Origin of the sequence: Intestinimonas sp. (genome assembly GCF_026169115.1) — a bacterium.
Lineage (GTDB): Bacteria > Bacillota > Clostridia > Oscillospirales > Oscillospiraceae > Intestinimonas.
Genome location: NZ_JAPFEA010000054.1, coordinates 1 through 55,706, shown reverse-complemented (window position 1 = coordinate 55,706; position 55,706 = coordinate 1). Strand labels below are relative to the sequence as shown.

67 protein-coding genes and 1 pseudogene (1 of these 68 running past the window's edge) are annotated in these 55,706 nt (G+C 54.0%); 62 read left to right on the top strand and 6 right to left on the bottom strand.

Annotated elements, in window-relative coordinates:
- The 4 genes from larE to Q0Y09_RS05385 all read right to left on the bottom strand — a co-directional run.
- Positions 1–648, bottom strand: partial view of an ATP-dependent sacrificial sulfur transferase LarE gene (gene larE, locus Q0Y09_RS05400; RefSeq protein WP_297718727.1) — the 5' portion only. 96 nt of this gene lie to the left of the window's left edge; the window shows 648 of its 744 coding nt (coding positions 1–648); it begins with the start codon at positions 646–648; the stop codon falls past the left edge of the window.
- Between the two features lie 204 nt (positions 649–852).
- Positions 853–1,389 carry a EutP/PduV family microcompartment system protein gene (locus Q0Y09_RS05395; RefSeq protein ID WP_297718724.1) on the bottom strand — a complete coding sequence of 179 codons (537 nt, stop codon included), beginning with the start codon at positions 1,387–1,389 and terminating at the stop codon, positions 853–855.
- Positions 1,390–1,400: 11 nt separating this feature from the next.
- Positions 1,401–1,829 carry a BMC domain-containing protein gene (locus tag Q0Y09_RS05390; protein WP_297718722.1) on the bottom strand — a complete coding sequence of 143 codons (429 nt, stop codon included), beginning with the start codon at positions 1,827–1,829 and terminating at the stop codon, positions 1,401–1,403.
- 9 nt (positions 1,830–1,838) lie between these two features.
- On the bottom strand, positions 1,839–2,201 hold the full coding sequence (locus Q0Y09_RS05385) for a BMC domain-containing protein (protein ID WP_297718719.1): 363 nt from the start codon (positions 2,199–2,201) through the stop codon (positions 1,839–1,841).
- A gap of 219 nt (positions 2,202–2,420) precedes the next feature.
- Here Q0Y09_RS05385 and Q0Y09_RS05380 point away from each other — a divergent pair, with 219 nt between their 5' ends.
- From Q0Y09_RS05380 to Q0Y09_RS05370, 3 genes are all read left to right on the top strand, one after another.
- Positions 2,421–2,600, top strand: a complete 180-nt coding sequence (locus Q0Y09_RS05380) for a recombinase family protein (RefSeq protein WP_297718716.1) — start codon at positions 2,421–2,423, stop codon at positions 2,598–2,600.
- Positions 2,601–2,676: 76 nt separating this feature from the next.
- Complete coding sequence (locus tag Q0Y09_RS05375; protein ID WP_297718713.1) at positions 2,677–3,450, top strand: ParA family protein; 774 nt, start codon at positions 2,677–2,679, stop codon at positions 3,448–3,450.
- Entirely contained in the window at positions 3,443–4,471 is a 1,029-nt protein-coding gene (locus Q0Y09_RS05370; RefSeq protein ID WP_297718710.1) for a ParB N-terminal domain-containing protein, read from the top strand. The genes Q0Y09_RS05375 and Q0Y09_RS05370 overlap by 8 nt, the downstream gene beginning before the upstream one ends.
- A gap of 29 nt (positions 4,472–4,500) precedes the next feature.
- On the opposite strand, the gene Q0Y09_RS05365 is transcribed toward Q0Y09_RS05370, so the two are convergent.
- The gene (locus Q0Y09_RS05365; RefSeq protein ID WP_297718707.1) at positions 4,501–4,791 is read right to left on the bottom strand and encodes a hypothetical protein; all 291 of its coding nucleotides are present in this window, start codon (positions 4,789–4,791) and stop codon (positions 4,501–4,503) included.
- 298 nt (positions 4,792–5,089) lie between these two features.
- Between Q0Y09_RS05365 and Q0Y09_RS13245 the strand changes: the two genes are divergently transcribed.
- From Q0Y09_RS13245 to Q0Y09_RS05120, 49 genes and pseudogenes are all read left to right on the top strand, one after another.
- Positions 5,090–5,620: a TnpV protein gene (locus tag Q0Y09_RS13245; protein WP_367184357.1), complete on the top strand. Its 531-nt coding sequence runs from the start codon at positions 5,090–5,092 to the stop codon at positions 5,618–5,620.
- On the top strand, positions 5,617–12,936 hold the full coding sequence (locus Q0Y09_RS05355) for a GNAT family N-acetyltransferase (RefSeq protein ID WP_297718745.1): 7,320 nt from the start codon (positions 5,617–5,619) through the stop codon (positions 12,934–12,936). The genes Q0Y09_RS13245 and Q0Y09_RS05355 overlap by 4 nt, the downstream gene beginning before the upstream one ends.
- A 20-nt stretch (positions 12,937–12,956) precedes the next feature.
- The gene (locus Q0Y09_RS05350) at positions 12,957–14,051 is read left to right on the top strand and encodes a hypothetical protein (RefSeq protein WP_297718704.1); all 1,095 of its coding nucleotides are present in this window, start codon (positions 12,957–12,959) and stop codon (positions 14,049–14,051) included.
- A gap of 155 nt (positions 14,052–14,206) precedes the next feature.
- Entirely contained in the window at positions 14,207–15,100 is an 894-nt protein-coding gene (locus Q0Y09_RS05345) for a hypothetical protein (protein WP_297718702.1), read from the top strand.
- On the top strand, positions 15,087–15,677 hold the full coding sequence (locus tag Q0Y09_RS05340) for a hypothetical protein (RefSeq protein WP_297718699.1): 591 nt from the start codon (positions 15,087–15,089) through the stop codon (positions 15,675–15,677). Before Q0Y09_RS05345 ends, Q0Y09_RS05340 begins: the two co-directional genes overlap by 14 nt.
- Positions 15,661–16,242, top strand: a complete 582-nt coding sequence (locus Q0Y09_RS05335) for a DUF4314 domain-containing protein (RefSeq protein WP_297718696.1) — start codon at positions 15,661–15,663, stop codon at positions 16,240–16,242. The genes Q0Y09_RS05340 and Q0Y09_RS05335 overlap by 17 nt, the downstream gene beginning before the upstream one ends.
- A gap of 11 nt (positions 16,243–16,253) precedes the next feature.
- Entirely contained in the window at positions 16,254–17,324 is a 1,071-nt protein-coding gene (locus Q0Y09_RS05330) for a DUF3991 domain-containing protein (protein WP_297718693.1), read from the top strand.
- Between the two features lie 2 nt (positions 17,325–17,326).
- Complete coding sequence (locus tag Q0Y09_RS05325) at positions 17,327–18,241, top strand: hypothetical protein (RefSeq protein ID WP_297718689.1); 915 nt, start codon at positions 17,327–17,329, stop codon at positions 18,239–18,241.
- A 233-nt stretch (positions 18,242–18,474) separates the two neighbouring features.
- On the top strand, positions 18,475–18,957 hold the full coding sequence (locus Q0Y09_RS05320; RefSeq protein WP_297718686.1) for a ribbon-helix-helix domain-containing protein: 483 nt from the start codon (positions 18,475–18,477) through the stop codon (positions 18,955–18,957).
- On the top strand, positions 18,938–20,173 hold the full coding sequence (gene mobP3, locus Q0Y09_RS05315) for a MobP3 family relaxase (protein WP_297718683.1): 1,236 nt from the start codon (positions 18,938–18,940) through the stop codon (positions 20,171–20,173). The genes Q0Y09_RS05320 and mobP3 overlap by 20 nt, the downstream gene beginning before the upstream one ends.
- 121 nt (positions 20,174–20,294) lie before the next feature.
- On the top strand, positions 20,295–21,506 hold the full coding sequence (locus Q0Y09_RS05310) for an ATP-binding protein (RefSeq protein WP_297718680.1): 1,212 nt from the start codon (positions 20,295–20,297) through the stop codon (positions 21,504–21,506).
- A gap of 353 nt (positions 21,507–21,859) precedes the next feature.
- On the top strand, positions 21,860–22,024 hold the full coding sequence (locus Q0Y09_RS05305; RefSeq protein WP_297718677.1) for a hypothetical protein: 165 nt from the start codon (positions 21,860–21,862) through the stop codon (positions 22,022–22,024).
- Between the two features lie 17 nt (positions 22,025–22,041).
- Positions 22,042–22,725, top strand: a complete 684-nt coding sequence (locus tag Q0Y09_RS05300) for a hypothetical protein (RefSeq protein WP_297718673.1) — start codon at positions 22,042–22,044, stop codon at positions 22,723–22,725.
- Between the two features lie 3 nt (positions 22,726–22,728).
- Positions 22,729–23,016 (top strand): hypothetical protein, encoded by a 288-nt coding sequence (locus tag Q0Y09_RS05295; protein ID WP_297718670.1) that lies wholly within the window; start codon positions 22,729–22,731, stop codon positions 23,014–23,016.
- A complete protein-coding gene (locus Q0Y09_RS05290; RefSeq protein ID WP_297718667.1) occupies positions 23,009–23,377 on the top strand; it encodes a hypothetical protein in 369 nt (122 codons plus the stop codon). Before Q0Y09_RS05295 ends, Q0Y09_RS05290 begins: the two co-directional genes overlap by 8 nt.
- 8 nt (positions 23,378–23,385) lie before the next feature.
- Positions 23,386–24,099, top strand: a complete 714-nt coding sequence (locus Q0Y09_RS05285) for a DUF4406 domain-containing protein (protein ID WP_367184356.1) — start codon at positions 23,386–23,388, stop codon at positions 24,097–24,099.
- Positions 24,096–24,542 (top strand): TRAG family protein, encoded by a 447-nt coding sequence (locus Q0Y09_RS05280; protein ID WP_297718664.1) that lies wholly within the window; start codon positions 24,096–24,098, stop codon positions 24,540–24,542. Before Q0Y09_RS05285 ends, Q0Y09_RS05280 begins: the two co-directional genes overlap by 4 nt.
- A 107-nt stretch (positions 24,543–24,649) precedes the next feature.
- Positions 24,650–25,099, top strand: coding sequence for a hypothetical protein (locus tag Q0Y09_RS05275; protein WP_297718661.1), 450 nt, complete (start codon positions 24,650–24,652; stop codon positions 25,097–25,099).
- 11 nt (positions 25,100–25,110) lie between these two features.
- The gene (locus tag Q0Y09_RS05270) at positions 25,111–26,667 is read left to right on the top strand and encodes a VirD4-like conjugal transfer protein, CD1115 family (protein ID WP_297718658.1); all 1,557 of its coding nucleotides are present in this window, start codon (positions 25,111–25,113) and stop codon (positions 26,665–26,667) included.
- A 16-nt stretch (positions 26,668–26,683) separates the two neighbouring features.
- On the top strand, positions 26,684–27,046 hold the full coding sequence (locus tag Q0Y09_RS05265) for an Mbov_0395 family pilin-like conjugal transfer protein (protein WP_297718655.1): 363 nt from the start codon (positions 26,684–26,686) through the stop codon (positions 27,044–27,046).
- Positions 27,047–27,122: 76 nt separating this feature from the next.
- Positions 27,123–27,386 carry a DUF6133 family protein gene (locus Q0Y09_RS05260; RefSeq protein WP_297718652.1) on the top strand — a complete coding sequence of 88 codons (264 nt, stop codon included), beginning with the start codon at positions 27,123–27,125 and terminating at the stop codon, positions 27,384–27,386.
- A gap of 61 nt (positions 27,387–27,447) precedes the next feature.
- Positions 27,448–27,732, top strand: coding sequence for a SpoVG family protein (locus tag Q0Y09_RS05255; protein ID WP_297718649.1), 285 nt, complete (start codon positions 27,448–27,450; stop codon positions 27,730–27,732).
- A gap of 70 nt (positions 27,733–27,802) precedes the next feature.
- Complete coding sequence (locus Q0Y09_RS05250) at positions 27,803–28,639, top strand: conjugal transfer protein TrbL family protein (protein WP_297718646.1); 837 nt, start codon at positions 27,803–27,805, stop codon at positions 28,637–28,639.
- Positions 28,640–28,650: 11 nt separating this feature from the next.
- Positions 28,651–28,860 (top strand): mercury transporter, encoded by a 210-nt coding sequence (locus Q0Y09_RS05245; RefSeq protein WP_087359735.1) that lies wholly within the window; start codon positions 28,651–28,653, stop codon positions 28,858–28,860.
- Positions 28,861–28,869: 9 nt separating this feature from the next.
- A complete protein-coding gene (locus Q0Y09_RS05240; protein WP_297718640.1) occupies positions 28,870–29,193 on the top strand; it encodes a hypothetical protein in 324 nt (107 codons plus the stop codon).
- Positions 29,193–29,675 carry a DUF3849 domain-containing protein gene (locus tag Q0Y09_RS05235; protein WP_297718637.1) on the top strand — a complete coding sequence of 161 codons (483 nt, stop codon included), beginning with the start codon at positions 29,193–29,195 and terminating at the stop codon, positions 29,673–29,675. The genes Q0Y09_RS05240 and Q0Y09_RS05235 overlap by 1 nt, the downstream gene beginning before the upstream one ends.
- Positions 29,676–29,683: 8 nt before the next feature.
- Complete coding sequence (locus Q0Y09_RS05230) at positions 29,684–30,994, top strand: DNA cytosine methyltransferase (RefSeq protein ID WP_297718634.1); 1,311 nt, start codon at positions 29,684–29,686, stop codon at positions 30,992–30,994.
- A 90-nt stretch (positions 30,995–31,084) separates the two neighbouring features.
- Positions 31,085–31,822, top strand: a complete 738-nt coding sequence (locus Q0Y09_RS05225; RefSeq protein WP_297718632.1) for a DUF3848 domain-containing protein — start codon at positions 31,085–31,087, stop codon at positions 31,820–31,822.
- The gene (locus Q0Y09_RS05220) at positions 31,819–32,265 is read left to right on the top strand and encodes an A24 family peptidase (RefSeq protein WP_297718629.1); all 447 of its coding nucleotides are present in this window, start codon (positions 31,819–31,821) and stop codon (positions 32,263–32,265) included. The genes Q0Y09_RS05225 and Q0Y09_RS05220 overlap by 4 nt, the downstream gene beginning before the upstream one ends.
- An 18-nt stretch (positions 32,266–32,283) precedes the next feature.
- Positions 32,284–33,123 (top strand): RcpC/CpaB family pilus assembly protein, encoded by an 840-nt coding sequence (locus Q0Y09_RS05215; RefSeq protein WP_297718626.1) that lies wholly within the window; start codon positions 32,284–32,286, stop codon positions 33,121–33,123.
- Positions 33,113–33,868 carry an AAA family ATPase gene (locus tag Q0Y09_RS05210; protein ID WP_297718623.1) on the top strand — a complete coding sequence of 252 codons (756 nt, stop codon included), beginning with the start codon at positions 33,113–33,115 and terminating at the stop codon, positions 33,866–33,868. Before Q0Y09_RS05215 ends, Q0Y09_RS05210 begins: the two co-directional genes overlap by 11 nt.
- Positions 33,858–35,234: an ATPase, T2SS/T4P/T4SS family gene (locus Q0Y09_RS05205; RefSeq protein WP_297718621.1), complete on the top strand. Its 1,377-nt coding sequence runs from the start codon at positions 33,858–33,860 to the stop codon at positions 35,232–35,234. The genes Q0Y09_RS05210 and Q0Y09_RS05205 overlap by 11 nt, the downstream gene beginning before the upstream one ends.
- A complete protein-coding gene (locus Q0Y09_RS05200; RefSeq protein ID WP_297718618.1) occupies positions 35,231–36,160 on the top strand; it encodes a hypothetical protein in 930 nt (309 codons plus the stop codon). Before Q0Y09_RS05205 ends, Q0Y09_RS05200 begins: the two co-directional genes overlap by 4 nt.
- A 137-nt stretch (positions 36,161–36,297) precedes the next feature.
- Entirely contained in the window at positions 36,298–36,753 is a 456-nt protein-coding gene (locus Q0Y09_RS05195; RefSeq protein ID WP_297718739.1) for an XF1762 family protein, read from the top strand.
- Between the two features lie 6 nt (positions 36,754–36,759).
- Entirely contained in the window at positions 36,760–37,632 is an 873-nt protein-coding gene (locus Q0Y09_RS05190; protein ID WP_297718615.1) for a secretion protein F, read from the top strand.
- Between the two features lie 17 nt (positions 37,633–37,649).
- Positions 37,650–38,045 carry a DUF4320 family protein gene (locus Q0Y09_RS05185; RefSeq protein WP_297718612.1) on the top strand — a complete coding sequence of 132 codons (396 nt, stop codon included), beginning with the start codon at positions 37,650–37,652 and terminating at the stop codon, positions 38,043–38,045.
- Positions 38,042–38,587, top strand: a complete 546-nt coding sequence (locus tag Q0Y09_RS05180; RefSeq protein ID WP_297718609.1) for a hypothetical protein — start codon at positions 38,042–38,044, stop codon at positions 38,585–38,587. Before Q0Y09_RS05185 ends, Q0Y09_RS05180 begins: the two co-directional genes overlap by 4 nt.
- Before the next feature lie 151 nt (positions 38,588–38,738).
- Complete coding sequence (locus Q0Y09_RS05175; protein ID WP_297718605.1) at positions 38,739–39,290, top strand: DUF6550 family protein; 552 nt, start codon at positions 38,739–38,741, stop codon at positions 39,288–39,290.
- A gap of 79 nt (positions 39,291–39,369) precedes the next feature.
- Positions 39,370–41,070: a hypothetical protein gene (locus Q0Y09_RS05170; protein WP_367184353.1), complete on the top strand. Its 1,701-nt coding sequence runs from the start codon at positions 39,370–39,372 to the stop codon at positions 41,068–41,070.
- A 17-nt stretch (positions 41,071–41,087) separates the two neighbouring features.
- The gene (locus tag Q0Y09_RS05165; RefSeq protein WP_297718602.1) at positions 41,088–41,498 is read left to right on the top strand and encodes a DUF3846 domain-containing protein; all 411 of its coding nucleotides are present in this window, start codon (positions 41,088–41,090) and stop codon (positions 41,496–41,498) included.
- Positions 41,495–41,872 (top strand): hypothetical protein, encoded by a 378-nt coding sequence (locus Q0Y09_RS05160; RefSeq protein ID WP_297718599.1) that lies wholly within the window; start codon positions 41,495–41,497, stop codon positions 41,870–41,872. Before Q0Y09_RS05165 ends, Q0Y09_RS05160 begins: the two co-directional genes overlap by 4 nt.
- Positions 41,873–41,901: 29 nt before the next feature.
- The gene (locus Q0Y09_RS05155; protein ID WP_297718596.1) at positions 41,902–42,600 is read left to right on the top strand and encodes a hypothetical protein; all 699 of its coding nucleotides are present in this window, start codon (positions 41,902–41,904) and stop codon (positions 42,598–42,600) included.
- A gap of 2 nt (positions 42,601–42,602) precedes the next feature.
- Positions 42,603–43,547: a phosphoadenosine phosphosulfate reductase family protein gene (locus Q0Y09_RS05150; RefSeq protein ID WP_297718593.1), complete on the top strand. Its 945-nt coding sequence runs from the start codon at positions 42,603–42,605 to the stop codon at positions 43,545–43,547.
- A 15-nt stretch (positions 43,548–43,562) separates the two neighbouring features.
- A pseudogene (locus tag Q0Y09_RS05145) lies at positions 43,563–45,389 on the top strand (VirB4 family type IV secretion system protein).
- Between the two features lie 66 nt (positions 45,390–45,455).
- Entirely contained in the window at positions 45,456–45,935 is a 480-nt protein-coding gene (locus tag Q0Y09_RS05140) for a hypothetical protein (protein WP_297718591.1), read from the top strand.
- Between the two features lie 14 nt (positions 45,936–45,949).
- Positions 45,950–46,777 carry a C39 family peptidase gene (locus Q0Y09_RS05135; RefSeq protein ID WP_297718588.1) on the top strand — a complete coding sequence of 276 codons (828 nt, stop codon included), beginning with the start codon at positions 45,950–45,952 and terminating at the stop codon, positions 46,775–46,777.
- Positions 46,778–46,788: 11 nt separating this feature from the next.
- Complete coding sequence (locus Q0Y09_RS05130; protein WP_297718585.1) at positions 46,789–46,938, top strand: hypothetical protein; 150 nt, start codon at positions 46,789–46,791, stop codon at positions 46,936–46,938.
- Positions 46,916–47,950: a hypothetical protein gene (locus Q0Y09_RS05125; protein WP_297718582.1), complete on the top strand. Its 1,035-nt coding sequence runs from the start codon at positions 46,916–46,918 to the stop codon at positions 47,948–47,950. Before Q0Y09_RS05130 ends, Q0Y09_RS05125 begins: the two co-directional genes overlap by 23 nt.
- A gap of 32 nt (positions 47,951–47,982) precedes the next feature.
- The gene (locus Q0Y09_RS05120; RefSeq protein WP_297718580.1) at positions 47,983–48,498 is read left to right on the top strand and encodes a helix-turn-helix domain-containing protein; all 516 of its coding nucleotides are present in this window, start codon (positions 47,983–47,985) and stop codon (positions 48,496–48,498) included.
- Between the two features lie 96 nt (positions 48,499–48,594).
- On the opposite strand, the gene Q0Y09_RS05115 is transcribed toward Q0Y09_RS05120, so the two are convergent.
- Positions 48,595–48,903 (bottom strand): helix-turn-helix transcriptional regulator, encoded by a 309-nt coding sequence (locus tag Q0Y09_RS05115; RefSeq protein ID WP_154250064.1) that lies wholly within the window; start codon positions 48,901–48,903, stop codon positions 48,595–48,597.
- A gap of 164 nt (positions 48,904–49,067) precedes the next feature.
- Here Q0Y09_RS05115 and Q0Y09_RS05110 point away from each other — a divergent pair, with 164 nt between their 5' ends.
- The 10 genes from Q0Y09_RS05110 (at position 49,068) to Q0Y09_RS05065 (ending at position 55,586) form a co-directional block, all read left to right on the top strand.
- Positions 49,068–49,616, top strand: coding sequence for an SLOG family protein (locus Q0Y09_RS05110; protein ID WP_297718572.1), 549 nt, complete (start codon positions 49,068–49,070; stop codon positions 49,614–49,616).
- Between the two features lie 114 nt (positions 49,617–49,730).
- Positions 49,731–50,444 carry a response regulator transcription factor gene (locus Q0Y09_RS05105; RefSeq protein ID WP_297718568.1) on the top strand — a complete coding sequence of 238 codons (714 nt, stop codon included), beginning with the start codon at positions 49,731–49,733 and terminating at the stop codon, positions 50,442–50,444.
- Positions 50,437–51,756, top strand: a complete 1,320-nt coding sequence (locus Q0Y09_RS05100; protein ID WP_297718567.1) for a HAMP domain-containing sensor histidine kinase — start codon at positions 50,437–50,439, stop codon at positions 51,754–51,756. The genes Q0Y09_RS05105 and Q0Y09_RS05100 overlap by 8 nt, the downstream gene beginning before the upstream one ends.
- A 291-nt stretch (positions 51,757–52,047) precedes the next feature.
- A complete protein-coding gene (locus tag Q0Y09_RS05095) occupies positions 52,048–52,365 on the top strand; it encodes a DUF6442 family protein (protein ID WP_297718564.1) in 318 nt (105 codons plus the stop codon).
- 66 nt (positions 52,366–52,431) lie between these two features.
- Positions 52,432–52,662, top strand: coding sequence for a PF20097 family protein (locus Q0Y09_RS05090; RefSeq protein WP_297718561.1), 231 nt, complete (start codon positions 52,432–52,434; stop codon positions 52,660–52,662).
- A gap of 79 nt (positions 52,663–52,741) precedes the next feature.
- Positions 52,742–53,125 carry a mannose-1-phosphate guanylyltransferase gene (locus tag Q0Y09_RS05085; RefSeq protein WP_297718559.1) on the top strand — a complete coding sequence of 128 codons (384 nt, stop codon included), beginning with the start codon at positions 52,742–52,744 and terminating at the stop codon, positions 53,123–53,125.
- Between the two features lie 52 nt (positions 53,126–53,177).
- Positions 53,178–53,756, top strand: coding sequence for a hypothetical protein (locus Q0Y09_RS05080; protein WP_297718556.1), 579 nt, complete (start codon positions 53,178–53,180; stop codon positions 53,754–53,756).
- Positions 53,734–54,264 (top strand): hypothetical protein, encoded by a 531-nt coding sequence (locus tag Q0Y09_RS05075; protein ID WP_297718553.1) that lies wholly within the window; start codon positions 53,734–53,736, stop codon positions 54,262–54,264. Before Q0Y09_RS05080 ends, Q0Y09_RS05075 begins: the two co-directional genes overlap by 23 nt.
- Positions 54,265–54,430: 166 nt before the next feature.
- Positions 54,431–54,610, top strand: coding sequence for a hypothetical protein (locus tag Q0Y09_RS05070; RefSeq protein WP_297718550.1), 180 nt, complete (start codon positions 54,431–54,433; stop codon positions 54,608–54,610).
- A gap of 166 nt (positions 54,611–54,776) precedes the next feature.
- Entirely contained in the window at positions 54,777–55,586 is an 810-nt protein-coding gene (locus Q0Y09_RS05065) for a hypothetical protein (RefSeq protein WP_297718547.1), read from the top strand.
- Positions 55,587–55,706: the final 120 nt, after the last annotated feature.

Here is a 55,706-nt window from a genome sequence, read left to right as displayed (position 1 = left end):
GCCTGGGAGCTGGATGCGGGCCCCGTCTCCCAGCAGCCGCACCCGAAAATCGGTGAAGCCCAGGGCAAAGAGGGCGTCCTCCGCCCCCTCCACCCGTGTCAGGTCCGCCCGGGTGATGGCCTGGCCGGTGGGGATCCGGGTGGCCAGACAGGCGTAGGCCGGCTTGTCCCAGGTAAAGAGCCCCGCCGCCTTGGAGGCAACCCGGATGTCAGACTTGGTGAGCCCGCACAGCCGCAGGGGGGACTCTACCGCCAGCTCCCGGAGGGCCCGCATGCCGGGGCGGTCACCGGCGTCGTCGGAGGCGTTGGTGCCGTCCAGCAGGAGGGTGTGGCCGTCAGAGCGGGCGGCCTTCCAGAGCTGGGTAAAGAGAGCCCTTTTGCAGTGGTAGCAGCGGTCAGGACCGTTGGCGGCGGCGCCGGGGACCGACAGCACGTCGGTCTCCACCACCACCATGGGGACGCCCACCTCTTCGGCGAGCCGCTGGGCGTCCCGGAATTCAAATTCCGGCTGGAAGGCGGTGCGGACATAGTAGGCGGTGAGGTCGCAGCCATAGTGCCGACCCGCCCACAGCAGGTAGGCGGAATCCACCCCGCCGGAGAAGGCCAGGGCGGCTTTTGGGTGGTCATGGAAGTATTCAGCCAGAGTCATAGGGGGATCCTCCTCGATCAAATACAAAAAAAGGGCACGCCAAAGCTGGCGTGCCTTCTGGCCGCAGCGCGGCGTTCTCGCCGCGCGGTGGGACATTCCGAACAAAAAGGAGAGCTGTGTGCAGGGGAAGGGGCCCTTCTGGGCCCTAAGACGGCCTTTTGGCCGACTGAATCTTGGCTATTTTACCAAAACGATGGGGGGCTGTCAAGCCCTGCGGAGGGCGTTCTTCTCCCGCTCCCACTCGGCGGGAGCGTGCCATTCGGGGATGCCCCGGCGCTGGCGCTCCTTGGCCTCCTCCATGGTCAGGGGGACGGGATCGTCCTTCAAATAGTCCAGCAGCTCGGCGATGCCGGCCCGGGTCAGGTTGCTCACCTCAAAGATCCGCTCGCAGCCGGAATTGACCATCCAGCTGCGCACCATGGGCACGTTGGCGAAGGGGGAGTCGATCTTGGTGATGATGCCGATGAGGGGACGGTTGGTGAAGCACTGGCAGTTGGCCTCGAAGACGCTGAAGGGCTCGTCGGCGGCGATGAGGAGGGCCAGCACATCGGCCTCGAAGGAGAAGCAGGCCAGCCCCAGGCCGCACCGCTTGGTCTCGGAGTACTCGCCGGGGGAGTCGATGATGTCGGCGCCGGTGTTGGTGTACTGCGTTTTATGGTAGTGGAGCTCCTCGCCGTTGAGGATCTGGGTGAGGGAGGTCTTTCCGGCCTCGCTGCGCCCCATGAGGAAGAGCTTTTTCATGGTGGGACCTCCTAACGCTCGGTGAGCTGGCACACGGAGAAGGGCAGGGTGCGGAAGAAGTCCAGCACCGCCTCCAGAGCGGTCTTGACCTCCTCCCGGTCACCCAGCAGGATGACCGCGCCGCTGAATCGGTCCAGAAAGCCCAGCTCCACATGGGCGCTTTTCATGGCGATGTCGGCGGCGGCTACCGTGGCCTCCCAGGGGGTGATGTGGAGTAGGCCGATGGACTCCCCGGTGTGGTCCTCCCCCAGGTGGGTGCCGATGTGGAGGCCCAGGTTTTCATAGATGCGCCGGTCAGAGACGCCGATGAGCTGGGCCAGGGAGACCTCCCGGCCCACCACCTTGACCCGCACCAGGCGCAGGTCGCTGCCCTTGAGCTCCTCGAAGCTGCGGGAGAAGACCTTTTCCAAGAACTCCTCCCTGGTCATACGGCTGCCCATGGCGCGGCCTCAGCGTTTGGTGATCTTGCAGACCACATAGCCCAGGGTGTCCCGGAAGTAGTCCACGATCTCGGTGAGGGCGGTGGTGACGTCGGCCAGCTCGCCGGTGATGATGACGGTGCCGGTGAAGCGGTCAGCAAAGCCCAGGTAGACGTCGCCGCTCTTGACGGCGATGTCGGCGGCGATGACGGCGGACTCCGGCGGGGTGAGGTTCATGATGCCAATGGCGGCGGAGCCATAGTCGATGGAGGGGTTGAGGCCCAGCTTCTGATAGATGATGGGGGCGGGACCGCCGATGACGTGCGCAAAGGTGATCTCCTTGCCGGCCACGGTCTCCTGTACGATGCGGATCTTGTCGTTTGTGTCGCTCATTGCTGTATGTCCCTCCAAGTCGTTGCTTTCCTTTATTATACTATCACCGGGAGGAAAAAGTCAATCGGCGGCGGGGGGAGACATAGAGTAGGGGAGGAGGTGACCGGAATTGGGAAGGCAGAAGACGGAGCGGTACCGGCTCACGGTACGGGGGCGCGGCCGGGAGAAGGCGCTGGAGGCGCTGGCGGAGGCGGTAGGGCGGCGGTACCGGGCGGGGCGGTGAGCCTCCGGGCGGCCCTCTACCTGCGGCTGTCCCGGGACGACGGGGCGGGGGAGAGCGTCAGCATCGGCGGCCAGCGGGCGCTGCTGCGGGCCTATGCCGCCGACCGGGGCTGGACGGTGGTAGGGGAGTATGTGGATGATACAGCTATACTTGGACTAAAGTCAGAACTCCAATAACGGAGTGCGAGTTTAGTCCAAGTTTTTTATGCGCTGAAACAGCGTAAATCCACTGAAAGCAGGAGGTTGAGAACCCGTGTGTAAGATTATCGTGATGGCAAACCAGAAAGGGGGCGTGGCAAAGACCAGCAGCACCCGGAATCTGGCCTACTCCCTGGCGGAGCTTGGTAAAAAGGTATTGGCGGTGGACTTCGACCCCCAAACCAATCTGACGATCAGTTTCGGCGTGGTGCCAGCCGCTTTGCAGGAAACGACGGCCAGCCTGATGATGAAATTAGTCATGGATGAAGCCCTGCCGGAAAAGGGCAGCTACATCCTGAACATAGGCAAGGTGGATCTGCTCCCATCCAAAAAGACGCTGACCGTGGCAGAAGTGAATCTACTGATTGAACGAAAGGACGAGTGCCTTGCCAAACTGCTGGCACCCCTCCGGGCGGATTATGACTACATTCTGGTGGACACTGGCCCGTCCCTCGGCTCTCTCACCATCAACGCCTTTACTGCGGCGGATGAGATCATCATCCCCATCGACCCGGAGCTGTTCGCTCTGGTGGGCTTGAAGGAACTGACGGAAACGATCTCCAAAATCAAGCAAAAACTGAACCCCAAGGTGGAGATCATTGGCATCCTGTTCACGAAATGCAGTAAGCGGACAACCCTGTACCGCCAGACCAGCGAACAGGTGCGTTCCGTGTTCAGCCATCTCCCCATTTTTGAAAGCCAGATTCCTGCTACTGTTCAGGTGGGAACCGCCAACAGCAAGGGCCTCAGCGTGATGGAACTGGACGCCAAAAGCCCCGCAGCCGCAGCTTATATGAATCTGGCGAAGGAGGTGCTTGCGTATGCCTAACATCAATCCCCGCATCCGTTCTCTGGATGACCTTCTGGGCGTTGCACGGGAGGTGGAGAACACGGCGGCAACGGAGGACAGGCCCGCCCAGACTGCGGATAATGGCATCCAGATGCTTTCTCCACAAATCATCCGGGGGTTTCGGGGGCATCCCTTTCGGCTGTATGAGGGCGACCGGCTCAATGACCTGGTGGAGAGCATTTCAGAGAATGGTGTTTTGGTTCCTGCCATTGTCCGAAAGATCGAACCGGACGAGAATGGGTTTGAATATGAAATGCTGGCCGGTCACAACCGGCAGAACGCCGCCTCTCTCGCACACCGGGAACTCCCCTGTATCGTCAAGGAGAACCTTTCCGATCACGACGCCTGGATCTATGTTATTGAAACCAATGTCCTGCAACGCTCCTTCTCCGAAATGCTGCCCTCTGAAAAGGCGGCGGTGCTGGCCCTGCGCTACTCCAAGATGATTTGTCAGGGGCGCAGGAACGATATTATCGAGGAACTGAAAAGGCTGGAAAACCCTGATGAAATCAGGAAAAACGGGACTGGTGGAAGTGACTTCCACAGGATAAAAAGCAGGGATGCTTTGGGCGCACAGTATAACCTTACGGGGCGTTCTGTTGCCACCTATCTCCGCATCAATGAATTGTCTGTTGCCTTGAAAATCAGGATCGACGATGGAGAATTTACGATTGCGGCGGCAGTTCAGCTCTCCTATCTGGAACAAGAGGAACAGCAGATGGTGGAGGCCGTTTTGTCGGAAAGCGAGTATAAGGTCAACGAGGGCAAAGCTGTCCTGCTGCGGGAATACACCGGCAAGCTGACCCCGGAACGGGCGGAACAAATCCTCTCCGGCGAGTTTAATCGGAAGCCCAAGAAATCTACGGCTGCGGCGTTCAAAGTCAAACCGGCGATTTACAAGAAATACTTTACTGCCAGCATCACCCAAAAGGAATTTGACAGCATCGTAGACGAGGCCCTTGCCCTCTACTTTGCCCAGAAAGAGGCCGCAGCCGTCTAAACTGAAAATCCATCACAGGAAGGAGGAGCCTATTGAGAAACGATGAACGCCTGCGGACGATCTATGAGGTCATGGCCCCCTATATCGTCCGCAGCGAACGGAACTGGCGGGATTACCTGGCCTTTGCGTCCCGGTTCCACAAGCAGAGCTTTGACAATATTCTGCTGGTCTACGCACAGGACGAGGATGTGACCATCCTTGCCACCAAAAAACAGTGGGCTGGCGTAGGCAGAAACCTGATCTCCCGTCCAAAAGGGATTGCCGTCTGCGTTTACAGCAACGCCCGCCTTACGCTTGACTATCTCTTTGATATAAGTCAAACTATGGGCAAGGAGATTCATCCCACCAACTGGCAGCTTTCCGATGAGATGCAAAAGGCTCTGGGGGAACGGCTTACTTTCTCACATGGGTTTCAGGCACAGCCGTTCCCAGACCTCTTGTACGCCCTGGCGCGTGAGGCCGTCAATGACAACTACGAGCATTATTTACAGGGGCTTCGGCAGGAAACAAAAAACCATCTGTTTGAGGAAATACCGGCTGGCGGCTTTGAAGCACAGTATATCCAGCTTTTGAGCGACAGCGTTTCCTATTTTATCGGCAAAAAGTGTCACTTGCCAGATGAGGCGATTCGCATGGGCGATGGGATGGCGACAGTCAGCCATTTTAATACGGTTCCACTGGTTGCCCATCTGGGTATGGCAGTCACATCCATTTCAAAAGCGGTGCTTTTGGAGATGGAGCGGAACATCAGGATCATCAATCGGGAAAGGAAGGTGCAGCATGAGCAAGCCGAACATCAATCTGAATTACAAAGAACAGGAGGGGATGCTTCTCCCCGACCTACAAATCTCCAACAGCAGCGAGGCAGACAGGCCCCTGGGCCGGTACGGGCGGATGGCGCTGGAATATCTCAAGGACAACCAGCCAGAGCGATATACGATTTTGAAAATGGATGGCAGTCTGATGGAGGTCATGCACCGGGTACAGGACGAGGCCACGGAGAAGATCGAGGCCCTGACCCAGCAGATGCTTCAGCAGGAGCCGATGCCGCAGACCGAGGACATTCTGGAGCGGACACGCCACCTGAACGACCTGAAGCTGATGGCGGAGGAAACGGTACTCCAGACCATCGTGCTGATCCCCCGCTGACCGAAGAACAACCGCATACCGAGGCTCCGCAAGGCGCGGAGCATGAAGGAGAGCCGCCCGCACAGGACGGCTCTTTTTCTGCGTCCGCAATGGCTGAACATCGCTTTTCCGATGAAGAAGTCCGCCGCCACTATGAGCATATCCTGACCAGCACCGACCTCTATCCCGCTGAACTCCATCAGGCGGTGCGGGCGGTGTTGGCAGACGGCGTGACAGACTACAACTGGACGGAAAAAGGCCGGGAGATCTGCGGTTTGTTCACCGCCTATGGCGACCGGGAGTTTCAGGGCGAGGTGCTGTACCGCACGAAGCTCCGTGGAGAGGACGGCATTTCCTTTTGTTTTGACGATGGCTACACCTACTTCCCCTGGCCCAGCCTTGCCAATCTGCTGGACGCCCTGATCGAAACGAGCGTTTACCCGGATATAACTGCGGAGGAAGAACCTGACCCCATTGGGGACTACAATATCCCGGCTGAAGTAGAAGAAATGGGCGGCGCCCCACAAAGGGAGATCGGGCAGGCCGACTATGACTATGTTCTGGGTGCTGTGGCTTATGAAGCAGGTGAAACGGCAGAAGAACCCGTTCGTCCGCAAGCGGTATTTACAGAAATCAAGGGAATCCCAAAGGCAGATGAAATAGACTCCTTTGTGCCAGAGCCGGTTGCTGGCGGGCAACAGGTCATCGTGGCGGGAGATCAAGTCAATCTGATTCCACCAGCGGAAGAATCTCCATCCCCGCATGAGTCCAGAGGGAATACCACCGCCCACAAGAACTTCCGGCGTTTTCAAAAGCTGTTCCCGGAAATCGTGTCCGGCCAGTATGAATCCCTGCATTTGGAGGCTGGGGACGCCTATGACCCCCTGGTGATTCACCACAAATACGGCGATCACTACTGCATGGAGCATTACTACACGCAGAATGGCGACCGGATGTATGATCCCTATATGGACTTCCAAATTGACACGGAGGCTGGAACCCTGCGGGCGTTCAGCTATGAAAACAGCGGCATCGGCGTATATCAAGAGGCTGATCCCACAGACCCGGCACAGGAAAAGAAGATTGCCGGGTTCGGTCAGTTCTTTGCCACCTGGCTGAACAACATCGCCAGTCAGGGCTATGAGCCGGTACGCGCCACCATGCTGGTCAATGATGAGGAAGTGGATGTGGAGCTGCGGCCAGCCTCCGAATCAGCCCAAGCCGCAGAAGCCGAAGAACCGGAGCAGCTTTCCCTGCTGGCCTCGCCGCCTGAAAGAAGCACGGAAGAGCTGCTGATTGAGCGCGTCTTGCAGAAAGGTCCGCTCACCGAAGGTAAAAAAGAGCAGATTTATCACTTTGCCCTGACTCACCCCACAGGTTCGGCCTTTGTTACTTTCCTAAAACAGTTATATGGATATGAGGGCTTTTCCAGTGAGGAACTGGGTGTGAAATACTCTCTATTCAATGGTGACGGTATCACAATCGAATGGGAAGATACACAAGGAGGACCACATGAAACCAAGCTGTCCTGGCCGCAGGCTGCCGGTATCATCCAACGCCTGGTGGATGAGGGGCGCTATCTGGATGCCTCTGCCGTCAGTGAGCCGGAACCGCAGGATGAGGCACAGCCTTTCAGCGGCCAATACCGCCTGTTAGACCGTCTGCGTACAGACTGCGAGTATTTTCTGGGGGTGGGACAGCGGGCGGAAAAGCATTTGTGGGCGGGCAGCGTGGAGGCACAGATCGCCAAAATGCGGGAATTGTACGATGAACTGCCGGAAAAACCCGAATGGCTTTCCACAGAAGAAATCGACGAATATGCCCGCCGTATGTCAGTCCCGGAGCCTGCGGCGGAATCCAGCGCAGAACCGCCGGAGGAAACCCGGATACTGGATGAGGCGCTGGGTGCCCACAGCGGTCAGATTGATATGCTCATGCAGGCCGTCCGTGGGGAACTGACAGTGGGCACCCTGCGGTACAGCATTTTCGAGGAACGGCCCTATATCAGCATGATCGAGGTGCTGGAGGATTACCGCCGTCAGGGGATCGCCGCTCAAATGCTCCGTTATCTGCAAGGACAGTATCCCGATGAAGAAATCGAGTGGGGCTATCTGACGGAGGACGGTTCCGCCCTCTACCGGGCGGTGGTGGACGAACAACCCAACCCGGAATATCAAAAGGCCAAGACTGATCTGGAGGACATTACTCGCCTGTACGACGGCTATGTGCAGCGGATGGAGGGCGGCGGCATCCTCTCCCCAGCAGAAGCCGCTGATATGGATGATTTGGAGGACATTCAATACCGGCTGGAAAAGGAACTGGACGAGCTTCGGCCTGTGCGGGCCTTTGTCCGCATGGAGGGTGTGCCGCCCACACAACCGGAGGAAAAGGCGGCCCCTGAACCGCCAGCCAATCCCCGGCCGGAACCGTTCATCCCCCGCAACTTCCGCTTTTCCACGGACTATGACCTCTATCCCGGAGGCGCCAAGACCAAATATAAAAACAACATCCTGGCGATCAAGACCTTGAAGCAGATCGAGGCGGAACAGCGGACAGCCACCCCGGAGGAACAGATCACCCTTGCCCGCTATGTGGGCTGGGGCGGCCTTGCCAACGCTTTTTCCGATAAAGCGGCCGGATGGGAAAGCGAATATCAGGAGCTAAAGGCCCTGTTGACCGATGAAGAATATAAGGCGGCCATGCGCTCCACCATTACCGCCTACTACACCGAGCCGGAACTGATCCGCTATATGTACCGCGCTTTGGAACGGTTCGGGTTTGAGGGCGGCTCCGATCGCAGGATTCTTGACCCTGGCATGGGAACCGGCAATTTCTATTCCGTGCTGCCGGAGCAGTATCAGGGAAGCAAGCTGTACGGTGTGGAGTTGGACTCTATCACCGGGCGTATCGCAAAGCAGCTTTACCCAGAAGCGGATATTTCCGTTATGGGCTATGAGGCTGTCAAGTTTGAGGATAACAGCTTTGATGTGATCCTGGGCAACATCCCCTTCAACAGCGTCAAAATCTATGACCGCCGCTACAATGAGCTGAACCCCTATATCCACGACTACTTTTTCATTAAGTCTCTGGACCTTGCCAAGCCGGGCGGCATCATCGCCTTTATCACCAGCAAGGGCATACTGGACCGGAAGGACGAGAGCCTGCGGGAATATATCGCACGGCGGGCAGAGTTCATTGGCGCCATCCGCCTGCCCAATACGGCGTTCAAAATGCTGGCGGGAACCGAAGTGACTGCGGATATTGTCTTTTTGAAAAAGCGGGCGGTCCCCATGCAGCTTGACCGGACAAACACCCCATCGTGGATACAGACAGACATGGAACGGGGAAAATGGATTTCCTACAACCGCTATTTCATGGATCACCCGGAAATGCTCATGGGCAAGATGGAGAGCAGCCGGAATATGTACGGCAGCGAGGATGGCACGGCCTGTATCGCGCCGGAGGGTTTCGACCTGTATGAACACCTCTCCGACGCGGTGGAAAGCCTGTACGCCCGTTTCAGTGCGGAGCCGGATGTGGAACCGATAGAAGAAGCGGAGGAGGAACAGCCGGTCGATTATGAGGACGCCCCCGAAGGGACCCGGAATTTCACCTTTGTGGTAAAGGACGGCGAAATCTACTACTGCGAGAAGAACAAGCTGATCCCACAGCCCTACACCGGCATGAAGGCAGCCCGCATCAAGGGCCTGTGTGAAATCCGTACCGCGCTGCTGGAGGTCATCAGCATCCAGTCCCATGAGTATGACCCCCTGGATCTCCGCAAAGCGCAGGATAAACTCAATCAGGTCTATGACCGCTTCACCGCCAAGTATGGAGCAATCAACAGCAAGGGTAATATCCTCGCCTTTTCCGATGACGATCAATTCCCCCTGCTGCGCTCCATTGAGGACGAACGGAAGGATAAGAGCGGATGGGACAAGTCGGCCATCTTCCATAAGGCGACCATCCGGCCATTCCGGGAGGTCAATCACGCTGACACCGCCAAGGACGCCCTGCATATCTGCCTGAACCGCAAGCTGCGGGTAGACCTCTCCTATATGTCATTCCTGACCGGGAAAGCCCCGTGCGAACTGGTGGCAGAGCTGGGCGACCGCATCTATCTCAATCCGCAGAAATACTATGGGAACCCGGATGAGGGCTGGGAGCTGGCGGAAGAATATCTGAGCGGCCATGTGAGGGACAAGCTGCTCTACGCAAGGCAGAAGGCGACGGAGGAACCGGAACTGTTTACCCGGAATGTGGAGGCGTTGGAGGCGGTTCAGCCGGAGCCTCTGACCCCTGCCGATATTGAGGTGAATCTGGGCGCCATCTGGGTGCCGGTTGAGTATTACCGCCAATTCATGTATGAAACCTTCCAGACCAGCGGCTATGCCAAGGTGATTGATGGAGGGGATAACCGGCACCGCATTGATATTGAGTATTTCCCCTATACCACCACCTGGCGGATCAGCAATAAAAACTCCGAATCCGATTCCGTGACGGTCAATCAGACGCTCGGCACAAGCCGCAAAAATGCCTATGAGATATTGGAGGACTGCCTGAATATGCAGTCCACGACCGTCCGTGACAGGCAGGAATATACCAATGACAGGGGCGATAAGGCAGTCCGTTATATCATCAATCCAAAGGAAACCATGATCGCCCGCGCCAAACAGCAGCAGATTCAGGAAGCATTTGCGTCCTGGATATGGAAAGACCCGGAGCGCCGGGACGCCCTGCTCAAGCTGTATAACGATACCTTCAACACCGTGCGGCCCCGTGAATACGATGGGAGCCATCTGGTGATCCCCGGCATGAACTCCGAGATGAAGCTGCGGAAGCACCAGCTTGACTTTGTTGCCCGTGTCATTTACACCGGCACAGGGCTTGCGGCCCATGAGGTGGGCGCTGGAAAAACCGCTGCCCTGATTGCGGCCGGGATGTACATGAAGAACCTGGGCGCGATCCACAAGGCGGTGTTTGTGGTTCCCAATCCCCTTGTGGGGCAGTGGGCAACCGAGTTTTACCGCTTTTTCCCCAACGCCAATCTGCTGGTGTCCACGGTGGATGACTTTACCCCCAAGAACCGGAACCGCTATGTTTCCAAAATCGCCACCGGAGAATATGACGCGGTGATCCTGGCGCACAGTCAGTTTGAAAAAATCCCAATCTCCAGAGAGCGGCAGATCATGCAGTTGGAACAGCAGATCAATGAGATTGAGGCCGCAATCAGCGAAATGAAATATGAAAAAGGTGAAAACTGGAGCATCAAGCAGATGGCGATTTTCCGTGAGAACCTGGAAACAAAATTGGAAAAGCTGTCCGCCGAGGAAAAGAAGGACGACCTTCTGACCTTTGAACAGCTCGGCGTGGATATGATGTTTGTGGACGAGGCGCATTTTTATAAAAACTGCTTTGTGTTCACAAAGCTGCGGAATGTGGCGGGCATCACCACCTCATCCAGCCAGCGGGCCTTTGATATGCTTCTGAAATGCCAGTATTTGCAGGAGGTCAACAACGGGCGCGGCGTGGTGTTTGCAACGGGGACGATGATAAGCAATTCCATCTCCGAGCTGTTTGTCATGCAGCGATATTTACAGCCGCAGGAGCTGGAACGGTTCGGCTGGTCCTACTTTGACACATGGATCGCCCACTTCGCCAAGCGGACTTCCGTACTTGAGCTGCGACCGGAGGGCGGCGGCTACCGGATGCGGGATCGCTTTGTGCGGTTCTACAATTTGCCGGAGCTGATGGCCGTTCTCAGAGAGGTTGCGGACATCAAAACGGCAGATATGCTTGACATTCCCGGCCTGCCAGCCATTCAGGGCGGAAAGGCGCAGATCATTCCCACAGAGGCTACCCCTGCACAAAAAGCGATCATGGCGGAGTTTATCCTGCGGGCGGACGCGATCCGCACTGGCCGCGTAAAGCCGGAAGAAGATAATATGCTGAAGCTGACCAGCGAGGCCCGCATGATGGCGATTGACCCCCGCATGATCGTTCCCACGGCGGACGGCACAGGAAGCAAGCTGAATATCTGCATTGACGAGGTGTATCAGGTTTGGGCGGATACCGCCGAGGCATCCTCCACCCAGCTCATTTTCTGTGATGTGGGCACCCCCAAGGCGGGACGCTTCAATGTGTACGATGAATTTAAGCGGGTGCTGATTGAAAAAGGTGTGCCGGAATCCCAGATCGCCTTTATCCACGACGCCGCGACAGAGGCTCAGCGGCAGGCGTTGTTTGAACGCACCTGTAAGGGTGAAGTCCGCATCCTGCTGGGCAGCACCAATAAGCTGGGAACCGGCGTGAATGTGCAGGACAAGGTAATTGCCATCAATCATCTGGATTGTCCCTGGCGGCCCTCCGATATTACCCAGCGGGATGGGCGCGGGGTCCGGCAGGGCAACGAGAACCCGGAGGTCATGATAAAGCAGTTTGTGACAAAGGGCACCTTTGATGCCTATCTCTGGCAGATTCAGGAACAAAAATTGCGGTATATCAAGCAGATTCTCACCGGCAGGAGCATCGCCCGATCCTGTGAAGATGTAGATGAAACGGTGCTTTCCGCCGCGCAGTTTAAGGCGGCTGCTACGGATAATCCTATGCTGGCTCAAAAGATGGAGCTGGAAAACCGGGTGACAGAGCTGAAAATCCTGCGGGGCGCGTGGAGCAACGAGCAGCTTTCTTTTGAACGGAAGGTGAACACGACCTATCCCAACCGCATCCAGCAGTACCAGCGCCAAATCGAGCAGATCAGTCAGGATATAGCTCTGCTGGAACAGTCCAAGGGCAAAGAGTTCTCTATCATGCTGGAAGGGAAGCAGTACACAGAACGCCCGGCGGCGGGCGATGCGTTTGCCCTGCTTTACAGCACGATCAGTGAAAACCAAGCAAAGGATGACTTTGAGTTTGAAATTGGCTCTTACCGTGGCTTCAGGCTCTGGCTTAACCTTCACCCACTTTCGCGGGGAATCATCCTGCGGGGAATCTCCCGGTACAGTACGGACATTGGTTCTTCTGGTCAGGGAACGATTACCCGCATTGAGAACCTTGCAGAGCGTATCCCGTCTTATCTGGTTGATACTCAGCGGGATTTGGAGGAAGTTCAAAAGCAGTTGGAGGCTGCCCGTCAGCAGATGGGCCAGCCCTTTATTTATGAAGAAGAACTGTCCGAAAAGGTTGCTGCCCTGACGGAGATCAACACAAAGCTGGAGTTTGAGTCCTTGCAGGGACAAGAAAGTGAGGTGGTTTTAGATGAGGACAATCCGCAGGCAGACGGCGGGAAAGCTGTGGCCGGTATCTCTGTTCATGCGGCTGCCGGCATCGAACAGTAAAATGGCGGGAGGGCGTTTGAATGAGTGAAAAGCATTCCGCTGTTTGCTATATCTTCCGGGAAGGCGCCTTCTCCCCTGTGCAGGAGGCCAAGCCGTTCCACAACGATTTCGGCCTGGACCTGTTTCAGTACAAGGGCGCTGTGTACGAGGGCAGGACGGGCCTGCAATTCTGCCCCTTGAAGCAGGCGGCGGATATAGCTTCTTTTATTGAAAAACATGGCGGGCTGGAAAAGGTGCAAAAGCTGATCGCGGACAGTTTAGAGCGCACCGGCCGCTCACCTCGCTACACCCGGCCGGATGAAAAGAAAAAGGACATCTTCCCGCCAAAGGAAAAGGACGAAAACCGGGTGTTTGCCAAAGACCTGATGGGCAACAAGCATTATTACTACCGCTTTTATAACGAGAACGGCATTGAACTTTATACGATGGAAAAGAAGCGGGAGTTTTTTCAGCCGGTCTTTATCCCCTGCGAGGGGTTCATGGTGGGCATCGACCAGCGGCACCGGCTGGAGGAAATCCTGAAATGGCTGCCCACACTGGAGCATGGCATCCGGGGTGAGATCGAACGGGTTTTCAATGCGAGTATGGGCGATCCGAAGCGGTGGGCAGACCTGGGCTTTGCCAATCTACTGGGGCGGTATGACGAGGCCAAGGCACACAACGCCCCTATTCTGGAGGAACGGCATCAGCGGGATGAACAGCGAAAAGCAGAGCGTGAAGCAGAAAGGTGTCAGCGTGAACAGGAACAGCAGGCCCGCTATGATGCCGCTATCCGGGAGGCGGAGGAGGATATTCTGGCGGGAAAGGAGGTGGTGAACCGGGAGGTCAACGGCAAGGCCCTGATTATGCAGCTTTTCCGGGAGCATGAGATTCCAGTCCCCCTGAAAACACAGGGATGGATCATCAATGCGCTGCACAGCATCCGCTATTCCCCGGAGAGCGGACAGTGGGACTACCGTTATTATAGAAAAAGCCGTGACAGTACGAAAATGTTTGAACTGCTCCCGAAGCTGTCAGCGGCAATTCAGACCAAGCAGCAGTTTACGGAACAGGGCGAGGTCAGCCCGGAGGCTCCTGCCGCTGTGGATGAGGACGAGCAGGACATGGAACTGTAAACCTGTTTTTGGAAAGGAGCGCGTATGAAAAAAATGATTGTGGGTATTTCCGCCGCTGCCGCCGTGATTGGCGGCTTTTTCTATTTTGCCTGGTATCGGCATTACCGTGACGCGATCCGGTGATGTGGTCGCAGCGGGCAAGGAGGTGAGGCATTATGCCGCTTGCGGCAACAAGGGCGCCCTACACTCTGTTTATCGTGGACGATGAGATGCCCCTGAACCCCCGTGAGGATTACGACTGCCTGGGGAAAATGGTCTGCTGGCATGGGCGCTACTCTCTGGGTGAAAAGCACGATTTTGAGGAACCCCGTGATTTCTTGAAGGATTTGCTGTTTTCTGAATATTCCAGCAGCCATGACCGGAGCAATCCAGTCTTTGCGTTTCTCAAATCCGGTAAGGCCAAGGACGCAAAGCTGGAGTATAACCGCTCCACAAGGGAGTGGGAGCTGCTGGAGAACCAACGCTGGACTTCCGAGAGTGACTGGTATGTATCGTCCAGCTATGCCGCCTCGCTGAGAGATGATGTGCCGGATTGGTTTCTGGAGGACTGCCTCTCCGCCCTCTCCACCAGCGAACTGTTTTCGCTGGTGGAGCAGATGGAGGGCATGGTGATCCTGCCCCTCTATCTCTACGACCATTCGGGCATCACCATGAACACCACCGGCTTTTCCTGCCCGTGGGATTCCGGTCAGGTAGGATGGATTTATGCAGATAAACGGAGGATTGAAGCGGAGTACGGCAAGGCAACGTCTGAAACTATGGAGAAGGCCCGCCAAGTGCTGGAGGGCGAGGTGAAGTCCTACGACTACTTCCTGACCGGCCAGTGCTACGGGTTCCAGCTATTCCGGGAAGATGTAGAGGTGGATAGCTGCTGGGGTTTCCTGGGGGAAATCAGGGATGTGCAGGATGATGTAAAAGACTATCTGCCGGAGGACTGCGATCCGGCTATCGTGGAACTGCTCCAGTTCCGCTATGGGGAGCTGGATATTGACGAGTATCTGGAAGAATTGAGAGACGAAACGAAGGGATTGGATCATGAAGCTGGATAAAACACAGCCGCTTTATATCCTTTATGGGTGCAACATCGTCAAGGAGCGAAGTACCATGCGGTTGGTTGCCGCCACTACGGATGAGGAAATGCTGAAGGCCATTATTGGCGCTCAGATTCTCCTTGGAGTCATGGACTACCGTGGTTTCAGCAACATGAAAGGCTTTCAGCAGTTCCGGGCCGCCTGCCGCAGCGGTGAGGTACGATATGAGGACCTGTCCTATGGGTTTGTAGCGCAAACGGAAAATCTTCTGCTGCCCGACTGCGCCAAAGAACCGCTGTACGCAAGAGCCTATAAGTACCTGAATATGCCAGACCAAGAGTTTGACGCGATGCGCAGCGGGACGCTGGAGGCCCTGCCGGAAGAACGCACACACCAGATTTTAGATAAGGCGCTGGAGTGGGCGGCCGCGCACTACGACGGCTGGGAGCTGTACCGCCACCTAAAAGATCATCTGGGCATGGAGGATCAGGAGATCTCCCGCGCCGGGTTTGAGCTGGATGAGTTCTACGAGAATGAGTTGCCGGAGGACGAGGCGAACTATGAGCCGGAGGATGACTATGAGGAAGAATTATGATGCTCCATCCCTGCCGGAACACTGTTACACGGTTCTCCCCAGTTCTGGTCAGCTCATAGAAGTCAGGCGCGGCGAAAAGGGCTACTATCCCTGTGCCTATTCCACCGGCGACCGTGCGTATAACAAAGTCTTGGCAGACTACTTCAATGCCCACGAGGGTATCACAAAGGCGCAGGCGGCGGCTATGCTCACTGGCTCCCTGTTCGGCTGGGACACCCCCGGCGCTGACCCGTCCCAGTACGACTTGGACGGAGAACCTGTCCGGCCGGGAGAACGGAAGCCCCTGCCCCGGTCCCCACAATACCTGTATGAGCAATCCAAGCTGCTGCGGGAGGAATATTCCCCTGGCACGAAAGTTATTCTGGACAAGGCGGTAAGCGATCCCTACTATGACGCGCCCGCAGGGTTGGCCGGTATCGTTCAGTCTGTGGATGATGCCGGTCAGCTCCTTTGTCAGTGGGAAAATGGGCTTTTGTTCCGCCTTGTGCCTGGAACAGATTATTTCCACAAGGAAGCAGTACAGGAATTGGAATTGCCTGATGAAGAAGAGGATTTGGAACTGTGAGGTGATGATTTATGCGAAGAAGCGCCGCTGCGTATCAGAAATTCACTGAGGATGAGATACGGCAGGCAAACAGTGTGGATATTCTCTCTCTTGCCCGTGGATATGGCTATGAGCCGGAAAAGGCAGGCCGCAAGGCCGTCCACATGAAGCACAGCGGCGGCCTGTATATCTTCCCGGAGAACAACCGCTTTTTCCAGTGGACGGGGCCGGATGACGGTATCAAGGGCGGAGCCATTGATTTTGTTATGCGGGAGGAAAACTTATCCTTTCCAGAGGCGGTGGGAAAGCTGATTGGCAAGGAATATGCGGCAGAAGCCCGACAGGTAACGCCCTATGAGAAGAAGGAGCGCGGGCCGCTGGAGCTGCCGGACAAGGCAGACAACATGAAGCGGGCCTATTGGTATCTGGTGTCCGTCCGAGGTATCAGCTCCCCAATCGTCAGCCATTTTATGAACCGGAAAATGATCTATCAGGAGAAAAAGCACGGAAACTGCGTGTTTGTGGGTTATGACACCGAGGGAGCGCCCCGGTACTGCTCCATGCGGGCGGCCAGAGAAAACAGCTCATTCAAGATGGACGCTACCGGCTCTGATAAAAGCTACCCCTTTTTCCATGAGGGAACAAGCGACCTGCTGATCGTCACCGAGGCTCCTATCGACCTGATGAGCCATGCGTCCATCACCGCTGACTTTTACGGGCGGGACTGGATGGAGGACCACCGCATCTCCACCGGCTGTCTGTGGAACGGAGCCATTAACCGCTATCTGGAAGGGCATCCGCAGATCAGGCGGCTGGTATTTGCGGTGGACAACGACTATCTGGCCCGTGACAAGGACGGGCAGTTTCGGAATTGGGGGCAGCTTACGGCGGCCAAGTGGGTACGGGAATATACTGGGCGGGGATTTCAGTGCGCCGTCCATGTTCCCCATCTGAATGATTTTAACACTGACCTGATGGAGCGGCGGAAAGGCCGCACCGTGGAGGATTTAGACCGCCTGCGTATGGCGGAGCTGGAGGCGGAGTTTAACAGGGACGCTGCTGAAGAACCTGAAAACGAAGATGAACAGGAAATGGAGGCTTGATTGTGGCAAAAATACAGACCTTTGAGCTGGACCGATGGAGTGAACCGGATGAGAACCACCGTGTCAAACACATCGGTATGGCTGACGCCAAGGAAACCTTTGATAAGCTGAAAACGCATTTGGAAATGAAAGGGCTTCTCCCGGATGAATACTTTTCGTTCTCCGGCAAGTATGAGGGATTGACCGGCGAACTTCCTGAATTTGAAGAAGCCCTTTGTATCCCGAATTTCGGCTCCAGCGAGGGAATCTATCTGGATATTTCCCTGGCCTGCCGGGACAGCGATGGCAAACGATATTTCCAATCGTTTGCCACTGGCAAGACGCTGGGCGAAACGGCAGACGATTATTTCCGAATGTTCCGCATCGCCGCCGAGTGTTCCCTGATGCTGAATGGGCGAGGCTTTTCTTATGAGAGGAACAGTATGGACATCGTGCTGACTGAGAAAGAGGCTACAGCCGTCACAAATTCGGTGGAACTGGATCTGTGCGGCTATCTGGAACCGGAAACCGAGGTACTGTTGTCCTCAGCTCTGGAGAGGTTCGCTGGTGCCCCCTGCACAGCCATCCAGACCATCACCTGCCACGGACGCGATGATTACGCTGTCTGGAATGCGGAGATTCCGTCCGATATGTTCCGCTCCATTGTCCGAGAAGCGGCGGAAAAGGTGGGGACGCTGGAAGAACTGATGGACAGTATGGACCCCACATCCGGCTATGAAATGCGGCTTTTGACGCAGATGAAGGACGGGCGCTTTGCGTTCTTCACCATCCCGGAGCGGATGAACGCTCTGCGGGATTATGAGACGCAGGGCAGCTCCACCCGTGGGGACAAGGAGCAGATCATGGCGGAGATCATGGCGGAGATCTTCACGGATTGGGAACCCGCCGAGGAACCAGAGGACGAACTGGACCGCTGACTCTCTCACTTCTCTTTTCATCCGTACTGATCGCCCCGCCGGGGCGCCCCGCAGCCGGGAAACCGCAGACCCCGCCTGCGATTTCCTGGTTAAGGCAGGAATAGCCGTCATACCTGACGGCGGGCCGACTGCTTGAAAGCCGTGCTTTCAACGGTTTTTTTGAGAATTTTACAAGGTATGATTTTTTGATTTTGGTGTGATTTTTGTCACACCTTATGGAAGGGAGGCTTGACTTGAAAGAATCCCCGATCCGAACCGAGCGCAAAACCATTCATCTGCCCCCGGATACCATTCAGGCGCTCAATAAGCTGGCGGCCAGAAATGGGACGGACTTCTCTAAAGAGGTGCGGCGGGCGATTGATGAATACCTGGATTTGGAAAGTACCGCTGAGAACATCGACATGATAAGCGGCGTGATCCGGCAGGAACTCAGCGGCCAGATCAAGGGGCTGGGAAACCGGCTGGCCGGACTTATCAACCGCCTGACAATCATATCCGCCGCAGGCTACTATGCCAATATCGCCATTATTGCAGACCTGATCGACCGGGACCGCTATTCCTCTTTTGAGAAGATCGAGGCGGCGGCCAGAAAAGAGGCGTTGGCGTTTGCAAACCAAAAGAACGCCGACGCTCTGCGTATTTTTCTGGATGACGAGGAAATGAAAAAGGCGATTCAGGCTGTTCAAGGGGGCCGCCGTGTCAATCCTAATCTATAAGCAGCGCCACCGGCACCCCAATCAGAAAAAGACGCCCAAGTGCAACTATGCCCACATCGGCTATATTGCCACACGTCCCGGCGCGGTAAAGAATGAGGGGATGCGCCACGGCCTGTTCGGGAAACTGGAACCTGGCGAGGTGCGGGAGTTCTCCACCTGGCAGGAGGCGGCCCGTCTGGTGCGGGAGCTGTCTTACCGCCGTGTGAATATGTATCGGGGAATTATCTCCTTTTCCCCGGAAACAGCGGCCGAGCTGGGGCTGACCGATCATGAAGCCTGGGAGGACTACATGGAGCGTCATATTTTAACGCTGGCAAAGTATAATGGAATCCGGGTTCAGAACCTACAATGGGTGGCCGCCCACCACAATGAGCGGGGTCATCCGCACATCCATGTGGTGTTCTGGGATAAGAACCAGCGCACAATGGTTCCGTTTGTGCATCCCAGCATCCCGGATAAAATACGCAGGCAGTTGATCCGGGACACCTTCGCGGAGAAAATACAGGCGTATTGTGAAGCGAAGCAGCGGGCCAGAGAGCAGCTTACCGCAGCCGCCATTGATCTGGTTGATGAGTTTGAGCAATATATGGAGCAGCTTCATCCCAGCGAGTACAAGCGCCTGCGGGAAACCTTCGGCCATATCACGGATGATGAGCTGGGAGCCGCCTCACTGGACGGTGTTTTGAGTGCGGATGGGCTGGCCCGATTTATCCCCGGTCTGTTTGCCCTGAAAGAAAAGATGCCGAAAAAAGGCCGTCTGGCCTACAAGCTGCTGCCGGAGGAAGTAAAGGCCGAACTGGACGCTTTTATCAGCAGCTTGAAAACAGACTGTAAATACATTGGTGATCTGGTAAACGAGTATGCGGACGCCAAGTGCCAGCTTGCCATGCTCTATGATACCGACCCTGCCCATGTGGAGGAACAGCGGCGGAAAGGAATCGCGGAGGCGGACAAGCTGATTGCCAACAAGGTATTAGAGGCCATACGCGCCATGCTCCGCAAAGATCGGGAAACCGGCTCTTTTGAGTATGCGGAGGCCCGAAAAGCCTACTATACAGAGCGGTTGATCTGTGAAATCCTGATGGCGTTGGAACAGAACGCCGTCAACATGGGTATGGAGTACGACGATTGCCAGAAGGCTATGGGAGGTGATCTTTCCAAGGCCGCCAAAAAGGAATGGTATTTACGGCACAAGGACAGGGGCATGGAACCGTAGTACTTTTTTGAGGTAATCCGCAGTCAAATAAATTGTCGAAATGTTTTGCGGTTTGTAATCGCAAAACCAATTGACCACAAACAGGTTTTGCGATATACTATTTACAATGGAGGTGGTCACGATGATTTACAGGCCGTTATATGTGGATAAGATCATGGCTTATGCCGATACCCCGTTTGTAAAGATACTCACAGGGGTACGCCGTTGCGGGAAATCCACAATATTGAAGATGATTATGGAACGGTTAAAGACCGAGCGGAATATTCCGGCTGAACGCATGATAAGCTGCCGTTATGATTCTATGGAATTTGAGGATATGACGGCAAAGCAGATGTACGCACAGTTGAAGGAGCGCCTTTGCCCGGACGGAAAGACCTACCTGTTTCTGGACGAGGTACAGGAGGTCAAGGGATGGGAAAAGGTTGTAAACTCCCTGGCGTCCGACTTTGATGTTGACCTGTATATCACAGGCTCCAACTCTCGGATGATGTCCTCGGAAATCTCCACCTACCTTACTGGCCGGTATGTGTCTTTCCGCATTTTTACGCTGTCCTTCAGCGAATATCTGATGTTTAGGAGCAAGTTTACGACTGTTGGGGAACCCAAAGCCGCGCTTGCCAATTATGTCCGTCTGGGCGGCTTTCCGGCTACCCATTTACAGGCGTTTTCTCAGGATGAGATCTACACAGTTGTCCGGGATATATACAATTCTACGATCTTTTCAGATATTGTAAAGCGAAATCAGGTCAGGAAAATCGACCAACTGGAGCGCGTTGTCAAATATACCTTTAATAATGTCGGCAACACCTTTTCGGCAAAGTCGATTGCAGATTATCTGAAAGCAGAGCGGCGCGCCCTTGATAACGAAACAGTTTACAGCTATTTGGAAAAGCTGGAAAAGGCATATTTGCTTCACCGCTGTTCCAGATATGATTTGCAGGGGAAGGAAATCCTGAAAACGCAGGAAAAGTTCTATCTGGCCGATACCGCCCTGCGGTACAGTGTTCTCGGTTATAACGCGGACAGCGTGGCTTCCAGCCTTGAAAACATTGTGTATCTGGAACTTTGCCGCCGGGGATATACCGTCAATGTGGGAAAGACCAGCGACGGAGAGATTGATTTTGTAGCGGTGCGGCAGAACGAGAAAATTTATGTTCAGGTCACACAGGAGATCAATTCGGAAAAGACAGAAAAGCGGGAATATGAGCGGCTGCTTGAAATACACGACAATTATCCCAAATATGTTCTCACAACGGACGAATTTGCCGGGGGGAATTACGAGGGGATCAAGACCATGCACATAGCCGATTTTCTGCTCAGTTCTGAATATTAAAGATACAGCTCAATGAAATGCTCGCCTGTTTATCAGGCGGGCATTTTCTTTTCAACCTCGATATTTTTTGAAAAGTTGATACTTGCCGATAAAAGTCGCTTGAAAAAGTTGACGACTCTCTCTGCTTTTACTCCCGCTTCTATGTCCGACAAATCAAACAACCGGCCGCCCGGTTCGAGAAAGGAGTTTGGATGAACACAGTAACAACGGCTTATAAGCATAACGGGGTACCGGTGTCTGTCCCAAGTGGGTCTTATGGCGTGACCCGCCTGACGGCCCGGCTGTATGAGTACCCCAAAGGGCATCCCTGCTGGGGGTGCCCTTTTACTTTACGGACTTCCGTTCCATCCTGTATGTTTCCCAGCCAAAAAGACGGAGGGTGCCTCTGGTACGATCTGAAGCGGAAGAAGCGCCCGCCCCTGCCGCACACCTATCCCCAGAATCAGGCGGCGGCGGAACGGATTTTTGATTTCATTGAAGTTCTCAAAAAGGTGATGAAACAAAAAGGTTACTCGTAAGAAAGGAGGATTGCCGGTTGCGGAGCAAAACAGATTTTTACCGTCTGTTCTTTGAACAGCTCGCCCGAAAGGGCTTTGATGTAAAACGGTCCCAATCTTCGGATTATATTGCGGACATCTATTATAAAAATCAGCTTGTGGCCTACTTCTCCAAGGCGGATACGGTGATCCAGAACCCGTTTATCGCTGTGAAGGATAAGGTCATGCGGCTTATCAACGACACCGCCCAGAACACGGCGGCGAAAGCGGGCATCTGCCGGGACTGCCCCTACACGGACGCTAACGAAAAGCTGCCCAACGGTTCCTACAAACTGGCGGAATACAACGGCGTGACTCTGGCCTGCAAGGAGCATCACCTGTTCGGCTATGTGTTCTCCACCTACCGCACAGCCCCAGATTCTGGGGAAATGCTGGCCCGTCAGGTCTTTTATAATAAAGAGTTTGCCGGTCAGGACTTTGCCAAGCGCAGTGGCCTGGTGGACGAAAAGGCCCTGTTCAGCGAGGAAGAACTGAGGGTCCTTCACGCCGGACTTGTCAAAATGAGCATACTCGATCAGGATGTTTCCAATGATGCCCGTGAATCCGTGGAGCGGATTCTTGACAAAATCGAGGAAATTATGCCGGAGCTGCGAGAGGCAGATATGGACTTTGATTTTGATATGGAATTTGGTCTGAGTGATGAAATGGAGCTTGGAGGATAGCCTATGATGAACAGCAAGCGAAATCAAACTATCGCTATCGCTCGGTTTCTCATGTATAAGCACAGCCTGAACCAGCAGCTTGATGGCATGACGGATGAGGAATATCTGGCGCACCCCATCGGGCTGGATGTGGGCGAATATGTGCGCGACCTGATGCGCTACTGCCCTGAAAATGTGGTGGATCAGGTCATGGAGCATCAGGACGCCCTTTTGCGACGGCTGGGTACAGATTATCTCTCCGTGATTGCGTTTATGCCCTATGAGGAAGATGGAGGTGTGAGATATGCGTGACGGGCGCCCAAATCCCGATATATGGGGCAACATCATCACCTGCGGAGAGATCGCCGTGGGTATTTATGAGATCGTCGGTACGAAAAAACGGGGTCTGGAAGTGCCGAAGGCTGTGGCCGAGGAAATTCTGTCGGAATCGGTGGTGGAGCAGGCCACACAGGATGGAGAAAACCTTTGTTTCACCGACCCGGTTTCCAACGCCATTGTTGCGGATGCCCTGCTGGAGCAGGAACTTGTCACCGATCCGCAGGCGGCGGCCCGACTGGACGCAATCCGGCAGTTGGATGATGTGGCCTATGATACGGCCTTTGAACCGCCTGTTTCAGACTATGAGCTGGATGGGTTGGATTTGGAAAGGTAGGTGAGAAATTGCGGTTGGTTTATATCTCGTCCCCCCTGCGCGGGGATGTGGAACGGAATATCCAAAGAGCAAGGGACTATTGTGCTTATGCGGCATCCTGTGGCGTGATCCCTTTGGCGCCCCACACGATCTTCACACAATATCTGGATGATGAACAGCCGGAGCAGCGGGAAAAGGGATTGGCGATGGGCCGCGACCTGATGTGGCGCTGCGATGACCTCTGGGTATTGGGCGGCACCATTTCTTCCGGGATGCGGGAAGAAATTGAACTTGCAAAGAAGCTCTATATGCCCATTTTCTATGTGCCGGAAGAACAGGTGCGGGAAAAGGTCAAAATCCGTCAGCAGGACCGACTCCTGGGACTGGATGATTGCATAGCGGGCAGCGACCAGAGCGGCTATGAGAGACAGATTCTTGTCCTAAAACCGGAGGCTTACGGGAACAGCATGGATTTGACCGCAGACGATTCCCTGTGGTATGCCCGTGACGGGTTTGGCTGCACTTATGGGGCCAGAGGGCAGGCAGTCTATGCGGAAAACCTGCTGGATGGGCGGTACATTCACTGGGAGCGAAAGGACTTTTACGGTATTGTAAAGCCGGAAAGTCTGGCAGCATGGATCGCGGACAAGCCGATCCGCAGCGAAGTGGCGGAAGCTGCGCTGGAGACCGCCGTACAGGACCTTGCCCTTGAGTTGGAGGCTGGGGAGGAATTGGAGCTATGAGAACCAAAGGAAAGCTGCTGATCTGCGGGCTGATTTTTGCTTCCGGTGCAGTCTTGAATCTGTTTTTCTCCACAGCAGTTCACGGTCTGTTGACAAGGGAGATCACCCGGCTGTCCCTTCTTCCCATCGGGGACTGCCTTGCCAGCCTGTTTTCCAGCCGCCAGCACTTGATGCTGTACCTCTGCCTGCAAGGGTTTGTGTGTGTGCTGGCCGTGATGTTCTTTCTCACCAATATGCGGCCCTATGAATCCGACCTGGACACCATCACGCCGGAGATCAAGACTCCCAAAGCAGTGGGCCAGTATCAGCATGGCTCGGCCCGCTGGATGAGCGACGCGGAAAAGGAAAGAGCCTTTGACAGCTTCACCCTGGACCCACATGACCCGGCCATCCGGGAGCTGTTAAAAAACGGATATGAAGGGCTTGACTTTTTGAAAAAATGAGGTGATGAAAAATAGACTGCTGCAATTTTTATATCGAATACATCAACCGTAATATTCTTCCTGAGATCGACTATGAAAGACTATGGAAGTCTTATGATACTGAAAAAATGGTTTATGCGAAAATTGTTCTTTATGACCTGCATGAAGCAGCACGCCAAATTTATGGCGAGTGTTTATCCTGCCACAGCGATCTTGACTTCGCTATTCTTTCTGGCGTATTGCAGTCAAAATCAACTGGGAAACTTTGTGTAGGATTGTTCGGGATTGATTTGTATTCCTCTGGCGAACATTGTAGTACTTTCTTTTTAACCCGCCACGGTGCTGTCGCTCAGGGCGGCGAAAACGAGAGCAAAGAAATCCTGCATGAACTCAGCCAGATTTATGGTTCATACGATTACCGTTATACCATTCCGGTCTATGGTGATATTCATATCCGTGAAGAAGAAACACCTGAAAAAATAAGAAAGTTTTTGGACTCCTTCCTGATTGATGCGGAAATCGAACCGGACTGCCTCATAGATACAGTGTCGGAGGAACCCGAAGAACTTGAGCTGTAGGAGGTGAGAAAATGAAACTGAATCTGCATCCCAAAGTGATTCCCAAGAACGCACCGCTTCCCCCGCTGACGAAGGGCGGCGTGGTGGTGGGCATGAAAAAGGAGGGCGACAAGGAAAAAATCTATTTTGTCGGAGATGACTGCCATCTGCTCTGCGTGGGCGCCACCCGTTCCGGCAAATCCCGCTGCCTGGTGCTGGAGAGCATCTGCCTTCTGGGGCTTGCCGGAGAGTCCATCTTCTGTTCGGACCCAAAGGCCGAGCTATTCCACTACACCTCTGAATTTCTGAAAAAGCTGGGATATGAAGTGCTGGTGCTGGACTTCAAGAACCCGGCCAAGAGTATGCGCTACAATCTGCTCCAGCCGGTCATTGACGCCATCAACGAGGGCGACACCGACCGGGCGGAAATGCTGGCCTGGGATTTGACCAACAATCTGGTTGGTAAGCCGGAGGGCGAAAAGATTTGGACGAACGGTGAATGTTCCATCATAGCGGCTGCCATTCTTTGCGTGGTGTGCGATAACCAGAAGCGGCCGGAGTTTCAGAACATGACAAATGTGTATTGGTTTATTTCCGAGATGTGCCGCACCATTGGGAACAAAATGCCCCTGCTGGAGTATCTGAAAAAGCAGTCGCCAACGCACCCGGCGCGGGCGCTGCTCTCCATCTCCGATGTGGCCCCGTCCCGCACCAGAGGCAGCTTTTACACCTCCGCCCTCACCACCCTGCGGCTGTTTACCTCGAAATCCATTTACTCCATCACCCATGCCAGTGATTTTACCCTTACGGATTTGGGGCGCAAAAGGCAGGCGCTCTTTGTGATCCTGCCGGACGAGAAAACCACCTTTTACCCGATTGCCTCTCTCATTGTGTCCCAGCAGTATGAGCTTTTGGCGGAGGCGGCGGACAAGCGGGGCGGGCGGCTGGAACGGCGGGTGAATTTCCTGCTGGATGAGTTCGGGAATTTTACCCCCATCAGCGATATGACGAACAAGCTCACCGTTGCGGCCGGACGCGGGATGCGCTACGCCCTCTATGTGCAGGGGTTCGACCAGCTCAAGGAAAAGTACAGCGACAATATCGCCAACACCATCAAGGGCAACTGCCAGATATGGGCCTATCTGCAAAGCGACGACCCGGAAACACTGCGGGAAATGTCGGACAAGCTGGGCACCTACACCACTTCCAGCTACCAGCTCTCGGCCAGCAACGGGCGGTTCACCACGCCATCCAGCTCCCAGAGCGTCAGTCTGACGGAGCGTAAGCTGCTCAATACGGATGAGGTCCGGCGCGTCAAGCGGCCCTATCAGATCATCACCAGCCGGGACCATCCAGCCATGATGTACGCCCCCGACCTCTCCAAATGGTTATTCAATCAAATGCTGGGCATGGGCGACATGGAGCATAACCGTAAGCTACGGGAGGAACGGGAAAACAAACGGCCCATTATCACGGATACCAAACAGGAAATCGCATTGTGGAATATCTGGGTCTACTATCAAAAGGACATCATGCGCCGCCTCGCCCAGCAGAAAAACACAGGGGGCGGCGCTTCTGATGATGATTAAATTTCAGGAGGTTTCGATGAAAGAAAAAGTAAAACAGACGATGGGCGGGCTGCACAAGTCCGTCCGGGCGGCAGGTGTCGGTCTTTCCACACTTGCCGCCTCTTTTTTCATGTCCGCACCGGCTTATGCGGCTGGTGTGGAGGACAGCCAGATCGTGACGGGCACCGAGCAGTTGATTGGCGACCTGACTACATGGCTCATGGTCCTGGCCCCGGTGGTGTCCGGCCTGCTTATCATCTACTTCTGCATCCGGCGCGGCATGGCCGACGAGATGGACCAGAAGAAGTGGAACAACCGCATTGTGGTGGCGGTGGTGTCCTGCATCGGCGCCGTTTTGGGTTCCGCCACCCTGAACCTGATCCTCGGCTACTATCAGTAAGCCGGGGCCGCTTTCGTAGTACAGGCGATTATCACGCCTTACTAAGTAAATCAATTCATCAATAGGAGGAAAATTTATGGCTAATTTTATCCGCAACACTCAGGTTAAGGCTATGACTTCCATCTGGACGGCCAAGCAGAAGACCCGTGAGCTGGCAGGCCGCACGAAGGATGCGCTGGTAAACCGTGAGGGGCAGGGCACCCTTGATGTGGCGATCACGGTGCTGATTTCCATTGTCCTGGGCGCGCTGATTCTGGCGGGCCTCTACCTCATTGTGGACAGCACCGTGCTGCCCACAATTACCCAGCGCATCAAGGATATGTTCGATTACGCGGGCTGATGTCCGACATGACCGGCGGGGCGCTATGCCCCGCCGTATTTTTTATCAGGGAGGTTTTCTCATGGAATTTACGGCAGAGATCAAGAAACTGTTCAGCGGTCCCGACAAGCTGCGGGCGGTGAGCAGCGTCATCCTGGACGATTGCTTTCTGGTGAAGAATGTCCGGGTGGTAGAGGGAGAAAAGGGGCTGTTCGTGTCCCTGCCCAGCCGCAGGAATGTGAAGGGTGAATGGACGGAACAGTGCTTCCCTATGACGAAGGAGCTGCGGGAGAAGCTGTCCGCTGTTGTGCTGGCTGAATATGACCGGACGCTGGCGGAGGATGGCGGCGGGACGCCTGCCGCCTGATCCGCCCCGTTTTCAACTCACATGACAAAGGGGCGGCCCCGGCCGCCCCCGGAAAGGAGGTGGCCGCTGGTTGGAATATATTCTGGTTCTGCTGATCGTCGCCCTGCTCAACGGAGCCATTGCCTACATCGACGGGCTGATGGAGGGTATCGTACCGCTGACCCTGTACGCGGAGCAGTATATGTCCACATTGGCCGGTGTTGATCTGTTTGAAGCCCTGTTTGATATTGTGTTTGGCTTTGGCGTATCGCTTATCATCCTGAAATTTCTCAAAAAGGGCTTTGAAACCTATGTACTGTGGTCCGATGGCGACGCAGACGAAGAACCGATTGCCCTGTTGACAAACTTTTTCAAGGCGATGGCCGTGGCGGTCTGTTTCCCCACCATGTATGGCTGGCTTGCCAGGATCGTGGAGGAAATGAGCGACAAGATGCTGGAGGCCATTGGCCTTGCCACCGCCTATGACTGGGCGGGATGGGTGTCTGGTATTTCCACGCTCGGCCTTGTGACTGCCATCTTTGGGCTGGTGTTCGTCATCGTGTACTTTATCCTCTACTTTCAGTTCCTTATGCGGGGGCTGGAGATTTTGATTTTGCGGGTGGGGATGCCCCTGGCCTGTGTGGGCCTGATTGACAACGACAAGGGCGTGTTCAAGCCGTACATGAGCAAGTTCTTTCAATCTGCCCTTTCGGTGATTATCCAAATCGCCCTCGCCAAGCTGGGCGTGGGGCTGATGATGAATATGCACATCTTCTGGGGCGTGGCCTGCATGATTCTGGCTGTGCGGACGCCGAAGTTCCTTCAGGAGTTTATCGTTACAACCGGAGGCGGCGGTGGCGGAGCCATCGTCAATAACGCATACCATTCCGTGCGTCTGGTGCAGATGGTCAAGGGCATGGGAAAGTGAGGTGACGGCGGATGGTAACAATGGACGATCTTTCAAAGGCCATCATCCTGCTGGTGCGCGTGGGCGCCGTGGCAAGGTTTATCTACTGCATGGTGCGGCTGGCAGCCGCCGAGGAGCAGGCGGCGCAGTACAAAAAACGCGCCCGCAATACCGTGATCTTCTATGTGATCGCGGAATCCATCTGGCAGATCAAAGACCTGATTTTGTATTACTATTCGTAGGAGGTGCGAATGGACGAGGATTTGAAACTGTATATCCCTCTGGGCGTGAAGCCGGAGGCGGAGCTGTTCACAGGCTTTGGGAAAAAACAGCTCTTTCAGGCGTTGGTTGGTTCCATGGCGATGGGTGGCGTGGCCGCCCTGGTCTGGCTGTTCACCGCCAATGTGACCACCACCGTGGTTCTGGCGCTGGCCGGTATCTTTGGCTCGGTGATGATGACCACCAGGGACCAGAGCAATTTATCCGTGGTGGATCAAGTGCAGAATTTGGTGCGGTTCCTGCGCGGGCAAAAAATCTACCCGTACCGCTACGGGGACGAATGGGGGCTTGAGTGATGTACGCAACTATTCCCATTTACTATCCGTCGCTGGAAGAAGCCAGCCGCAGAAATGAGGCAGCTCTTTGGTGCGATAGTTACAATATCAACATGGACTGCCGGAATTTCATTCAGGACAAGACCATGACCGCTATGAACAGCCGGGAATTGGATTTCTTCATTGGAGAGCTGGTGCGCTTGTACGGTGTGGAGCGGGCGATCTATGTCCTCTCCCGCACCATCCAGTTTTCCGAATGGGATTCCCGCTTCGATCAGGCGGTGCTTGACCGGGCCGGACAGACCGATTTCCCGGACGCCCGAACGACGAGAGATCAAAACCATGTTGACCCGACTACCCGATATGTCACGGAGCTTGATCCGTGTGTTGCAAACGCCATCTTTATGAAGCTGATGGGATTGGAGGAAGAACAGGAATCGACCACTCAAATGGAGAATGACGGACAGAAAGAGCTTGATGAGGATATGGCGTTGGAACTGTGAGGCTGCCGATGGCGCAGATGACATTCCTTGACTTCTTTTCCGGCATCGGCGGTTTCCGCAAGGGCTTTGAGCTGTGCGGGATGCGCTGTGTGGGGCATTGTGAGATCGACAAATATGCCGACCGCAGTTACAGAGCCATTCATAATGTGAAGGAGGATGAATGGTATGCAGCCGACATCACAAAAGTCACCCCCGCAGAACTCCCCAGAGCAGACCTGTGGGCAGCCGGATTCCCGTGTCAGGATATTTCGGTCAGCGGCCGTCAACGAGGGATTAACGGAGCAAGAAGCGGACTCTTTTTTACGCTTGCTGAACTCGTCAAAGGCCAAAATCCTGAAAATAGACCCACATGGCTTGTCCTTGAAAATGTTAAGAATCTCCTGTCCATTCATGGAGGATGGGACTTTGCGGCCGTTCTCGATACGCTGGCCTCACTCGGCTACCATATCGAGTACGGACTTCTCAATACAAAGGATTTCGGCCCCCCTCAAAACAGAGAACGGGTCTACCTTGTCGCTTGCCGACATTCTGGAACCGGAGGTGGACCCAAAATATTTCCTGTCCCAGCGGGCTGTGGAAAAGCTCTTATCCAACTCATAGGCGGGATGCAGGGCCAGCGGGTGTATGACCCATCCGGCATCAGCGTCACGATGGCGGCCCAGTCCGGCGGCTGGGGCGGCAAGACAGGGTTGTATTTCGTTGATCTCTGTAATGGTAATCCCAAGCTGACAAACCATGCCCGGTGCATCAAGGCCAAGTATAACAGCGGGATCACCAACCGGGGCGGCGACAACTCCGGCGTGTTCTACGGCTGCCGCGCTGTCGTTACCCCGGAACGGGAAGAAAAAAGGCAGAATGGGCGGCGAATCAAGGAGTGCGGAGAACCGGCCTTCACCCTTACGACACAGGACCGCCACGGCGTTGTCTTTCAGGACTGTGAAAAATGCCCCCACGGTATGCGTGTTCGGGAGGCCACGAAGCAGGGTTATGCGGTTGCCCGCTGTGGGGACAGCATCAATCTGGCGTTCCCTGACAGCAAAACAAGGCGGGGGCGTGTCGGGAAGGACCGCGCCGGTACGCTGGAAACCTCCTGTAACCAGGGGACGCCGTTTGCGGGGTGCGGCCTGATCCGCAGGCTTACGCCCCGTGAGTGCTGGAGGCTGCAAGGCTTTAGTGATGAAATGTTTGACCGGGCGCGGGCGGTCAACAGTGACAATCAGCTCTACCGGCAGGCGGGAAACTCTGTGACCATTCAAGTGGTCTATGCCGTGGGCAGACAGATTCTCGCCGCGCAGGAGGCGTTGGAACAGGGGGAGTAAAAATGATGTTTCAAAAAGGATGGAACCCGTGGCCCCTGATGATTGGGATGGCGGTTGGTCTGACCGCCATCCTTCTTTATTTCGGGCTGTATGCCTGACCGCAGGAGGTGGTTTGAACTGGAACAAGAGAATCTGAAAGAGAAACTGGACGAAGAACTCCATAGTATAGCCAGACCGTTGGAGGAGCTGGCCCCCGGTGATTCCTACTTTGTAAAAATTCAAGGGATACTTGCCATCAAAAACGAACTGGAAAACATCCCTCTGAGTGGTACGCAGCGGGATATGCTTCTGGCGATGGAGAATGTGCTGGAACAGGCGTGGATTTTTCGAAATACGCCCGTCCCGGACCGCTGTATGAACCCGGAGAACATCAGCGAGGTGGTCTATTACTTTCTTCAGGACAAGGGCGCCGAGTATCGGTCTGGTCTGCTCTACGACCGGGCCAAGGCGGAATTTGACGCCCGCATGGAGGAAATTGCCGTTCTGCCGCCCGATAAAATATTGGATTACGCTTATGAGAAAGTCATCAAAGAGGAATTTTTATGCCAGTTGGAGGAGGGGCTGGACGAATGGGAAACGGACACCTTGCTAACCTACTCCCAGCCACTTGCAGTTTTATATACCGAATGGTTGGGGAACGACTATTCTTTCTGGGATAGAATCCAAAATACGCTGGAGGAAACGGTGGCAAAACAGGCGGCGGATCTTCGGCGCTGTGTGTTTCATGTCAATGGGGAGCCTCCCGCAGAAATGAGGGACTTTTATGATCTTCATGGGGACGAACTGACTGACTCTGGACTGGAGCCTGTCAGGGAGATTGAGCGGTGACGCCGCTCATTGTTAAGGGGGCGTTGTTCGGCCTGCTGCTCCTGTCCGCCGCTGTGTGGGATATGCGAAACCGGGAGATCCCAAACCTGATCCCGGCCCTGCTCCTTCTGTGCGGGCTGATCGGATTCAGCCCCGCCGCTTCTGTGGCGGGGCTGTTTCTGGTTGGCGGACCCTTCCTGCTGGCGGCGGTCCTGATAAAACGGGATGGGTTTGCCATCGGCGGCGGCGATGTAAAGCTGATGGGGGCCTGCGGATTTGTCCTGGGCGTCTGGCCGGGGTTGATACAGGTCATCCTTTCCCTGGTGCTGGCGGTGCTTACCGGGCTGGTGGAGTGCCATTTACAAAAACAACCGCTGTCTGCGGTGCGCCTGCCCTTGGCCCCCTTTTTCTGCTTCGGCGGTGTGGCCGCCTACTGGCTGACTGCTTTTGCACTTCAAATCTGAACAAATGGAGGTATCAAATTGAACAAGAATATTTTTCGGAGCCGGACGGTCGTCGGCGCGGTGTGCATCCTGCTGGCGGTTCTGGTCTGCTTTGGGATCACACCGCTTTTCAACGAGGGCCTAAAAGCCCAGACGGAGGCGGTCCGGGTAAAGGCCGAGGTAATCCCACGGGGGACATACATCACGGCGGACATGGTGGAGGTCTACACCAGAGGGGCCTCCGGCATGGAGGACAGCGTTGCCACCTCTCTGGATGAGGTAGTGGGAAGATACACCGATGTGGAACTGCGGAAAAATACGGATGTGAATACGGCGTGGCTGTCCTCGGAGCCATTGACGCAGTACGAGTACCTGACCCAACTGAACGGTTCCAAGGTGGCGATTTCCGTCACCATCCCCACCTTTGCCAAGGGTGGTTCCGGCAAGGTGGAAGCGGGCGATATTATCATGCTCTTTGCCACCGACAAGGACACCGGCGAAACCACCCAACCCCCGGAGCTGAAATATGTGGAGGTCCTTGCCGCCACCCAGAGTTCCGGCGCGGACAAGGAATATCAGGCGCCGGGGGAAAATGAGGAAGAAGAAAACCCAGAGGAAACCCTGCCCGCCACCATCACCCTGCTGGTAAACAGCGAACAGGCCCAGCTTTTAGCCCATTTGGAGGAATCCAACAGCCTTCACCTGGCCTTTGTCTACCGGGGTGCCCGCGCCAATGCCGAAAAGTTCCTGGCGGCGCAGGACGCCTTCTTTGCTGAACCGGAGGCAGAGTTCGGCAATAAGGGCATCCAGCCCGCTGACAGTGGGCAGCCCACAGACGGCACAGAGAAGCAGGAGGTGGAATCAGCGGATGGCGAATAAGCAGAAACAGATGCTTGCCGTATGGGGCAGTCCCGGCGCCGGAAAAACGGTCACGGCAGTCAAGCTGGCGGCGGAGCTTGCCAAGCGGAAGAAAAATGTGGTGCTGGTGTTTACCGACCTTACCGCCCCCTCGCTCCCCGCTGTGGCGGCGGAGGGGAAGCTGCCGGAGGTGTCCGTGGGCGAACTGCTGTCTGCTCCCGGCATGACGCAGGAGTGGGTATTGAAAACCTGCGTCCCCTGCGAAAAACACCCCTATATCAGCTTCCTGGGCTACAAGGCCGGGGAAAATGTGTTCACCTACGCGGAGTACAGCAAGGAAAAGGCGGTGGATATGCTGGTGCTTCTGCGGCATATCGCAGACTATGTGATCGTGGACTGCACCAGCGTCCTGACCGGGAATGTGCTGGCGACGGCGGCGCTGGAGGTGGCGGACGATGTGCTGCGGGTGTGCGGATGCGACCTGAAAGCGATCTCCTACTTTGCGTCCTATCTTCCGCTGATCGAGGACCGGAAATTCAAGCCGGAGCAGCACATCCGGGTGCTGTCCAACACCCGGCCTTATCAGGGCGGTATGGAATATGAAAACTCATTTGGCGGGGTGAAGTACTGGCTGCCCTATCTTCCCATCGTGGAGGAACAGGCGGCCACGCTGAAGCTGCTGGAACCACTTTCCGGGAAAGAGGCCAAGAGCTATGAGCCGGTCATCGCCGCCATCGCTGCGGAGGTATTCGGAGATGGCAAATAACATCGGTCTTTTTTTCAATACCAGCAAAAATACGCGCCCGTTTGCGGAGGTGCTGGCACAGGTGCAGGAGTACCTTGCCAGCAAGTATTCCACCCTGATAACCGACAACCCGGAGGAACAGCGCCAGCAGATCACCGCCTACATCGCCAAGTATCTTAATGATTACAGCCTGGGTGTGGAGGGTATGGACCACGAGGCCCTGATCGACAAGCTCTATACGGAAATGGCCGAGTTCTCTTTCCTGACGCCCTACCTCTTTGCCAGTGATGTGGAGGAAATCAACATCAACTCCTGGAAGGACACCAAGATCACCTATGCGGATGGGCGCGTGGTTCCCTCCAAGGAGCGGTTTCAAAGCCCGCAGCACGCCGTGGATGTGGTCCGCAGGCTGCTTCATAAATCCGGGATGATCCTCGACAACAGCCAGCCGGGAGTGGTGGGCCATCTCTCCAATAAAATTCGTATCACGGTTCTGGGGAATCCGCTGACCGACAAGGATAAGGGCGTGGCGGCCTCCATCCGAATTGTAAACCCCAAAAAGCTTGGGCGGGATGATTTTGTCCGCTATGGGACAGCCACTGCCGAAATGCTGGATTTTCTGGCGGCTGTGCTTCGGTTCGGACTGTCCATCTGCGTCACCGGCTCCACCGGCAGCGGCAAGACCACTCTGATGAGCTGGATTCTCTCCACCATCCCCAATGAAAAGAGAATCTTTACCATTGAAAACGGGTGCCGGGAGTTTGATCTGGTGAAGGAGGACGCCGATGGGAATGTCCTCAACAATGTAGTCCACACCGTCACCCGCTTTTCCGATGACCCCAAGCAGAACTACGATCAGGAGCGGCTTTTGGAGTTCGCCCTGACTTGCGACCCGGATGTAGTGTGCGTGGGCGAGATGAAGTCGGCGGAAGCGTTTGCGGCGCAGGAGGCGGCCCGCACCGGCCACGCGGTCATTACCACAACCCACGCCAATAGCTGCAAGGCCACCTACTACCGCATGGTGACGCTGTGTACCCAGAAATACGACATGGGCGACAAGACCCTGTATAACCTGGTGACGGAGGCGTTTCCCATTGTCCTCTTTGTGAAGAAGCTGGAGGACAACAGCCGCAGGGTGATGGAAATTACCGAATGTGAGATTTTGGAGGACGGAACCCGGCAGCTCCACACCCTCTACCGCTACCATGTGTCGGAAACCGCTGTGGAGGACGGCAAGATAAAGGTGCGCGGCGAATTTCAAAAGGTGTCTCCGATCTCGGCAAGCCTCCAAAAGCGGCTGCTGGAGAATGGGATGCCTCCCCGCCTGCTGGAACAGATCGCCGGTGGGCGGATGGACATAGACGATGGGAAGGAGGAACCCGCTTGATTGTACTGATTCTGCTGGCCTTTGCCGGTATGCTGGCCGGTATTTTCCTGCTGCTGGGCATGACGCCCTTTGAGTTTGCGGAGGACTTGACGAGATCCTTTGCCAGCCGAGAGGTGCCAATCTCAAAGAAGATTGGACAGCTCAATCACCCCAAGGAGGCTAAAGGCATCAAAAAGACGGTGCGGGAAGCCAAGGAAATGATGGTCCTGACCGGCAGGGGCGGCAAGTTTGCCGCCCTCTGCGCTCTCTCCCTGTTCCTGGCGGCTATGGGTGCGGTGATCTGCATTGTGATTCAAAACTATTTCATGCTGCCGGTTCTGGCGGCTGGCATGGGGCTGATTCCGTTCTGGTATGTCCTGTTCACCTCCCACAGCTACAAAAAGCTGATGAACAACGAGATAGAAACCGGGCTGTCCATCATCACCAGCTCCTATCTGCGCAGCGAGAGCATCATCACCGCCGTAGAGGAAAATATTCACTACCTGAACCCGCCCGTAGCCGATGTGTTCCGTGGCTTTTTGGCCGAAACCGGCATGATAAGCGCCGATGTGAAGCAGGCCCTCTCCAACATGAAGCCCAAGCTGGACAACTATATCTTTCGGGAATGGGTGGATGCCGCTATCGCCTGTCAGGATGATAAGAGCCTGAAAAGCACCCTCACCCCCATCATCGCCAAGCTGTCCGATATGCGGATCGTGGCGGCGGAGCTGGACTACCTGATGTATGAGCCGTTTAAGGAGTTCATCACAATGGCCTTCCTGCTGGTGGGCAACATCCCTTTGCTCTACTTCCTGAACAAAGACTGGTACGATGTGTTGGTGAACACCGGCTTCGGCAAGGGTATTTTAGCGGTCTGCCTGCTGGTGCTGCTCATTTCCTTTGCGGCGGTCATCCGGCTGACAAAGCCAGTGGAGTACAAAAGATAAGTGGAACTTTCCACTCCAAAATCAGGCGAGATATTTCCGCTATTTTGAGTTTACGGAAATGAGAGAACCTGATATTTCCAATTCAAAGCAGATGAAACCATTTTGCTCACCTTCCCGGTGGGCATTTTTCGTTGGAGGTGAGAATCGCGGAGATCATTCCAATCAGCTTACGTGAGGCAAACCGCTTTATTGAAAAGCACCACCGCCACAGCGGGCGGGCGCAGGGCTGTAAATTCTGTGTGGCGATCACCGATGGTCTGGGGGTGCTTCACGGTGTTGCTGTTGTTGGGCGGCCAGTCTCCCGGCATTTGGATGACGGGCAGACCGCCGAAGTGACACGACTCTGTACAGACGGCATCCCCAATGGGTGCAGTTTTCTGTACGCTCGCTGCGCCCGAATCGCCAGAGAGATGGGGTTTCAGAAGATCATCACCTATACGCTGGCGGAGGAAAACGGGGCCAGCCTGCGGGCCTCCGGGTGGTCATGCGCGCCGGGACTCCGGGGCGGCGGGAGCTGGAATGTGCCAGGCCGTCCCCGGACGGAGAGCCGGAACACTGGTCCAAAACGAATGTACTACAAAGAATTGAGGTGAAACAGGTTGTATTTGATCTTACTATGTTTCGGAACGCTCTTTGGCCTGGGAGCGTTCTTTTTACTGGCCGGGCTTCTCCGGCTGCCCACTTCCGCCAGTACAAAAGCCGTGCTGACCGTCACGAATCGGGGAAAGGCGAAAAAGAACAGCATGAACGCCATCCTGTTCGATATGGCGGCAAAGGCCGCACCTCTGGTTCGGATGGACGCCTATAAACGGCGCAAACTGGAGGCTCAGCTTAAATCCGCAGAAATTCAGATGTCCCCAGAAACCTATGTGGCGGCAGCCTGGGTCAAGGCTGGCCTGATTGGGCTGCTGGTGATTCCGGCCCTGCTGATATTCCCTATCCTGGCGCCGGTGATCCTCTTTCTGGCGATAGCTGTCTTTTTCAAGGAGCAGAAACGGGCGGATGAGATTGTCCAGCAGCGGCGGGAAGAGATTGAAACAGAGCTGCCCCGTTTTGTCAATACCGTGGAACAGGAGCTTCGTTCCTCCCGTGATGTGCTGAATATCCTGAAAGCCTATCAGCACAACGCAGGTCACGCCATGAAACGGGAGTTGGAGATCACGATTGCGGATATGGCCTCCGGCAACGAGGAAAATGCTCTGACGCGGTGGGAGAGCCGGATTGGAAGCACCATGCTTTCCGATGTGGTGCGTGGGCTGATTTCCGTCAAGCGCGGCGACAACGGCATTATGTACTTTCAAATGCTCTCCATGACCTTCAAGCAGCTTGAACTCCAAAAGCTGAAGCTGGAGGCCATGAAGCAGCCGGGAAAAATGCGGAAGTATTCCTTTATGCTGCTGGGCTGTTTCCTGCTGATGTATCTGGGTGTTCTGGGCTATGTGGTTCTGGAAGCCTTTGGAGATTTGTTCTGATGGAGGGAGGTGGCTGTTTGAGGCGGCTTCTGAAAAATAAGCGTGGTGAGGGCTTTGTGGATGTGTGTGTCCTCGTCTTGGCGGTTGCTCTGGGTCTGGCACTGGTGGTCCGCATAGCTCCAGTGTTTGTGGCGAAACAAAACCTGGATGTGTTTGCGGATGAGTTGGTGCGGACAGCGGAGATCAACGGGCGGGTCGGTTCCGCCACCAGCGCGAAAGCGGCAGATCTCCGGGAGGAAACCGGACTTGACCCTGATATTTCATGGAGCGACACCGGCAAAATTCAGCTTGGCAATGAGGTGACGGTGACACTCACCACCACCGTCAATCTCGGCCTGTTCGGGGAATTTGCGTCCTTCCCGGTCACGCTCACCGCAAGGGCCACAGGAATCTCGGAGGTATATTGGAAATGAACAGGCTGAAAACGGTTTTGAAAGACAGGTCTGGGCAGGGCACGCCCATGATTCTTGCGGTGGTGGTCTGCTGTCTGATTCTGGCCTGCGTAGTGTTTGAATATATGCGGTTGGTGATCGTGGCACAGGGCGTCCGGGATTCCGTTCAATCCGCTATCGTAGCTGTGGCAACGGAGAATTGGGATGAAGCCTACCCCGGTCTGCGGGAAGGGTATTCGGGCGGCTACCAGCTCTCCGGTTCGTCCTGGACGCAGAATGTGACCACCGGGAATGTATATGACCGGCTACAACAGGTGTTGGGCCTGGTGTATGAGGATGGGCGGTATCTGAAATACGCGGGGCCGGATTTGGAATACCGCTTTTACGATCTGCACATGGAGTTGGAGAACGCCCCGCTTGCCCCCTCCGCGCCAGCAGGGATTACCCAGCTCAATGTGACAGGAACGGTCACGGTGGAGGTGCCCCTTTCCTTTGGGTTCGGCCATCTGCCGCCCATGCAGATCACTATGAAGCTGAATGCCAAATATGTTCCTCGGTTTTAGATTTTGTCTATTTCTGCCTGGCGGTTTTCCATAGCGCAAAAAATGTTTGTGTGTTCTTCCACCTGGACGCCGATATTGTGCAACTGATATAATGAGAGCGGGGGAATACATTGATTTTTTGATATAATTTTACCTTGAAGGAGGATTCCAGATGAACGCAAAAAATAAGAAGTTGCTTGCCATTGTCGGTGTGGCGGCGGTGCTGCTGCTCGTGATCGGCGTTTCTGTGTCTATGCTCGGCAAAGGCGATCAGCCAACTGGGACGGACCCGGCCGCTGCCCCCACGGATGTTACAACGGAAGATGTGAGCCAGCCCCCGGAGGAAGAAACTACGACGCCCACAGTGGAGGTTCCCGATGTTTCCGCGCCGGAAAACACCCCCGCGCAGGAACAGGCTGATCCCGTCCTGGATGTAGAGCGGGAGGATCAGGTGGATGTTGATTTGACCAACAGTGAGAAAAAGCCGGAAAGCACTCCACCACCTGCCCCGTCCCCGGAGGAACAGCAGGCGGCCAGCGAGAACAATGAGCCGATTGTTTCTGATCCCGCTGCCAATCAGCCCCAGAACGGAGATACACAGAACGGCGCTATTTACATCGAGGGCTTCGGTTGGATTCCCGATGAAGGAGGCAGCTCTGTTGGGATTCCGGTTGGTAATGATGGAGATGAATTGACCGGAAATCAGGTTGGCAGTATGGGCTAATATCGCATTAAGAGTACGGCAGAAGTGCCGTACTCTTTTTGTGCCCTTTTTCAAAAATCAGCAGACTGGAGGTGCGCTTTTGAAACGGATTTTTACCTTCCTTTTGAGCCTTTTGCTTATCCTGGGCATTTGCCCTATGAGTGCCCTGGCCGATACCGGAGGCAGCGGGAATGTGGACGGCGGTGGCGGCAATATGGGACAGGGGACCTCGCAGAACTCATGGAATCCGGGCATGGATGGAGTAAGAGTTACCGTGGTTTACTCCGAAACGCAGAAACCGGCATCCGCTTCTATTGACTTAACAAGCAAGACCCCCGCAATTAAAATCCATTTCGGCAAGGTATCAAAAATCCAATATAGGGATGGAAGCTCTATCTCTCCGACAACAAGCAGCTATGTTTACTACAATCCTGCAATTACAATGCCGAGGATCATCAGCACCGGCAGTAGCAAGGCGAGTATTGAAGCAATTAAGAAATATTTTTGTGATGAAATCATTGTCCGTTATATCGCAGAACTTACGGGTATTTCTTATGGTGATTTGATAACGGGAAAGTATAAATTGTTTTTGGAGCCAATCGCCTACTTCAAGCACAATGGAGTTATGTACGCCATGACCGCCCATGAAGCGGCCCTCTACGATAACCTGACGGGCGGCGCCCTGCGCAGGACCATGACGAGCCTGACCCATAAAAACCTTCCGCTGGCGATGTACCTTGAATATTCAGATTTGGGCTTTGCAGCCTATTCCGGCGCCACCAACAAAACCTGCTCCAATGACACAATCATCGCCTACCTGGGTATGGGCATTGTCCGGTTTGAGGAACAGCCACCGGAACAGCCGGAACCCACCGACTATGATTACGAATACCGGATAGATACTGATGTGATAACGCCGGTGACGCTCTATGCCGGTTCTGAGATCAACCCGGATGGCCCCGCTACCGTGACCTTCACCATCAAGGGCAGCACCTACCGCATGAGCAATATCGTCATCCCGGAGGGGGACAGTCAGCTTGCGTGGGTGAAGTGGCACACCCCATCCGAACCACAGGATATTATCATCACGGTACGCACAAACCGGGGGACACTTAGCCAGACCATCATCAAGGCAAAGGTGGTCGATCTTTCCGGCAACGACCCGCCGGACCCAAAAGCCACTGACACCGCTGGAAGCTGGCGGCCCAGCAGCATCCCCAGCCGGGAGGAAAAGTCCTACGCCGCATGGAGCGTGTGGTGGGCGCAGTGGCACCCGTATTGGGTGTGGCACAGCACCGGCGATGGTGATGGATATTGGGTGGATGAGGGCTGGTATGATTTCTTCCGGGACAACTATTCCGCCTCCGTGACCGCCACCACGAGGATTGAACCGGATGAGAAGGTGCCCACAGCGGCCGGGGACACCATGAAATCTGGCTATGGCGTGAGCAACACTGTTACCGCCACGGTCAGCACATCGGCGCCCATGTCCCACTACACCTACGGACAGACGGCGGTTTCCTACTTCCCGGAATTTAACTATTCGATTTACTGGCGCTTATTGGAGCAGCTCTCCAGCGGAAAAACAGCCCGGTTTCAGTTTGCCGAAAACATTTACAGCACCTACAAGCAGCGGGTCCATTTTTCGCCGGTGTGGTTCCCCGATGGGAACTATACGGTCAATACCCATGTGATGGATATTTGGACTCCGGCCGGGATGCTCTGCGCCAATCTCACCGATTCCGTGTCGATCAGCGGCTCCCTCTATGATGATTGGCATATCGCACCGGGCAACCCGTAAGGAAAAGGAGAATGGATATGAATGACAACAGAACGATTCGGATTATGGTCTTTGAACCTGGGCAGGCACCCTATACGGCCATGCTGGAGGATTCCCTGGAACACCGGCAGGAACTTGTGGGCGGGGATATTGAGTGTATCCCTCTGCCCTGTGAAACAGTTCTCTGCTGCAATGCGACTGGAAAGCTGGCAGGGCTGCCGAAAAACCGTCAGTACGGGCCGGATACCATCTGGGGAACCTTTTTCCTCTATGGCGACACCTCGGAGGGACGAGGTGTTTCTTTGACCGAGGAACAGATCGCCTATTTTCGAGATTACTTTACAGAGCCACGGCCTTCTGCCGTGACCTTTGAGGTGCAGTCAGCGAAAGACATGGAGGAATTTCTGCGGCTGTTGTTCGGGAACCGGAAAGGTGGTGGTTCAAAATGAGCAAGATGTTTTCTGTCGTAACCCTGTCCTCTGAATATGGAATGTGGGTGGAATACTTTGCCGCTGGATGTCCTGACTGTGCGGATGACCTTCTGGATGATACTGTTATCCGGGATGACCTTGCAAGCCAGCCCAAAGACAGCACAATTTGTGTAGAGGTAGAAACCTATCTCTATGGCGAAGGAGAAACGATACGGGCCAGTGAGGAAGATTTGGCCGATCTCAGCCGTCGTTTTGACGCGCTGCGCGAGGCCAGTCAGCTTGACCGGATTGGCGCCCACAGCTTTTCCTTTCCTCTGGATTCTCTTTCTCTCGATTTTGCCGAAGATCAGGAGCCGGAGGAATGGGAGGACGAGGATGATTTGGAACTGTAAACTGCGGCAAGGAAAGCGAGGTTGATAGGTTGCTGCTGCCAATCATTATGATTTTGGTATGCGTACTGCTGGGAGGCGGTACGCTTCTTTTTTTGAAATTCTCAGAAAAGCGCAAGAAGGCCAAGAGCAGGGATAAGGAAGAACTGGCGCAGATGACCGCCAATGAGTTTGTCAATGTCAAGGACATTCGCGGGAGCTTCCTCTACACCCGTGACGGTATGGCACTGGCGTACCTGAAAATATTTCCCATCAGCACGGAGCTGTTCAGCAAGAATGAAAAACGGCTGATTGCCAAGCAGCTCACGGCCAGCTTGTCCAGCGGCCAATACCCGTTTCAGCTTTTGGCGGTTTCCCGCCCGGTGGATATTTCTCCCCTGATGGCAGAGCTGTCCTCCACTCTCACATCTTCCTCCAATATCAAACAGAAGGAATTGCTGAAGCATGAGATCGTGGAGATGGGTGGGTTTGCCCTCTCCGGCGAGGTGGTGGAACGACAGTTTTACATCAAAATCTGGGACAAGGCGGTTGACGGAATAGAGCGAGAGCTGCTTCAAAAGCTGAAATATCTGTCCGGCTATTTTGCCGACTGCGGCATCCAGAGCGAGATTTTGGAGCAGCAGGACATTGTACGGCTGTGCAATCTGGTGAATAACCCGGCCTATGTTCATTTAGAGGACGCCGGGTTTGAAGCAGCGATCCCGATTTTAGAAAGTGTAGGTGTTGTTTAAGAATGAAGCACACCCGGCAGGATTTGAACATCATGCAGGGTTGGAGCCTCGAAAAAAAGATCAAAGTATCGCAGATGAAAATATTGGAATGGTACAGGGAGTACAACGGGCAGGTCTTTACCAGCTTTTCGGGCGGCAAGGATTCCGCGGTACTCCTTGATTTGGCACGGCAGGTCTGCCCGGATATTCCCGCTGTGTATGTGGACACGGGGCTTGAATACCCCGAACTGCGCGATTTTGTAAAAACGAAAGACAATGTGATTTGGCTTCGCCCACGCTATCCATTTACTCAAATTATTGAGAAATACGGCTATCCAGTCATTTCCAAGGAGGTGTCCGATGTGATTAGCGGCGCACGGAAGGGTCAACCCTACCGCCTGGCCCGCCTGAACGGTGAATTGCTGAATAAGGACGGAAAGAAGTCGATCTACAACTGTGAGAAGTATAAATATCTTCTGGACGCCCCCTTTGAGGTTTCAGCCCGGTGCTGTTACCACATGAAAAAGGCCCCGTTGAACAAGTTTGAACAGCAGTCCGGGCGGCATCCTATTACGGGAGTGCTGGCCTGCGAGAGCAAGCTGCGGGAACAAAAGTGGCTGCAATTCGGCTGCAACGGATATGAGCGCAAGCGCCCCCTCAGTCAGCCCCTTGCTTTCTGGCGGGAGGAAGATATTCTGCGGTATCTGAAAATGACCGGCATCCCCTATGCCTCTATCTATGGGGATATTGTGGAGGTCAAAAAGAAGAACGGCACCTCGACTCTGAAAACCTCCGGCGTTTCCAGATCGGGGTGTATGTATTGTATGTACGGCGTTCATCTGGAGCATGAACCGAACCGTTTTCAGCTCATGGAGAAAACCCATCCCCAACAGTATCACTACTGCATCCATGAGCTGGGGCTGGGTTCTGTGTTGGATTATATCGGTGTGCCTTACTCGTGTCACTGATTTGGAGGTGTATCATTGTTAGGAACCAAGAAGAAAGAAGAAACGCTCCCTGTCAATGAAGCGTTGCTGAATGTCATTACCCCGATGGGACTGGAAATCAAGCGGAACAGCCTTGTGATCGGTGAAAACATGGGAAAAGTCTACGGGGCGGTCCGTTATCCCCCAAAGGTGGAGATGGGCTGGCTCTCCAAAATCACGAATATCCCCAGCACCATTGTTTCGGTGGGGATTACCCCGATTGACAACAGCACCCTGATCTCTGCCCTCTCCAAGAGCATTGTTCAGCAGCGGGGCGCCGCCGACAGCGCCAAAGACCCACTGACCCGTCAGCGGGCGGAGAAGGCCGCCGAGGACGGGGAGCATATCATGCAGAAAATCGACCAGGAGGGCGAAACCGTCGCCATGATGTCGCTCACGGTGATGCCGGTGGCACAGGATGAAGCGACCTTCTCCAAAATCTGCCGCCGTGTAGAGAGTGCGTTCAGCGTTCAGAAATGCAAGGTCCGTACCCTTGCCAATCTGCAAAAGGAAGGGTTTCAGAGCATTTCACCCACTTACCCCGCCAATGGGACGGTGGACAGTATTGTTTCTCGTATCATCCCAATGAGTACCTTTGTGGGTGGGTTCCCCTTCGCAAGCTCTGGTTACAGCGATGGCCGGGGCTATTATTTTGCCAAGGACAGCAGCGGCGGGCTGGTGATCCTGGACCCCTGGACACGCGGGAACGACCGCACCAACAGCAGCTTCGTTGTCATGGGTGTGGCCGGTATCGGCAAAAGTACCGTAGTCAAGCACATCATGCTCTCGGAGTATATGAAGGGGACGAAAATCCTGTGTATCGACCCGGAATCCGAATATAAGGATATGTGCCGGAACCTGAATGGAAGCTGGCTCAATGCGGGAGGCGGCAAGAACGGTCGCTCCAACCTTTTGCAGATCAGGCCGGCGCCCCGTGACGATGAGGACGAAACTGACAAGCTCTATACGGATGAAGGAAATGGAATGTCCGACATGGCGCTCCATATCAAAACGCTGGAGATCATTTTCTCCCTGTATCTGCCGAGCCTGACCGATATGCAGAAGGCCGTCCTGAAGCAGACGGTCATTGAACTGTATCATCAGTTCGGCATCTTCTGGGACACAGACATTCGCCAGCTCAAAGCAGAGGATTTCCCCATTATGGAAGATCTGCACAGCCTGATTGAAACAAAGGCCGAGGCCAACCCTGACAATCCGGTGTTTCGTGATCTCGCCATGCTGCTGTATGACGCCGCCAAGGGCAGCGACAGCTTCCTTTGGAACGGGCACAGCACGCTGGAGGCCGACTCCCATTTTGTCTGCCTGGATACCCACAGCCTGCAAAACGCCGCGGACAACATCAAGCGGACGCAGTATTTCAACCTGCTGACCTAGTGCTGGGAGCAGATGAGCAACAATCGCGGGGAGCGTGTGCTTCTGGTATGCGACGAGGCATACCTGATGATTGACCCGCAGGTGCCCCAATCTTTGGCCTTTCTGCGAAATGTGGAGAAGCGATCCAGAAAGTATGAATCCGCCCTGGCGATCATCTCCCACTCGGTGGTGGACTTTCTGGCGCCGGAGATCAAGATGTACGGGCAGGCCCTTTTGGACATTCCCTGCTACAAAATCCTGATGGGCTGCGACGGCAAAAACCTTCAGGAAACCACAGACCTCTACAACCTGACGGACGCCGAGCAGGAGTTATTGGAGAGCAAGCGACGGGGCCACGCCCTGTTCCTGGTTGGCTCCAAGCGGCTTCATGTCAATTTTGAGATTCCGGCCTACAAGTTTGCCTACATGGGCAAGGCGGGTGGCCGGTAGGCGCACCACGGCGGCCGGGATGCTCCCCGGTCGCCTTACTTATTCACGAACAGGAGGCGTTTTCTGATGAACCATGCGGAACGGTATGAGTCTTTGATAACCAAGCTGTCCTCGATGCGCTGGCGGGGTGGAGAACTGGACTGCTCTTATCAGGCGGCCCTTTATCTGATGGCATCCCATCCGGTTCTTGCCGAAAAGGTAGAGCGGTATTTTTCCCCAGGCGGGATCGACTTTGGCGGCCTGATGAAGAAAGAAGAATTTGACTATGACTGGATGAAGATGACAGCGGATGCGGCCCGCAACCTCTTTTCCTGGAACAGCAAGTGCGCCGCCACACCCTTTGAGATTTCCCGGATGCCCGCCCCAGCCATCCAAGCCCTTTTTACTTCTTTCTTTATTGCAAACGGGGATTATGCAGTGTCTGTGCGTGAGAATGAGGACGGGAAAAAGGAGTTCGTCATGGATGACAGCGCAGGGCGGGAACGGGAAAAAATCCGCCAGCAGTTCGACCAGATGCTGGCGGACATAGGCGCGGAAATGGACTGATTGGAGGTGTTGTTTTGGCGATTGATCCGTTGACGGCAAAGCTGCTGGCACAGGCGGCGGCACGGGCGGCGACCGATGAGGAAAGCCGCAAGAGGACGCTCCTTCTCATTCTGGCCCCCATTCTGAGCCTGCTACTCCTGATTGCCTTTATCCTGTACTTGATTACCAGCCCTTTCTCCATGTTGTCCCAATGGCTGGTAGGCGATGAAGTGGGTGTGGTGGAGAATTTTCAAAAAGAGTATGGCTACAACCAGCAGCTCGGCATTTATGAAAAGGACTACATTGAGGGCAGCGGCCAGAGCTATGAGGGCGTGGTCTTTACCGATGGCGGCCGGGAGGTGATCTACTACAATCAACTGGATGAGCGGTGGGCAGATACCATGTACGGCACCTCCGGCACGATTGGCGAGGCCGGGTGCGGCCCTACGGCGATGGCGATTGTCACATCTACCCTGACCGGGACGCCCCACGACCCGGTGGAACTCAGCGAATGGGCCGTAGCCAATGGGCACCGCTGCGAAGGGAACGGTTCTTATCACAGCCTGATCCCAGCCGCCGCCGAAGCCTACGGCCTGTCCTGGGAGAGCGTTCCCCCGGATAACCCGCAGGCGATGGTGGACGCCCTGGCAGATGGGAAATTGGTTGTGGCGATCATGGCAAAGGGACACTTTACCAGCTCCGGGCATTTTATCGTCCTGCGCGGCGTGACTGCGGAGGGAAAAATCCTGGTGGCCGACCCTGCCAGCCGCAAGCGGAGCGAACAGGAATGGGATCTCTCTATTATTCTGGATGAAGCCAGAAAAGGAGCCGCCGCTGGCGGTCCCTTCTGGGCGATTTTCTAAAGGAGCATGATATGAACAACCGAAACAAGCTGATTGAATTGTTGATCTACATCGCCATTGTACTGGTTGGCGTTGTCCTTTTGCTGACAGGAGAACCGGAAAGAGCGGTAGAAAACATGGATATGGGAGGTACATCGTATGCTGCTGTACTTGACGAGTAATCAGAAAAGCGGGCTGATCGACGGCGTGACCCGTGAAATGCTCATGCCGTCCAAAAAGCTGGTTGGAAAATTCAGCCTGAAAAGTTTTGTCACCAAGGATATGCGCAACTATGCCACAGCAAAGTTCTTCCTGATTGACGCGGCCTGTATTGAGGAAAGCGGCGAGGACTTCACCCTCGCTCTGCGGTCCTTCCAGATGATGTTTTCTGCCCGTATCATCGTGATCCTGTCCGGCTGTGAGGATATGAGCGGCTGTATCCAGCGGCTTTTGTCCATCGGGGTGGTGAACCTGATTACAGCGGAAACGCTGGAGGACGCCGCCGATGAGCTGAAAGAGGCGCTGTCCGATGAAGGGATGCAGCGGTATGTGACCCCAACGCCGGTGTCAAGCCAGCCGGAACCCCAACAGGAACCGGCGCCGGAACCGGAGGACGAGATCACCCCCTACCGCTGGAACGCCCAAAATGTCCGTATTGCCGTTGCCGGGGCGCAGCGCAGAAGCGGCGTGACGGTGACGGCGTTCAATCTGGCGGCGTGGCTTGCGGCCAGAGGCGCGGAGGTGGCCTATATTGAGGTCAACACTAACCGGCACCTTCAGCTCCTGCTCAATGTCTATGAAGCGGCCCCCACCGGCGAACATTACACGATTGACGGGATTGACTGCTACCTGACCAATGAGCCGGACCGGGACTATCAGTTTATTATCTACGACTGCGGCGTGATGCAGGCACCTACCTCTGCGTTCCGGGAGGCGGATCACCGGCTGTTGTGCGGGAGCGTCCTGCCCTATGAGATTCCGGCCTTTCACAAGGCGCTGGAGGGCTGCTGCGGGCTGGAGGTGCGCCCAGTGGCCATCAGTGTGCCGGGAGAGTTCCGGGAATACTGCCGGGAGCTGTTCGGCGGCGAGTTGGAAATGGCGGAGATGTCCCATGACCTGTTTGCAGACCGGATCAATGGGAGGCTGTATAAGCGCCTGGTGGAGCCGTATATCTTGGGAGAGCGGCGGCTGTAACAAAGAGAATATCAGAATGGGAGGATCACAGAATGGCAAAGTTTGAATACATGGAGAGGGCGTTTTCTTCTGAATTGCGGCCGAGGGCGCGGCTGGTGCTTCAAGTCCTTGTCCTGCATTGTAACAAGGAGGGCGAGTGTTTTCCCTCCATCAAGACCATAGCCGCCAAGTGCGGCTATGGCATTTCCACGGTCAAGCGGGCGCTGGACGAGCTGGTGGAAGCTGGCTACATTGTCAAGCAGGCCCGGTTTGACGAGCGCAAAAACGGCGGCCAGACCAGTAATCTCTATACCCTTTGTGCCGAGGCGCCGCAGCCGCCCGAACCGGAGCAGCCCACCGAACCGGAACCGCCTATGCCGGACGAAGAAGCAGATAAACCCGAAGATAGCCTTTCTCCCATGTTGGATTCCACACCTGGGGAGCAGTCCGCCTTTTTTCTTTTTCCGGCTTATTCCTTTGCCAATGGGCTTGAAAGAAAGACCGGGCGGCATTTTTGCCGCCCGGATGCTGTGTGGACTGGGGGGCAGTCCATTTTTGTACCCCCTTGAACCGTACAGGGGAACAGATACTTACCGATGAAAAGAAAAGTAATAGACCTTCCTCAAAAACGAAAAATAAAAGCAGGGGCCTCAGCCCCCGCCTTGTCAGGATTGCAGCCGGTTGATAAAGCCGATCAGCATGATTAGATCCTCGTCCTTCAGTGTTCTCATGCCGTCCAACGCTTTTTTCATAAGCTGTGGGTTAACTTCCTCGGAATCGAAGAATTGGAGCGGAGTGATCTCGAAATATTCACAGATATTGAGAAACTGCTTCATGGATGGGAGTGCCCGGCCGGAAGAAATCGCCTGGATGTAGCTGCGGTTTTGCCCTAAGTCCAAGCTCATTTGATATTCTGACACACCTTTTTTCAGCCGCAGTTCCGTGATCCGGCTGCGGATAAATGCCTCATCCATACTTTCACCTCACTACCCATTAGCATAGCAGAAAGGTTTTCTGGATAAGGAACATTGATTGTGTTATAATTCTCCATATACCGCTGCTTATGACACATTATTTACGCTGTTTTAGCTTTGTATGCGTGTAAAAGAAGAAAATGTATGGACAAGAGGGTGATTCTATGCGGCAGACTGCCTGCGCCGTAACAGGGCACCGGCCGAGCCGGTTCAAGTTCAAATACAGCGAGGACTATTCGCTGTGCAAAAAGATAAAGCGGGCTATGTTCGAGCAGTTCAAGAGGCTGTACGATGAACAGGGGGTGCGCCGGTATTATGTGGGCGGCGCCCTGGGCGTGGATATGTGGGCCGGTGAGCTGATCCTGCGGCTGAAAGAACAGCCGGGCTATGGGGATATAGAGCTGGTGGTGGTGCTGCCCTTCGAGGGCCACGATGCCAAGTGGGATGAGCGGAGCAAACGCCGGATGGACTTTCTCCTGCGGATGTGTTCCGACTGCGTGATTGTGGGGAAAGAGGACTGCCGGGAGAGCTATATCAAACGGAACTGCTACATGGTGGATCATGCCGACTTCCTTGTAGCAGTTTATGACAATGAGCGGAGTTTACGGTCTGGGACAATGCAGACGGTGAGATATGCAGAAAAAGGAAAACTCGCAATTATGCTTATAAACCCCGATACAGCAGCAGTCAAAAATGGGACAAAGGATTACTAATATTAAGAAAATGTCAGCATTTATACTCTATTGCAGCTAAAGATTATGTGTTACAATCTTAAAGTGTAAAGTTGCAACTTATGATAACATAACTCATATCCGCGGAGGCTGGTTATGAAAAACATTATAGGCGAAAAAACGCGCATTATGATAGTTGACGATGATAAAGAAATAAGAGAGGTTATTTCAGTTCTTCTCTCAAATGAAAATTTTGAAATAATTGAGGCTGGGTCTGGTGAAGAAGCATTAAAAGCTCTGTCAGCCAACATTGATTTGATTATTCTTGATGTAATGATGCCTGGTATATCTGGGTATCAGGTAAGCCGGGTGATTCGTGAGTTATCCAATGTGCCGATTCTGTTCCTGACCGCAAGGACTCAAAGTTCCGATCTTGTGCTGGGATATTCCTCCGGTGGTGACGATTACTTAGCCAAACCGTTTTCCTATCCTGAGCTGATTGCTCGCGTGAAAGGACTACTGCGAAGATATACGGTCTATCAAGGGAAGAAAGTCCATACAAGAAAATCCGAGTATATCGAATGGGGAGAGCTGCGTATTGACTGTTGCCGCAATATGGCGTGGAAATGCGGGAAAGAGCTGGAGTTGACCTCAACAGAATATCGCATATTGCGTCTGTTGCTCGCCCATCCCGGTCAAGCTTTCTCAGCTCAAAATATATATGAAAGCATTTGGGAAGAACCGTTTCATTCCGGGGATAGTAATTCCATCATGGTTTTCATCCGTCGGCTGCGGAGCAAAATTGAGGATGACCCTCACCATCCTGTCCACCTTGTAACGGTGTGGGGAAAGGGGTATCGTATTGAATAAGTTGGCAGAATGGATTTCCAAAAGATTAGGTATAAAATTACTGACGACCGCAGCAATCGCATTTGCCATCGCATGGTTTGGGCATTATTTGATTTCTAATGTGGCGGCTGAAAGGTTTTTCTACGATGCCAAGTTTGACGCATATTGGGAGGCCAAGAGTGCATCAGCCGTACAAGACTTTCAAGAATATGTAACAGAAAACAATCTCTCTATGAGGGATGCCTTGACAGATACGAGGTGGAATAAGGAAAACTCTGATATTATTTTGTTTACAGCGCCAGCTTTTCTTTATGAAGAAAGGCAATCAAATCTGGATGAAGAAGATAAATACGAACCGATCAACTGTTCCGACGGCTTCATTTATGCCACTTCATACTCTCCGGGAGATTCCTACTTCTTCTGGTGGGACACCGCTGGTATCATAATTAGCATTTTGATGTTTCTGGGAATTGTTATTCCGTTTACAGTTTATACCATACACCGCATAAAAAGACTCTATCAACAAGTCTTCCTGTCTGCTCAATCGGGCAGAAACAGGCGGATTGAAGTCGGCGGCAGGGACGAAATCGCAGAATTGGGGAATGAAATCGAATCTATGAGAACATCTCTGCTAAGTTTGTTGGAAAATGAGGAACAAATGAGAGCTGATAGCGATCATCTGGTCGCCGCGCTTTCGCACGATATTCGGACGCCTTTGACTAAGCTGACTGGCTACTTGGAGATATTGATTCATAAAAAGAATCTGACGGATACGGAGTATGAGGCTTATCTGATAAAGGCCGCAGACAAGGCCCGCCAGTTGAAAGTATTGACGGACGAGCTATTCCACAAATTTGTTGTAAATCGCAATAGCGAAACAAACTGTTTTCAAGAGCTGGTTGATTGCGGGCAGTTTCTGAACCAACTGCTGTATGAGGAATGCAGCGAACTGGAGGAAGATGGGTTCCTTGTGGGGCAGCTTCCCATGTTTGGTTCGGAATGTTTTTGCCGCCTGCATATTGAGGACATCCGCAGGGCATTCGATAATATTTTTTCTAATCTGCGGAAATACGCAGATCCCCAGGTTCCAATTATAATTACAATAGCGGATGAACAGGAACAGATTTCTGTTACGATTGAGAACCATAAGAGGAAGTGTCCGGCAGATGCCGCCAGCCATAAGATTGGCCTGATGACGGTCAAGACACTGGTGGAGCGGAATGGCGGATCAGTGGACATAGAGCAGAATGCTACATTTTTTTCCATTCGGCTCTTACTCCCCAAAATGAAGCACCTGAGATTAGGGAAAAATATGCAGATACTGGATATGTAGATCTTTCGAGTAACTTTATATTTTATACCATAGCTCATGGACATAACTCGTTCTTTTTGCTGTATAAAATTATTTATGGAGGAATCTTCTTTGTAATCCTTTATTACGCGTATAAATATTTTTCGTCAAAGCACAAATAGTGTGACTATTGGTAGGAAGCCAGAGGCTGATCTTTGCTATTAGTCGCTGGCGTTTTCTTGCAAAAAGTAAGAATTATTAAGAAGTTGATATGGTGGAAAGTAAGAATTGAGTTTTATACTGGTTGCAAATTATGTTAAGGTGGGATGCGCTATGAGTAAAGAGAAAGACAGTTCAAACATCAAACAAGAAAATTTGTCTGCCTCCGACAACAGAAATAAAAGTGACTTGTCTGAGTATACAGCCGTAATGCTCATGTTCATCGCCATTACTTCCTGCGGCCTGATTACCGGGGCAGAAACTAATCAAGGTGTAAACGCCATGTTTGGCGCGGCCATCGCCGGAAATTTTTTCAGTGAATGGAGATCCAGCAGAAAGAGAACGGACCTTCTCATTTGGGCAATGAGCGGTTTAGGGGCTCTCATAGCATTGGCTTCTGCGATTATCAATATGCTGGACGGCGCAGCATGAGCGGAAAGTCAATGTCTGAAGGCGGGAAGATTTGCTTGTTTTTCAGAACCATAGGAGGATTTGCAGATGAAATGTTTAGATTGCGGGATGGAAATGGAACAGGGTACCGTCGAGGGCATCGGGCAGGGCGGCGGACACTGGTACGAGTTCACTTCCAATGAGGAAAGGCAGAAAACAGGGATCAAAGGCTTCTTCACAAGAAAAACCGTCAGCGTTGAAGCAACCGTTTTAGACTATCCCGCATGGCACTGTCCGAAATGCAGGAAAGTACTGATGTGGATGGAGTGCAAAGAGTAATCATTGTAAGTGATATAAGTTGCAGTCCCCTGCTGGTGCTTAAAATTAGAAAGGTGAGATAAATACGATAAATGATTTAATGTATATAGAGCTGAAAACAGGTTATTCCGATGATGGTCCGGCTTGGATCGGATATGTGAAAACCTCAAAGAGCAAGAAAACGATTTACTTTAACGACCACGCCTTTCAAAAGGCCATTGGATGCTACGCTAACTATGTCGATATAGAAAATGGGGACGAATACTGGATTTCCGGGCTTAAAAAAGCGGAGAGCAACCGTCATTGGGCTGGCCGGGGGAAAATTCTGATTGACCGCTGTGCGGTGCCGGAGTATTTGGCCCTGATTGGGGAACCTAAACTCCCGGCCAACCTGTTTGAAGTAGTAGATCTGGAGGACTGTTTTCCGGTGGAACGGGTTCGCCAGCTTTTGAATTGTGGAACTGTGCAAGAGGCTGATTCATGATTCAGGTTCACACTCGGAGGGTCCAGCATCAGAAAGGGTATGAGTGATAGCATTGAAGTCTGAAAAATATCTGCATATTCACGATTGGAACTACTGGTGGTGTGTTTACCGCTGTGCGGATGGATGGGATGCTCCCGATGCTGCGGAGTTCAGTCTGACCGAGGGTGGAGCTGGGGAGGACTTCTTTTTTCACTTTGACTTCTATAACCTGCCCGCGCTCCATCAGACGATTCAGGACGGCGAGTTTATGGAGCCGGAGAGTCCGGATCATCCCAACTTTTTGAAGCAGGCCGAGCGGCTCAGGAATGGTGAGCAGGATTGGTTCGTCGGGGCGCTGTACTATCCGCATTTTTCGCCGGATCTGGCTTTCTGTAATGCTCCAGCCAGGAGCAGTGTCCCGCTGACACAGTTGATTTCCCCGGCTGTACCACCCTATTACGGGGTGATCTTTCTCCGGGAGGAGCGGCCCCTGTCCCCGAAGGTGCTGACGCATTGGGTGGAACGGTTATCCCAACCTTTGTTTGGCGTACCGTTTTCCTGCACCTTTGCCGATATTCCCACTCGGCAGATGGCAATGAAAAATTTTGAAGAAGAAATGAGGGGCTTTCATGGAACAAATCCCGAAACTTGACTTTGAGACGCTTGACACATTTTTCGGCAGCCATGCACCTTTCCTAATCTCCATGTCCGACGGGCTTCAGGAGGAACTGCGCCTTGTGATTGCGGCGGCGGAGATCGGGCCTGTTGGCGGGCGCATTCCAGAGTTTCATGAATCTGACGAAGCCACCAGACAAGCACTCCATGAAATATTGGCTAATACCAGCCCAATAGAGATTAACGAGCAGTGCGTTTACGAGATCTGTTTCCACGAATATATTCTCTACCAAGTCAGGAATGAATCTTTCTGTTCCTATGATTCTGATGAAGTAGGCCGGGGGAAGTATATGGTCCTGTTTGAAAAATCCAAACTGCTGTCGAGTCTCAGCGACATTACAGATGCACAGCAACTTGAGGATGGAAGTTTTTATCCGGGAAAGTGGGTACACTATCGCATCAACACCCAATGCCATATCATTGATATTATATCCCATTGTCCGCCCACGGTATCACTTTCTTCTTTGGATGCGGCCAAAACATAAAGTAGACGGTCTTACCATGAAATTTTCGTACTTTGTCTAACGCCCCCCAAGTGGGACTGCTTTTTCTGTTAGAGGTGCCATCAAATGGTCTGTTGCGAATTTGTTTATTTATATCATATCCTCCGGGAATATCTGTCAAATAAACAAGAATTTGTGGGGTGACAACATGAAAAAAAGCACGAATAGAAATAATGAAATGATGTATGGAATGTGCATTGGTGTTGGTGTGGGAACTGCCCTAGGCATGGTATTTAATCATACTATATTAGGAATAGCCATAGGACTTGGAGTAGGAATGTTTGTTGGGGCTCTTATTTCTAATAAAAACGATGATGACATCGAGTAGCAACTAAAAAATAGAAGCCAAACGCGCAAAAGGCTTTGAGATGTTTAGCGGCATGGAGGCTGGTGGATATATCGTTACCCTAAAGGAATATACAGTCCGGCCAGCAGGAAAAGAAAATATTACTTATCAATTGTCCTCTGTTTAGGAAAGAAATGAGGGTCCTTTAATGGAAGAAAACTTTGTATTTCAATGCACTCCTCTGGAACCGGACGCCCTGGTCCCCCAGGTAAGTCAGGCTTTGGAGGTTCGAACGGAGTTCGTTTCCCGTGCAGTCTGCCCCAAGCTGTGGGCGGTGACCGACCGGCTGAACCGGACGAAAAAAACTCCCGCAGCGCTTCGGGACAGACGCCGCCGAAAGGGGCAGATCCTGGGGCTGGTCAACTGGGGCATGGCGCTGCTATTGCTTCCCACAGCGTTTCTCACTCCAGACTCGCTCCTGTTAGCCATTTTAGGTGGGTCATGCCTTGGTATCGGTGTAGTAGATCTCTGGCGGTATTTGCCGAAAACGCTGGGTATCCTTAGCCTATTGGCCGGAATCTTTTTCCTCATGACAGCGCTGGGCGATCCCGATGAGATGGCGATCCTGGTATATCTGGCCGCCCAATATTTGATCGTCGCCCTGGCATCCCTACTTGTCCGCAGGCGGTGTGACCCCTTCGAGCGGGCGGCTCGAAAGGCACTTGCGGGCAGGGACCGTGCCGACTTTGCGGCGGGCAAGGCTGACATACAGGTCATCTTTTCTGAAGAAACGATGACTGTGAACACATCATGGAATGTGTCCGCCCAGTTTCCATACACTGAATTCAAACCCGTCTTCGCGACGCAGGATCTGCTGTTGGAGATCATCGACAAGCGATTCCTGATTTTGCAGAAAAAAGATCTGACCGCAGGAACGGTTTCTGACCTGCGGGACTTTTTGAAGGAGCGGGTGGAGCACTGGGTCGAGATCATCGACAACGGGCTTCTGGGCCCCTGATGATATAAACACCTACCGGATCGGGGGCTTTGATATGACGCTGTTTTCTTTGAACCTGACGGATCTTGCGCTGTCGGATAAGACGCATCGGGAGGACTTCTTCATCGGTCTGTTTGGGAC

What these genes read in the sequence shown, in the direction of transcription:
- Q0Y09_RS05345 (WP_297718702.1), top strand. Translation starts at nt 14,207, where the DNA reads ATGCCGCTTGCGGCAACAAGGGCGCCCTACACTCTGTTTATCGTGGAC.
- Q0Y09_RS05085 (WP_297718559.1), top strand. Translation starts at nt 52,742, where the DNA reads ATGTATATAGAGCTGAAAACAGGTTATTCCGATGATGGTCCGGCTTGG.
- Q0Y09_RS05235 (WP_297718637.1), top strand. Translation starts at nt 29,193, where the DNA reads ATGTACGCAACTATTCCCATTTACTATCCGTCGCTGGAAGAAGCCAGC.
- Q0Y09_RS05160 (WP_297718599.1), top strand. Translation starts at nt 41,495, where the DNA reads ATGAGCAAGATGTTTTCTGTCGTAACCCTGTCCTCTGAATATGGAATG.
- Q0Y09_RS05070 (WP_297718550.1), top strand. Translation starts at nt 54,431, where the DNA reads ATGAAAAAAAGCACGAATAGAAATAATGAAATGATGTATGGAATGTGC.
- Q0Y09_RS05210 (WP_297718623.1), top strand. Translation starts at nt 33,113, where the DNA reads ATGGCGAATAAGCAGAAACAGATGCTTGCCGTATGGGGCAGTCCCGGC.
- Q0Y09_RS05395 (WP_297718724.1), bottom strand. Translation starts at nt 1,389, where the DNA reads ATGAAAAAGCTCTTCCTCATGGGGCGCAGCGAGGCCGGAAAGACCTCC.
- Q0Y09_RS05260 (WP_297718652.1), top strand. Translation starts at nt 27,123, where the DNA reads ATGGCTAATTTTATCCGCAACACTCAGGTTAAGGCTATGACTTCCATC.
- Q0Y09_RS05095 (WP_297718564.1), top strand. Translation starts at nt 52,048, where the DNA reads ATGAGTAAAGAGAAAGACAGTTCAAACATCAAACAAGAAAATTTGTCT.
- Q0Y09_RS05115 (WP_154250064.1), bottom strand. Translation starts at nt 48,903, where the DNA reads ATGGATGAGGCATTTATCCGCAGCCGGATCACGGAACTGCGGCTGAAA.
- Q0Y09_RS05370 (WP_297718710.1), top strand. Translation starts at nt 3,443, where the DNA reads ATGCCTAACATCAATCCCCGCATCCGTTCTCTGGATGACCTTCTGGGC.
- Q0Y09_RS05225 (WP_297718632.1), top strand. Translation starts at nt 31,085, where the DNA reads ATGCCTGACCGCAGGAGGTGGTTTGAACTGGAACAAGAGAATCTGAAA.
- Q0Y09_RS05255 (WP_297718649.1), top strand. Translation starts at nt 27,448, where the DNA reads ATGGAATTTACGGCAGAGATCAAGAAACTGTTCAGCGGTCCCGACAAG.
- Q0Y09_RS05340 (WP_297718699.1), top strand. Translation starts at nt 15,087, where the DNA reads ATGAAGCTGGATAAAACACAGCCGCTTTATATCCTTTATGGGTGCAAC.
- Q0Y09_RS05290 (WP_297718667.1), top strand. Translation starts at nt 23,009, where the DNA reads ATGCGTGACGGGCGCCCAAATCCCGATATATGGGGCAACATCATCACC.
- Q0Y09_RS05075 (WP_297718553.1), top strand. Translation starts at nt 53,734, where the DNA reads ATGGAACAAATCCCGAAACTTGACTTTGAGACGCTTGACACATTTTTC.
- Q0Y09_RS05385 (WP_297718719.1), bottom strand. Translation starts at nt 2,201, where the DNA reads ATGAGCGACACAAACGACAAGATCCGCATCGTACAGGAGACCGTGGCC.
- Q0Y09_RS05330 (WP_297718693.1), top strand. Translation starts at nt 16,254, where the DNA reads ATGCGAAGAAGCGCCGCTGCGTATCAGAAATTCACTGAGGATGAGATA.
- Q0Y09_RS05335 (WP_297718696.1), top strand. Translation starts at nt 15,661, where the DNA reads ATGAGGAAGAATTATGATGCTCCATCCCTGCCGGAACACTGTTACACG.
- Q0Y09_RS05105 (WP_297718568.1), top strand. Translation starts at nt 49,731, where the DNA reads ATGAAAAACATTATAGGCGAAAAAACGCGCATTATGATAGTTGACGAT.
- Q0Y09_RS05090 (WP_297718561.1), top strand. Translation starts at nt 52,432, where the DNA reads ATGAAATGTTTAGATTGCGGGATGGAAATGGAACAGGGTACCGTCGAG.
- Q0Y09_RS05275 (WP_297718661.1), top strand. Translation starts at nt 24,650, where the DNA reads ATGGTTTATGCGAAAATTGTTCTTTATGACCTGCATGAAGCAGCACGC.
- Q0Y09_RS05065 (WP_297718547.1), top strand. Translation starts at nt 54,777, where the DNA reads ATGGAAGAAAACTTTGTATTTCAATGCACTCCTCTGGAACCGGACGCC.
- Q0Y09_RS05165 (WP_297718602.1), top strand. Translation starts at nt 41,088, where the DNA reads ATGAATGACAACAGAACGATTCGGATTATGGTCTTTGAACCTGGGCAG.
- Q0Y09_RS05140 (WP_297718591.1), top strand. Translation starts at nt 45,456, where the DNA reads ATGAACCATGCGGAACGGTATGAGTCTTTGATAACCAAGCTGTCCTCG.
- Q0Y09_RS05390 (WP_297718722.1), bottom strand. Translation starts at nt 1,829, where the DNA reads ATGGGCAGCCGTATGACCAGGGAGGAGTTCTTGGAAAAGGTCTTCTCC.
- Q0Y09_RS05175 (WP_297718605.1), top strand. Translation starts at nt 38,739, where the DNA reads ATGAACGCAAAAAATAAGAAGTTGCTTGCCATTGTCGGTGTGGCGGCG.
- Q0Y09_RS05310 (WP_297718680.1), top strand. Translation starts at nt 20,295, where the DNA reads ATGATTTACAGGCCGTTATATGTGGATAAGATCATGGCTTATGCCGAT.
- Q0Y09_RS05230 (WP_297718634.1), top strand. Translation starts at nt 29,684, where the DNA reads ATGGCGCAGATGACATTCCTTGACTTCTTTTCCGGCATCGGCGGTTTC.
- Q0Y09_RS05295 (WP_297718670.1), top strand. Translation starts at nt 22,729, where the DNA reads ATGATGAACAGCAAGCGAAATCAAACTATCGCTATCGCTCGGTTTCTC.
- Q0Y09_RS05240 (WP_297718640.1), top strand. Translation starts at nt 28,870, where the DNA reads ATGGACGAGGATTTGAAACTGTATATCCCTCTGGGCGTGAAGCCGGAG.
- Q0Y09_RS05265 (WP_297718655.1), top strand. Translation starts at nt 26,684, where the DNA reads ATGAAAGAAAAAGTAAAACAGACGATGGGCGGGCTGCACAAGTCCGTC.
- Q0Y09_RS05180 (WP_297718609.1), top strand. Translation starts at nt 38,042, where the DNA reads ATGAACAGGCTGAAAACGGTTTTGAAAGACAGGTCTGGGCAGGGCACG.
- Q0Y09_RS05110 (WP_297718572.1), top strand. Translation starts at nt 49,068, where the DNA reads ATGCGGCAGACTGCCTGCGCCGTAACAGGGCACCGGCCGAGCCGGTTC.
- Q0Y09_RS05280 (WP_297718664.1), top strand. Translation starts at nt 24,096, where the DNA reads ATGAGAACCAAAGGAAAGCTGCTGATCTGCGGGCTGATTTTTGCTTCC.
- Q0Y09_RS05130 (WP_297718585.1), top strand. Translation starts at nt 46,789, where the DNA reads ATGAACAACCGAAACAAGCTGATTGAATTGTTGATCTACATCGCCATT.
- Q0Y09_RS05150 (WP_297718593.1), top strand. Translation starts at nt 42,603, where the DNA reads ATGAAGCACACCCGGCAGGATTTGAACATCATGCAGGGTTGGAGCCTC.
- Q0Y09_RS05350 (WP_297718704.1), top strand. Translation starts at nt 12,957, where the DNA reads ATGAGTGAAAAGCATTCCGCTGTTTGCTATATCTTCCGGGAAGGCGCC.
- Q0Y09_RS13245 (WP_367184357.1), top strand. Translation starts at nt 5,090, where the DNA reads ATGAGGCGATTCGCATGGGCGATGGGATGGCGACAGTCAGCCATTTTA.
- Q0Y09_RS05205 (WP_297718621.1), top strand. Translation starts at nt 33,858, where the DNA reads ATGGCAAATAACATCGGTCTTTTTTTCAATACCAGCAAAAATACGCGC.
- Q0Y09_RS05245 (WP_087359735.1), top strand. Translation starts at nt 28,651, where the DNA reads ATGGTAACAATGGACGATCTTTCAAAGGCCATCATCCTGCTGGTGCGC.
- Q0Y09_RS05305 (WP_297718677.1), top strand. Translation starts at nt 21,860, where the DNA reads ATGTTTCCCAGCCAAAAAGACGGAGGGTGCCTCTGGTACGATCTGAAG.
- Q0Y09_RS05120 (WP_297718580.1), top strand. Translation starts at nt 47,983, where the DNA reads ATGGCAAAGTTTGAATACATGGAGAGGGCGTTTTCTTCTGAATTGCGG.
- Q0Y09_RS05125 (WP_297718582.1), top strand. Translation starts at nt 46,916, where the DNA reads ATGCTGCTGTACTTGACGAGTAATCAGAAAAGCGGGCTGATCGACGGC.
- Q0Y09_RS05270 (WP_297718658.1), top strand. Translation starts at nt 25,111, where the DNA reads ATGAAACTGAATCTGCATCCCAAAGTGATTCCCAAGAACGCACCGCTT.